The organism is Haloferula sp. (assembly GCF_049672945.1).
Lineage (GTDB): Bacteria > Verrucomicrobiota > Verrucomicrobiia > Verrucomicrobiales > Akkermansiaceae > Haloferula.
This window is the reverse complement of sequence record NZ_JBATWY010000119.1, coordinates 1-57,671: the sequence shown is the minus strand read 5'-3', so window position 1 is coordinate 57,671 and position 57,671 is coordinate 1. Positions and strand designations below refer to the sequence as shown.

Genomic DNA, 57,671 nt, shown 5'->3' with positions numbered 1-57,671 from the left:
GCTACGCCCTGGCCTGGCTCCAGCGCGAATCGATCACCACCCGACGCCTGCTCGTGCTCGACACCAGCCCCTACCCAACCCCCGAAGCCGCCGCCGAGCAGGAACTCGTCCTCCGGAAAAAGGACGCCACCGCCGGCTTCGATTCAGCCTTCACCGACGAAATCGCGCGCATCTGCCAGCGCCTCGACATCACCACGACCTATAAAGACGAGTGGATCGAAGCCCAAAACCTCGACCGCCCGAAACCACAGTCGCTCGGCCGCACCGAGCTCGGGCGCCTCGTCGCCGCCACCGGAGGGCACATCACCGGCACCACCCTCCAGATCCCCACCACCGGCTACCACACCGCGAGCGAAACCGCCTCCCTCGCCTCCATCCGCGCCGTCCTCCGCCTTTTGAGCACCTACATTTCATAACAAACACGGCTTCCCCTTGCCTTTCGCGAATGCTTGGCTCCTCATCCGCGCGTTCATGTCCGCGCTCCTCTCCGCCAACGAAATCCGCCTCGCCTACGGCCTTCAGACCCTCCTCGACGGCGTCACCCTCGCCGTCGCCGCCGGGGAAAAAGTCGGACTCGTCGGCCGCAATGGCTGCGGCAAAACCTCCCTCTTCAAAATCCTCGCCGGCACCAACGAGGCCGACTCCGGCGAAATCTCCCGCCGCCGCGAACTCCGCGTCGGCTACCTCCCCCAGGAGTTCGAACTCGATCTGAGCCTCACCGTTCACGAAAACATCGCCGCTGGAGCCGCCGATGTCGTCGATGCCATCCATCGCTACGAAACCGGCGATGGCACCGAGACCGAACTCCACGATTGCTACGAACTCATCGAGCACGCCGATGGCTGGAACCTCGATGCCCGCATCCAATCGCTTTCCAACGCCCTCGGCACCCCGCCACTCGATTCCGAAACCGCTCAACTCTCCGGCGGTGAAAAACGCCGCGTCGCCCTTTGTCGCGCACTCGCCTCCCAGCCGGACCTCTTGCTGTTAGACGAACCCACCAACCACCTTGACGCCGATTCGATCCGCTGGCTCGAAGCCTTCCTCGCCACCTACACCGGCGCGGTCATCTTCGTCACCCATGACCGCTACTTCCTCGACGTCATCGCCACCCGCATCATCGAGATCGATCAAGGCAAGGCCTACTCCCACCCCGGCAACTACACCGCCTTCCTCGAATCAAAAGCCCTCCGCCAGCAGATCGCCTCGCAGACCGAGCGCCGCCGCCAGCGCTTCCTCCGCGAGGAACTTGAATGGGTCCGCGCCGGCGTCAAAGCCCGCACCACCAAGTCGCGCTCGCGGCTTGATAGGTTTTACGAGATCGACGGCATCAAGGCCCCGGTCGAGGAGCAGGAAATGGACATCCTCATCCCGCCGCCACCCGACCTCGGAAATACCGTCATCGAGCTTGAGGATGTCGGCATCAACGTCGGTTCTAGTACTTCACCCCGCTGGCTCTTCAAGCATCTCGACCTGATCATCCGCCCTGGCGAATGCACCGGCATCGTCGGCCGCAATGGCGTCGGCAAGACCACCCTGCTGAAAATCTGCCTCGACCAACTCGACCCCAGCGAAGGCAATGCCGTCATCGGCAAGCGCGTCAAAGTGAATTACATCGACCAGGCCCGCATGGCGCTCGATGGCACCGGCTCACTGCTCGACGAAGTGGCCGACGGCAATGAGAAGGTCCTCTTCGGCGACGAATGGATGGGCGCCCGGTCCTACCTGAAGCGTTTCCTTTTCTCAGACGACCGCATCAACGAACGCGTCGACCTTCTCTCCGGCGGCGAACGCGCCCGCCTGATGCTCGCCAAGGTCCTCAAGACCGGCGGTAACCTACTCGTCCTCGACGAACCGACCAACGACCTCGACTTACCGAGCTTGCGGATGCTTGAAGAAGCACTCGCCGACTTCGGCGGCTCCGTCATCGTCGTCTCCCACGACCGTTACTTCCTCGACCGCATCTGCGACCGCATCATCGCCTTCGAAGACAACGGTGTCCACATCACTCCCGGCAACTATTCCTACTATCTCGAAAAGCGCCAGCAGCGCGAGAACTCGGAGCGCATCCAGGCCGCCGCAGCAGCCAAACAAGCCGCCGCCCGCCGCAAACAGACTCCAACCGCCACCGACAAACCCCGCAAGCTCACCTTGGCCGAAAGGAAGGAACTCGAAACCATCGAAGACCGCATCCTGGAAGCAGAAGAAGCAGCCGCCGCCATCGAGACGAAACTCAACGACCCCGATTTCCAGAAAGACCACTTCAACGAGGTCCCCCAACTCGTCGCCGATCTCGAAGCCGCCAAAAAAGCCACCGCCGCCCTCTACTCCCGCTGGGAAACCCTCGAAGCCCTCGCCTGACCGCCATGCCCACCGTCGCCATCAAGACCTACTCCTTCCATCCGTCCATCTGGCCGAAGATGATCGGGCAATACTCCCAGGACGCGAAAGCCGGCGACCTCGTCGAAGTCCTCGACAAGGAGGGCAACACCTTCGGCTGGGGCTTCTTCAACCCGAGCTCCAACATGCCGCTCCGCGTCGTCAGTCACGGCGAAGAACCCATCGACGAAGACTTCTTCCTCCGCGCCATCGAGAACGCCGCCAAGCTGCGCCGCGAACTCTTCCACCTCGACGCCGACACCGAAACCTATCGCGCCATCCACGGCGATGCCGACCAGCTCCCCGGGTTGGTGGCCGACAAATTCGGCGACCTCCTTTCCCTCGAAGTCACCACCCTCGCCGCCTGGCGTCGCCTCGACACCTGGGTCCCCGCGCTTCACGAAGCCTTCGACACCAAACGCGCCCACATCCGCGTCGACCCCGCCCTGGCACGCGTCGAACGCATCCCCACCGATCCGCATCCGCTTTCCACCGACTCGTTGCGCAAAGTCAAAGTCCGCGAGCACGGCATCACCTTCGAGATCGATTTTGCCGAAGGCCACAAGACCGGCTTCTTCTGCGACCAGCGCGACAACCGACGCCGCTTCGCCAATCTCGTCGAAGGCAAAACCGTCCTCGACCTCTGCTGCTACACCGGTGCCTTCAGCGTCTACGCCGCCAAAGCCGGAGCCGAAGACATCATGGCTGTCGATCTCGACGAAAAGGCCATCGCCATGGCCAGGCGCAACGCCAACATCAACGACGCCAAAATCAAATTCACCCACGCCGATGCCTTCAGCTGGGCACGCACCATGGTTGAAAACGGCCGCCAATGGGACGTTGTCCTCGCCGACCCACCGAAGTTCGTCACTGGCCGCGACGACGAACGCGGGCGCGGCAAATACAACGACCTCAACAAACTCGCCTCCGACCTCGTCGCCCCCGGCGGTCTTTTCGTCAGCTGCTCCTGCTCCGGCCACATCAACGAGTTCGAATTCGAGAAGCTCGTCACCACCGCCGTCCACAAACAGCAGCGCCGACTGCAGATCTTCGACCGCACCGGTGCCGGCCCCGACCACCCCACCCTCTCGAACTACCCCGAGTCCCGCTACCTCAAGGTCATCTGGTCAAGGGTGCTGTAGCCTGACTCCGCGACTGACCGTCGTTGAAAAAGAAAGCCACCCCCGACAAAAGAGATGCCGGACGCCCCGCAGGACGCCCGACACTGGCCATGGCTAGGGGGACCACCTGGAAAGCCTATTCGGAAATCTCGTAGACCGTGGTTGTGCCGCTGACCTCGTTTGCCACGATCAGCAACGGCTTGCCGTTCGGACTGTCTTTCGCCGCCACGAAGTCCAAACCTTCCGGACCCAAGTCACCGGCGGAAGCCACATCGCTGAAATCATCTTCATCAAAGACCACCGAGAAATCGCGGTTCGCGGCAAAGGTCACAAAGGAAACCTGCCGAGGATCGGTGATATCAAAGACCATGATGGCGCTCACCCGCTCAAGACCGACGAAGGCGTAGGTCTTGTCACCGAGCTGGCCAATCTCAATCGCCTCGGGCTCCGGACCCTTGGCGTCCGAGCGGCTGTCAACACTCTGATTCTCTGAATTGGTGCTGTTGAAGCCTTCCGGCAAATTCTCGGCGATCCATGCCTCGATCATCTCGCCACTGTCAAAGACGAGTTCACCCTCGCTGCTGTAAATCGAGAAGGACCGAGTCCCAAAACTATAGAGCTCTTGATACACGCCATCCCCGTCTGCATCACCTTCCGTCGAGATCACGGCAAGCCGACCCAGATTCGCATCCTCCTTGAGAATATCCCCGAGAGGAAAGGCACTGGGATCAAGCTCCAGATCCTTGACCCGGACTTCGTCCTCGTAGTCGCCATATTCGCGGCCGTCCCCTTCGTTGGCGGTCACGATATAGGTACTGCTCGCCCCCCGACCACGACCTCGGCTGTTGGCACTGACTTCATAAACTGCAATCGCGTCGGGCATCGGCAGTCCTTTCACCGGCCAGTTGGCAATCCGAATGAGATCGTCCCGGTCGGAGACATCAAGGGCGTTCCCAAGCTCCGCGTGATTGATTGATCCCAGACCAATCATCCGCTCTACCCGCTTCCGCCAAAGGTCGATCACGGCCACTGCATTGTTCTCCTGACAGCTCACGTAGGCATAACGGCCACGTGCATCGATCGCCACATATTCGGGCTCAATGTCCTGTGCAGGCGTCGTTCCCTCCGGCCCTGAAAGCCTGACGCCTTCCAGATCCTCCGCAGATAGGCCACCGAAACCGACCTCGGTGATGCGACGGCGACCGCTCCGACCGAAGATCTCGATGATCGACACCGAGCCTTCGGGATCAACCGTGTAGTCGTCATTCGGCTCGCCTTCGTTGGCGACCACCAGCCTCCTCCCGGCACCATCGTAGGTCAGCATGTCTGGCAGGAACCCCACCTCCACGGAACCCTTCATCTCACCATCCTTATTAAGGAAGACCACGCGCCCGCGCTGGGTCTTGTCAGCAGCGCCAACCGCCACGGCGACCTCGTTGAAGCGAGGAGACGGATGCACATCCACACTGTTGGGATTCCCGAACTCGGAAAGATCCACCGAGATCAGCAGGGTTGGATTCAACAAATCACTGACATCGAAGATATCGACGGCGTCGTCGGCACCGTTGACCACGAACATCCGCTGGGTCGCCGGGTCGAACTTGACAATCTCGGCCGCGGACTTGTCAAAGACGTCAACCGCCTCACCATTCCGCGCGGAACTGATCGGGTTCAGCGTGATCGCAGCACCGACGGGGGTGATGGCGGCTGCGAGGACAATCCCGGAAAACGCCCGGGTGTAGATGGATTTCATAATTTGATTCGCGTGTATTTATTACGGCACCTATAGTATTTGAAGCACCGACAAGCGAACTTCTCCACCCTCCTCCCACCTTTTCGAAGCAGACCTTCGTGGCACCATTGTCACATGTCATCTTCGTAACATGCGGCTCGTCATTTTCGACTTTCCCGCAACCTCAACAAAAAGGCGACCGGGGAACCTGCCCCGATCGCCTCCAACCATCCGCGAATTGGGCGAAAAATGCAGCTCGTCAAGCCGCCTTCTTCAAGTGCTTCGGCTTGGCGAGCTGGCGCTCGGCTCGTTCGAAGCAGCGATAGATCGACTGGTCGAGATGCCTTCCTTTGGCATGAGCTTCAAGAAGGCGGTGCTTGGAATCATGAACGATCAGATGGACCTCGGATTGCCCTCGGACGGCCGACATGTGGAGCTCCGCTCGATAAAGATCGGGATGCAGACGGATGAGGTGCTGGTAGCGCTGCTGCAGGACCTTCTTGGTACTCGCCTTGAGATGCGTGTTCTGAGTTTCGAGGTGCTTCGTGAATTCATAGACCGTTTTCATGATTGCATTGTTGTTTCTCGGCACTCTCACCACGAGAGCACCACCCTCTCAACAATCAGTAGCCATGCCATCGCGAATCGATAGCGGACGCGCACCCATGCATTTCCCTCATGCGTCGCCCCTGATTCAAGTTCCCGGATTGCTGACGGTGCCATCTTCCTCGCCAAACCGGTATCCACCTCCTAGACTCCGAGGAGTGGAATACTTCGCTCTGATCGGGCGGCCCCTGGTTGGCTTCATCAATTACCTCGGCCGGGTCGGCTTGCTGGTCGGCATGGTCGGCGAGTCCATGGCGCATGGCAAATGGCGGCCTCGCTTGATCGTCGAGCAAATCGCAGAGATCGGCTACCGCTCCCAACCCGTGGTCATCATGACCGGGGCCTTCACGGGTGCGGTCCTCGCCGCCCAGTCCCTGTTTCAATTCAGCACGCTCGGCATGGAGACCGGTGCCGGTGCGCTGGTCAGCGTTGCCATGATGCGTGAACTCGGCCCCTCGATCACCGCCCTGATGCTGGCCGGCCGGGTCGGTGCCGCGATGGCCGCGGAGATCGGCACCATGAAAGTCACCGAGCAGGTCGACGCCCTTCGCTCAATGGGCGTTCACCCGATCGACTACCTCGTCACCCCCCGGGTCGTCGCCATGCTCATCGCCATGCCGCTCCTCATCGCCGAATCGATTGCCTTCGGCATCGGCGCATCTCTTTTCGTCGGCACCGTCACCTTTGACGTCAACTCGGCCTACTGGATGAACCAGATTTACATGCACACGGACATGTCGGACATCATCATCGCCCTGACCAAGGGCACGGTGTTCGGCCTTCTCATCGTCATGATCTCCTGCCACCAGGGACTCGCTGCCAGCAACGGAGCGGTCGGCGTTGGCCGCAGCACCACCCGTGCGATGGTCTATTCCGCCCTCGCCTTGCTGGTCTTCAATTTCTTCCTGACCATGCTCATGAACATCGTCTTCCCGGTTGGTTTCGGGAACTAATTCTAATTGTTAGGCTGTCTGAATTGTTAGGAATGCTTCGCTATGCCGAACTCCTGCAAGGCTTTTAAAATAAAGCATTCAGGAGATTTCTTGACCCATTTTGGCAGGTTTGGGAGCCTACGTATGTTCACGAAAAACCCAACCATGCTTCAACCAAAGAAACGGGTCGCCATTATCGACGGAACTCCACTCATGCGCCGTGGGCTTCAATCCTTTTTGAGCGCCCAGCCGGATCTCAGCCCAATGATCGAGGCGTCCCGCCCATCAGAGGTCCTCGAGCTTGTTTCGTCCAACCCACCGGACATCATCGTGACCGAGGCGCTCTTTCCGGGAAGCGAAGGCGTCTTCGAATTCATCCCGGAACTTCATTCGCTGGTCGGAAAGATTCCCGTCCTCGTTTTTTCAAACATCAACGAGCGAGTCATCGCATCACGAGTGCTTCAGGCAGGCGCCCAAGGGTATCTGATGAAATCCGCCTCGGAGAACGAACTCGGTATTGCGATCCGCAAGTTGCTTTCGGGAGGCATCTATCTGAGCCGGGAGATGACCGAACGCGCCGTCACCACCTTCGCCGCTCCGACTCCCAGGACTCACCGCGGAGATGAAGTCCGGGAACTCACCAACCGAGAACTCGAGGTTCTCGATCTTGTGGGTGCCGGCATGACCTCAAAGGACATTGCCCAAGTCCTCCACATCAGCCTCAAGACGGTCGAATCCCACCGTTCCCACATTCTCGCCAAACTCTCGCTTGAAAACAGCGCCGAACTGATCTGTTACGCCACCCAATGGCGCAACCTCGCGAGTCACCGCGGGTGGCGGCAGGCAAGCGTCGCCAGCGCCTGACCACCCACCTTTTTGTCAGGGTTTTCCCTGAGTTCTCCGTCCAAATCGCCCCCAATTGACGAAAGCCCCATTTTTTCCCATCCTCCCGATTGATGAAAAGTCCCCTTCCCCCCCCGACCTTGTTTTCCCGGGCGCTTTCCGTGCTCTGGTTCGGCGTCGGTCCCGTGGTGATGGCGGTCATGGCATTGACGACTCCCCTGTCTGCGACGCCAACCCCATCTCCACGGGAAACCGGAGGAGAGGCTTTCCTTCAATCTGTTCCCGAACCGACCTCCATGATCCTCGGAATCCTCGGATTCTGCCTTATTCTCTTCCGAAGAGGAAAGTCCTAGCCCGAACGCCCTCCCCCCGAGCATCTGGCTACCCCACGGCCCCGACCATCCCCCCAGTCGGAGTCGTGGGGAGTTCGGATCCTCAACCGCTCAGAAATTCACCTGACAAGCGGCCGCTCCCATGGCACTTTGCCCCCGCCTTGCTTCGGACTCGTTTATGAAAACCCCTCGGTATCCAGCCATTTGGCTACTGCTTTGTTCCCTTGCCTGCCCGTCCCCGGCGGCAACGAATCCGACTTTCAGTGGTTTGGGCGATCTTCCGGGCGGAAACTTCCGATCCTCAGTCACGGGGATTTCTGGCGATGGCACCACGGTTTCCGGCAGCAGCAGCTCCGAACTCAGCGCCGCCCGATCCCAGGATGCCGAGGCCTTCCGTTGGCGGGCGGAAGAAGGAATCGTCGGTCTCGGTTTCCTGCAAAGCACCGTTCGTCCGCTCTTTTCTCCGCCAGTCTCGGTTTCGAATGGCCTGACGGGCGATGGCAACAGGATTGTCGGTAGTGGGTTCTTCAAGACGACCGGCCTTGACCCCTTCCCCGACCGCCGCGCGGTCTACTGGAACGATCAGAATGCCATTTTCGCTCTGCCGCTCCTCTCCTCCGCCAGCGGCAGCTTCACGACCTCGGACGCCTTCGCTATCTCGAATAATGGCACGACCATCGTCGGTGAGAGCTCTTCTTCAGGAGGTGTCCGCGCGGTTAGATGGAACATCAATTCAAGCGGGACCGCGAGCGTCCTGAGCCTTGGAGTGCTTCAGACTCCTCCCCAAGAATCAGGAAATCAACTGAGCCGCTCATCTTCCGCTCTAGCCATTTCAAGTGATGGTCTGACCATCGTCGGCTCGAGCGGCTACATCGTTTCCAACGTGGAAACCATCTACCCTCCGCCCTACACCTACCACGACATCGACGAATTCGGTAATCTGAAGTATGACCGCTTTGGGAACCCTGTCTACGTAACCATATTCCCCGAACCCTATGAATCCATCACCCCTGTGGAACAGGGCACAGAGGCATTCGTCTGGAGATCCAGCGGCGGGATCCAAAGACTCGGTGACCTTCCGGGAGGCGGCTGGTCATCGGAGGCCAGCGCCGTTTCCAGCGATGGCTCGGTCATCGTCGGCTATGGCTCAACTTCGAGCACTGAAATCGAGGGCCTGAGATGGGTCAATCAAGTCATGACTTCCGTCGGCGACCTGCCCGGCGGATCGAAAAATTGCAGACTCCATGATGTCACCGGAAGTGGATCAATCGCGGTCGGCTCGGGACATGACGAAGGCGGACAGACCGCCGTCATCTGGGATGAAATCAACGGCCTCAGAAAGCTTTCAGATTTGCTCGTGAATTCCGGATTCGACATCACCGGATGGAATCTAACATCAGCCGTGGGAATTTCAGCGGATGGTGACGTCATCGTTGGCAACGGCATCAACCCGCTGGGCAAGCCTGAAGCATGGCGGGTTTCCGGTGCTTCTATTCTATTTTTGCCACCTGAACCGGAACTGCCAAAAGTCACTCTCAGCATGGGTAAGGTCATTACTTTCCCAACCCAACCTGGAAACAACTACCAGGCGGAATACTCGGTCAACCTCATCGATTGGATTCCCTTCGGCGACGTCCACTCAACCGTGGGAGCCGCCACTTCGTCGACCCACGCTGTTGTGGATTCCGAATTCCCTGAGCTGGAAAAATTCTATCAGGTCACGCTCTTGCCCGGCTCGGCCTCGACCTTCGCCCCCGGCATCACGGAAAGTGAAGGAGCCGTGATCTCTTTTCAATCCATTCCTGGTCTGAGCTATCAAGCCAAGTATTCGACGGATCTGACCAACTGGACGAACTTCGGGGCCCCCATCTCCAGTTTAGGCAATGCCAACGGGATCATCCAGACGGTCTTCGAGACCATGCAGGTTCTGCCGAAGCCTGCTCAGCCGTGTCGCTTCTACAAACTGGACGTCACCGGCCTTTAGCCATCGTCAAGCCGACATTCGAACAGACTTTGGATCTGGATCGAGGAATTGCCGCCAGCTCTCATCGTGCCCACCGCGATCCTTGAGGCCAAACATCGGCCGCCACCGTGGTATCGCCGGCTTCGACAGGGGAAACATGTTCGCTTCGTGCGGCAGCTTGTTCGCTTTCCGCGTGTTGCAGCGAATACAGGAAGTCACGATGTTCTGCCAGGTCGTTGGGCCTCCCTTGTCTCTCGGCAGCACATGGTCCAGATTGAGATCCGGTTCAGGGAATATCTTGGCGCAGTACTGACAGGTGAACTTGTCCCGCAAAAAGACATTGCGACGTGTCAGTCGAACTTCCATGCGGGGAATCCGATCATAAAGCGAAAGCACGATGATCCGCGGCACCCGAATCGCCATCCGTACACTGTGGATCAGCTCTTCGACCAAGGCCGAAGATGAATGCTCGACCCACGACTCAAGATTGTGTGTCCGATACTGTTCGTCGCCATCCGTCTGCACCACTTGCGCATGACCGAGACAGAGCAACTTCAAGGCACGCCTTGCCGAGCAGGTCTGCACGGGCTGCCAGAACCGGTTGAGCACGAGGACCGAATGATCGAGTAGAGTCACCACGCTTTTTCCAAGAATTGCAGGGGAAACTAGCAGTCATCGGCCAAGTGCCAAGGTTCAAATCATGAAAAAATACGGAATTCCAGACTACCCGAATTCCAGAAGAGCCAGCACCGCCCGTCCTATCGAATAAAAAGCACACGCATTACTCGTCTCCCTCCTCCGCGACTACCTCCGCTGCGAGCTTGCGATCATGTCGAATGTCCTGTGCAGATCCGAGAAAGACTGAATCCTCACCAATATTCACTGCCAAATCACCCACCCGCTCAAGTGAGCGAGCAACGAAAATCAGATGCAACAAATCCTCAGCACGTTCACCACCCTCCTCAAGCAAACCACTGAGCGTTGAGATCACGTTCTTGTGCAAGCGGTCCAACTCCTTGTCCCTTTCATTCAAAGACGCTCCCAATGAAGAATTACGATCCGTGTAGGACTCAATGGCGTCACGCAGGATCTTGTCCGCAATCCCGTAAACCGGCTCAATCAACTTGATCTCACTGAGCTCCGATCGCTTCAGCATCTTCTTGGCCCGCTTGGCAATGTTCACGGCATGATCCGAAACCCGTTCAAGGTTCGCCGCGATCTTCATCGAACTGATCACCAATCGCAGATCACTCGCCACAGGATGAAAACGCACTAGAATGTCCATTCCCGTCGAATCAATACTTCGCTGAAGATCATCCACATCGCTGTCATCGGCGACGACTGCCTTACAGCGATCCAAATCCCTCTCAAGCAAACCCTGAATTGCTCGCTCCAGATTCAACCGCGTCTGACCAGCCATGGCGATGACCTCCCGGCGAAGGTAGCGGATCGCTTCGTCAAATTCGCGAATGATGTGGGGTGATTCCGGATGCATGATGTTCTTCTAAATGATTCAGCCAAAGCGGCCGCTGATGTAGTCTTCCGTTTCGCGACGCTTCGGATTCGAAAAGATGGCGCTGGTTTGGTCGTATTCAACCAGTTCTCCAAGATAAAAGAAAGCGGTCTTGTCCGAAACGCGGGTCGCCTGCTGCATGTTGTGAGTCACGATCACAATCGTGAACTCCCGACGCAGCTCGAGAATGAGCTCCTCGACCTTGGCCGTCGCAATCGGATCCAAGGCGGAACATGGTTCGTCCATCAGCACGATTTCAGGCCGGACGGCAATCGCGCGGGCAATACACAGGCGCTGCTGCTGTCCACCGGAGAGACCGAAGGCGCTCTCGTCGAGACGGTCCTTCACCTCATCCCATAGCGCCGATCCCTTCAATGCCTTCTCCACAATACCATCCATCTCACCCTTATCCACCACGCCAGAAATCCGCGGACCATAGGCGACATTCTCGTAAATCGAACGCGGGAAGGGATTGCTCTTCTGAAACACCATCCCGACACGACGTCTCAGCTCGACCGGGTCGACCTCGGGACTGTGGATCTCCGAGCCATTGACATGAATGGTTCCCTTCGTCACCCGGGCACCGGGCACCAGATCGTTCATCCGATTGAAGCAGCGGAGCAGGGTCGACTTTCCACAGCCGGAAGGTCCGATGAAAGCCACGATCTCCCTCGGCGGAACCTTCAGATCGATCCCCTTCAGGGCCATCGAATCACCATAGCAGAAATCCACCCCGTCCACCTCGATGACTGAAGTGGCTTTCTCGGTGCTCTCCTGGGTCTGGATTGTATCGTGCATCAGCTGAAGCGACCGGAGATATAGGACTCCGTTTCCTTTTCCTGAGGGTTCTCGAAAACCTGGCGGGTTGGAGCATACTCGATGAGCCTTCCCATGTAGAGAAAAGCCGTCCGGTCCGAGCAACGGGTCGCCTGCTCCATGTTGTGGGTCACGATCACAATCGTAAACTGCTCCTTCAGCTCACGAATCAAATGCTCGATTTTGAGCGTTGCCGTGGGATCCAGCGCCGCACAGGGCTCATCCATCAAAAGGATCTCCGGCTGATTGGCGATGGCTCTGGCAATGCATAGCCGCTGCTGCTGCCCGCCGGAGAGGCCGAAAGCACTGCTGTGGAGGCGATCTTTTACTTCATCCCACAGCGCCGAGGCGCGGAGTGATCTTTCAACTACTTCGTCCAGCTCCTTCTTCCCATTCCGTCCTGCCACTCGCAGACTGAAGACGACATTCTCATAGATCGTCTTGGCGAAAGGATTATACTTTTGGAACACCATCCCCACCCGTTTCCTCAGGGAAATCACCTCCACCTTCGGATCATAGAGGCTTTGGTCATTCAATCGAATGTCGCCCTCATGCCGAACTCCATCAATCAGGTCATTCATGCGGTTCATGTTCCGCAGCAATGTCGACTTGCCACATCCCGATGGTCCGATCAGCGCAGTCACCTGGCGCTCCGGAATATCCATGTTGATACGGTGCAACGCCTGCTTCTCACCGTAGTGAAAGCTGAAGTCATCAATCGCAATGAAATCCTCCCGGGGCATTAGAAACTACTGGTAGCGTACTTCTTTCGAAGGTGGTTGCGGATCATGATGGCGGTGAGATTCATGACCACCACAATGGTGATCAAAAGCAGCGTCGTGGCGAACACCATGGGCTTGGCCGCTTCGGAATCCGGTGACTGGAAACCCAGATCATAAATATGAAATCCAAGATGCATGAACTGCCTCTCGGCGTGAATGAAGGGCGCCACGCCATCAATCGGCAGATCCGGCGCACTCTTCACGACGCCGACCAGCATCAGCGGTGCCACTTCCCCCGCTCCACGAGCCATCGCAAGGATCACCCCGGTCAGAATCCCCGGCAAGGAAGCGGGAAGGACCACCCGCTGAATCGTCTGCCACTTCGAAGCTCCACAAGCCAGAGCCGCCTCGCGCACTCCACGCGGCACGGCGGCGAGCGCCTCCTCCGTCGCCACGATCACCACGGGGACGGTCAGCAGGGCCAGAGTGAGCGAAGCCCATAGGATTCCTCCACTCTTGAAAACCGGCTCCTGGAGGTCCGAGTAGAACCAGTCGTCGACCACGCCACCCACGAAGTAGATGAAGAACGCGAGACCAAACACTCCGAACACGATCGACGGCACGCCGGCGAGATTGTTTACCGAAATCCGCACCGCCTGCACGAGTGGCCCCTGCTTGGCATACTCGCGCAAATAGATCGCCGCAATGACGCCGAAGGGTGTCACAAAGATGCTCATGATCAGGGTCATCACCACCGTGCCGAAGATCGCCGGATAGACACCTCCTTCCATGTTCGCCTCGCGCGGGTTGGAACTCAGAAAACTCCAGATCCGGCGAAAGGTCTCACCAACTCGCTCAAAAAATCCTGCCTTATTCGGTTGGAACACATCCAGCAACTCACCCGTCGCAATCGTGATGTCCCTCCCGTCGACGGATTCCATGACGAATTGATCCGCCTCCAATCGTTCTCGAATCTCCAACCTCTCTTTGTCGAACTCGGCATACTCAGCCTGCAGCGTTGCGAGCTCCGCCTCGATCTCCGGTGAGCTTCCGTTGAGCCGCTCCTGATTTTTCAACTCCTTGACCCGCCCACTATTCCTCCCAATCTCCCCTTTCTCGATTCCCTCAAGCTCCTCGCGCAGCTGTTTGCGAGATTCGATCTCACCCGCGATCCGCGACATGAATTCCGGATCCGATGCTTCAAGACGCACACCCTCGCCAAACTCGATCGCGACCGCCCGGCCAATCGCCCTCCCCCCCTCAAGTCTTTCTACAACCAGCAAATCCTCAGGCTCGCTGCTCGACTTGATGTTGGCCCGGTCGAGGTAAACGAAGCTTTCCCCATAGAGGTGCCGGTTTCCACGGAAAACCTGGATCTCCTCGTGATAGACGCCGGACATGTCCCGCCGCTCGCGTTCCTGAGACACATACCCGCCTACCGCCAGCTCTGTGCCATCCTGATCGACTTCGAAGACAACCAGCCTGTTCGGCCAGAAGCTCTCCATCCCCTTCACCACAACCAAGCCTAACAAACCGAGTGTTAGAACCACACCGATCGCCAGACCAGCTGCCGTCAACCATACCAGAGGCTCACCGATACGTGATCGCCCGGTTGTCGCAAATGCTTGCTTTGAGTCAGCCATCGGAAAGGGTCAGACGAGTTTATTCTTTTCGCGAAGATGCTGGCGCAGCACTTCGGCAACGCTGTTCAGGATGAAGGTCAGCACGAAAAGAACTAGGGCACCCAGGAAGAGCGTCCGGTAGTGGGTCGATCCCGGCGCGGCTTCAGGAAGCTCAACCGCGATATTTGCCGAAAGCGTGCGCATCCCCGAGAAGATGTTCCACTCGGTGACCGGAGTATTTCCGGTCGCCATCACTACGATCATCGTTTCTCCCACCGCACGGCCAAAGCCGATCATCAGAGCCGAGAAGATCCCTGGAGATGCCACGGGAATGATGATCGAGCGCACCACCTGCCAACGACTGGCACCCAGCGCCGAGGCGGCGGCGGTCAAGGTCTTGGGAACGTTTGAAAGCGAGTCCTCGGAGATGGTGAAGATCACGGGAATCACCGCGAATCCCATGGCGAAGCCCACCACCAGCGAATTCCGCTGGTCGTAAGAGGATCCCGTCGCCTGCGGCCACCAAAGCCTGAAGTCCGCGATCGTCGCTCCAGTCGTCGGATCCTTATAGACGAAGAGCAGCTTCTCGAGCGCCGGGCCGAGCGACCAGGCAAGATAGCCAACACCAAGAAGAACCGGCAGCAGCACCATCCATTCCCGACCTCCCTCGAATTTTCCACGCACCGCCATCGGCTGACGACTCCAGACCACGCCAACGAGCAGGGCCGAGATCGGGAGCGACAGGCACACGAGAATGATCGATGGAACCTTGTCGTCGAGAATCGGTGCCAGCCAAATCCCCGCAAGAAAGCCGAGCACCACCGAAGGGAGCGAAGCCATGATCTCCATCGCCGGCTTTACCACCCGCTTCATGTCAGCCGGAAGAAATGCCGCGGAAAACACCGCCGCCAGCAGCGCGATCGGCACCGAGAACAGCAGCGCGTAAAAGGTTCCCTTCAATGAGCCAATGATCAGCGGAACCAGCGATAGCTTGGGTTCGAAGTCATCCGAACCTCCCGTGGATTGCCACTGATAGACCGGCTCCGAGCCCCCTTCATACCAGACCTTACCAAAGAAGGCGGTAAACCCGGCCTCCGGGTGATGGTCTTCAAAAGAGAAGCGCTGCACCTGCCCTTCCGCACCCGCGATGAAGAAATGCTCGTTCTTGCCATCGATCGCCGCACTTACCGCCTCGAACTCCGCCCCCCCCTGCCACCGGACCGTTCCCGATGTCAGGTGACGAATCGAAAGATCGCCTCCCGCTCCTGTTAGGAAAGCCTTCTTCCTGAGACTCGCTGCAAAGATCGGCACGCCTTCACCAATCTCCGGAAAGGTCTTCGTCTGACCAAACACTCGATCACTGGAGCCTTCCGGACGAAAGAGACTGAACACCCGCTGTTCTCCATCGACCGCCGTCATGGCCACCGACACGCCACCGAAGAGATAGTCCATCCTGGCGACTTCCTTCCCGCCGAAGGGCTGAAAGGTCTGCGTCAAAGTCGGCTCACCGGCCTCAGTTAGAAAATAGCAAACGGTTCCATCGGCCTTTCCGATCAGAACCGCTTTTCCGTTCTGCGAAGCTGCAATGGAGGTCACCTCACCACCGACTGTTTCCGTCAAATCATTGACCCCGAGCTTGGTCAGTTTGGCCTTTCCAATCAGTGACTTCTTCTGGCCAAGCCGGATCACCGAAATCCCGCGCTCCCGCGCGACCAGAATGATGCGCTTGCTGCCACCATCCCCATAGCCAAGCTTCTTCACCGCGCCCTCGCCGCTTCCCACTTCAAACCACGGCTCCGCTTCGACCGAGGTCACCACGGTCCGCTTCCCATCGTCGGAGAACTCCGTTTTGTAAACCACGAGGAACGACCCCACCCGACCATCGGCAAGCCCCACTGCTATCCGTTGATGCACGGGATCATAGGACGCCGCCGTGACCTCGACCCCCTCGAGCGACGGCACCGGGATCACTTCACGACTGCCGTCCTCCAGATTCAGAATAACGATCTCCGCATCTCCACGGTAGAGAAACGGACGTTCGCCCCACTCATCCACCCCAATCAAAAGCGGCTTGCCGCCCGGAGTTTCGATCACCTTCTCCGCCTCGACATGGGCCTTCGAGAAGAGCGGGATAATCTCCTTCACGATGAAGAAGAAGATCCCGAAAACCGCCAGAATGACGGCCAAACCGCCGATGCTGATCAGATGAGTCATCACCCGATCGAGCCACAGCGTTCCCTTCGAAACCTCGAATCGCTTCGGGTCGGGTGCAGGCTGATGGTCGGGAGATGTCATCCTGATGAGTGCTCGGCCTCAAGGCATGAAACCCGCTCCAAAGTCGTCCCCCGACTCCCGAACAGGCTCCAAGCTGCTTCGACTATTTCGAAAGCGAATCCACGATCTCCTGAGCCAACTCAGCCGGCATCGGGAAGTAGCCGTCCTGCTCGACAATCGTCTGGCCTTCCTTCGAAAGCACATAAGTCAGGAATTGCAGGGGCGCAGCAGGCAGCGCGGCTCCAGGCTTCTTATTCACATAAACGATGAGGAAGCGTGCCAGCGGATAGTCACCCGAAAGGGCGTTGTCATAAGTGGCATCAAAGAACTCACCTCCATCGCTCGAAAGCGGAAGTGTGCGGACTCCCGAAGTCTTGTAGCCAATCCCCGAGTAACCCAGCGCATAGAGGTCGCCGCCGATTCCCTGCACGACCGCAGACGAACCCGGTTGCTCTTTAACGGTCGCCTTGTAGTCGCCCTTGCCGAGCACATTCTCCTGGAAGAATCCGTAGGTGCCGGAAGCGGAGTTGCGGCCATAGAGTGAAATCGGACGACCTTTCCAGGCGTCCATCCCGAGTTGACCCCACTCCGTGATGTCCTCACCACCAAGCTTCCGCGTGCTGGAGAAAATTCCATCGACCTGCTTGAGGGTGAGACCCTTGAGGGGATTGTCCTTATGCGCAAAAACGGCGAGCGCGTCGATTGCGACCCGGACTTGAGTCGGTTTGTAACCGAACTTCTTCTCGAAAGCATCGATCTCCTCGGCCTTCATCGGACGGCTCATGGGACCGAATTGCGCGGTGCCTTCCATCAGCGCTGGCGGCGCGGTGGAGGAACCCTTCCCTTCGATCGAAATGGTGACGTTCGGGTAGGCTTTCTTGAAACCCTCAGCCCAGAGCGTCATCAGATTGTTGAGCGTGTCGGAACCGACGGACGAAAGGCTGCCGGAAACACCGCTGACGGTTTTGTAGGACGGAAGCGTTTCATCGATGTGCGATTCGGCGGCGGTGGCTACCGCGGCAGAGGCGGCAAGAATACTTAGAACGAGACGATTCATTTTGTTCGTGTGGTATGTGTTTTTCTTTGATTTCCGGACCACGCCCAGACGCGGTCGATGGACAATAAATGGAGTAAGATTGGCGACTTGCGCTTGGTGACGACAATGTCACCGAGTCAAATCCTGCAGTCTGCCGAAAACGTCACCCGGTGGCGTCAATCAAGACGACGCTGGGCAAACATGCAGACAGCCTGGCGATCAGAAGTAAGTCCGGAAACCAAACCAGCTTGTCAGAGCGGAATACTCCCCCTCGGTTCCGACGCCCGGGGTATTCAAACACTCATACTCAAGCCCGACCTGAAGCTTCACGTTGTTGCCGCAGAGGTAGTAATTCACCCCACCATAAATCGAGTGATGCGCATTTCCCCGGCCACCATTGATGCCCCGGTTGGCCACTGGACCATTATCTGCACGCGCATAGCGGCTGTAGACACGAATCCCCTCATCTTCGGACGAGCCCTGATACTGGTATCGGAGCACGCCTTGGACCTTGTTATCGATGAACCAATAGTACGGCATGACAACGATGGCCCAGAAGTCGCCTCCGCGACTCGGGTTCAGCACTCCGTTTTTGACTCCACCGTTGTCACCATAGATAAAATCTCCAATCAGGCCCCATTGACCCACGTCATAGACAGCCGAAAGCGAGGTCACCCACTTGTAGCGGAAAAGACTATCGTCACCTTGAGTGACATCGGCATTGTTATAAATGATGTCCCATTGAAAACTCAGTTCCTCACTGGCTACGTATCCAACACCAAGCCTGTAAGCCAAACCGTCGTTCCAACCGCCAATGAACTCGGTATTACCTCCAAGTGGAGTGAGGGCATCGGTGCTGTAAAGTGAGGCCCAGATATTCCAACCGTTCTTCTCGGCGTTGAGCGTCACGCCCGTCGGCAAGCCACCAAAGAAGACCGTGTTGGCAATTGCCGAACGCTCGACAGTGAGGAGCCTCTTCGACGATGTCCAAGCCTCGTTCGTAATCTCGTTCTTGAGGCGACCATACATCAGGGACAAGCCATCGAGCGAATCCACATTGAACGCCTTCTTGATATCGAAGGTAATGTGAGCCTGGTCGAAGTTATCGTAACCCCAACGGACCTTGCCGCCACCGAAGGGCGCCGCAGCGACCAGATTGGTTGTATCCCTGACCATGTTCACATAAGCCTGCAGTTTGAAGTATTCAAAAATCTGCGCGCTGGCGTTCAGACGGAAACGGCGAAATTCCGTGTGGGATTCACCAAACGTGTATCCGTTCACATCATCACCTGACAGGTAGGCGGCATTCCAATGGAAGCGGCCCCCGAAACCGAACTCTTGGATGAAGGGGTTCTCTGAATTTTTGTAGAGGGTGCCCGGCTTGCTCGAAAGCCACTCGCACCAGTCGCCGTTCGAAGCCGGCTCGGTCGCTGGGATGATCGCTGGAGGCTCACCGGCCATCGCCGACACCTGGCTCAGACAGAAGCAGACGACGGGAAGACCCGCCCGAATGGCATGCATGGATTTCTTCATAGCTCGTATAATTCGTAAACCGATAGGCCCTCACCGAGGAACGGCGGGGTTCTATTATGGCAGCTTCGTCACACAGGAACCATCCCTCGTGACATTTCCGTCACATTCGCCAATCGCGGGCCGAAATTCACGTAACTCATTGAATTCTAGATATTTCTACGATGGATTCAGCTCCCGAATCCGACTTGATAACGGGTCACTATGTGACGAAACCGCTGACCTTGTCACCTGAATCCGCTCCCTGCACCAGCTCAAAGACGGCAAATCAACAGTCGACTTGGTGGCTTGTGAGCCTACTTCATGGAGACCACCTGCCAGTTGGTCTCCGCAAATCCCGTCGCGGCAGCCTTGCTCATCTGTCCAGTGGTCAGCAGCCGCTTCCTGGCACCCGTGAGGTCGTCGCGGCGTGCGAAATCAGCCACTTGCTGGGTCCAGGAAACGTAGTCCACCGGTGCGGCAATCTCCAGATAGTCATCCGCCGCAAGACCGGCCGGCAGACGACCGAAGAGTTTGACCGCCACGTAAGGTGTCGTCGCGTGCCTGGCAGCAAGTTGATTCAGGGCCGTGTGAAAGAAAACAACCTGCCGGTACTGCTCCAGTCCAGCAGCAGATTGAACAATCTCCACCCTGCCCGGCCCAGGCGGCATTTTGCTCAAGGTGGTGAGAATCCCATGTCGCAGCGAGATCGTCAGAGCAGGATTCATGAAAACTTGATCGATCACTGGCTCCGGCACCTCCATCGCCTGCATCATGACCCGGTCCCGCAACGCCAATTCCCCCGGCGTCACATCATAAATATCCTCGGGAAGCCCCAGGGTTTTCGTCGCCGTCAAGGCCACTGATGCTCCGCCCGAAACCACGGTCGCACCAATTCTAAGCGGTAGACCCCCCGCAAAAAACGCCCAAGTGACCTTGTCCATTTCTTCCTGAAGCAGTTTGTTGTCAGAGTAGGGATCCACTCCAAGCTGCCGCGCGGTGTCGAGTTTCGCTTTATCAAAGCCGGCGATACTCTTCGCAGCATTTCCGACGCCACGCCCCGCCGTGGCCCAGTCTTCCCCTGTGACCTCACCATCGGATTCATCGAATTTCTTGCCTACCTTCCTCGCCGTGTTTCCAATCGAACTTCCGACCTTGCTGAAGAAGTGACCCACGGTCTTCGGCAATTTCTTCACGGACTCTCCGGGTTCGGCGACAATGTTCTTCACCGCATCGATCGGTGCCTCAACCGAGCGCTTCAGCCCCTCCGCAAACAGGTCGCTGCGGCTGACTTTCAAAAGTTTGGCAATGGCCTCGATCTCGACGATCTGCTGGCTCACGTGCTGCCTCCCGACGCAGTTGAAGACCCCATAGTCGGAATCGATGGTGAAGTGCATCATGTATCCGTCGCTTGGCACCGAGTCACGAACTCGGAAGTGCGGGCCTTGAAGCTGATCCGGGGGTAAGACCTTCAGCGCGGAGAATACCGGCGGAATCTCATACGCCTGGGGAATCTGCGCCGACGCAACTCCAAGTACCATCCCCGCCATGATCCAACCGACAATCGCATTTTTCATGCTTCGTTTCTTCGACTCTGCGGATCGCTTGTCAAGCATCCGCACCTCATCTTGATCATCCTCGAGACGAGATCCTTTTTCACCATGACCCGCAGTGGGCAACCAAGGATCATCCAAATCCCCCGGGGCAGAGCTCGAATTTGAACTTACCTTCAGCGTCTGGCCTAATTCACCGACCCACCCGTAAGCCGGGCATGCAGCCGAATACCCGGCAGCGCGCTGATCCCATGGGCGAAGATGCTGACGAGCACCGTAACCATCACCACCGCACGAGTAATCTGCTCGCCGGGAAGGTTCGCTTCCTGTTCCAGATAAACCAGGCCAAGGACGATCGAAGCCAGTCCACGCGGACCGAACCAGCCCATAAAGGCCACGGTTTCCTTGCGTAGGCCGGTGCCGATGAGTGACGCCGCGACCGGGATCATCCTTACCACCGTCAGACTGAGCAGCGCATAGAAAAAGGATGCCACCGTCAGCAGCTGATGGTCTCTGGAAATGAACAACCCAAACATGAAGAACACGGACAGATTCAAAATCTGTCCCCATTCTTCCGTAAACTCAACGCTATGCTTTCCCGCGTGCTTGAAGCGGACCTGAACGAAAAGTCCGGCGGTGAACGCAGCGATAAACATGCTGGCTCCGACTTTTTCGGAAATGATCAGACAGAATATCGGCAGCGTGACCACCGCGAGCTGGAGGAATGTCTCCACCATCCACCCACGACGGCGGGCGAGCGCAAGAATCCCACCTCCAACGAGACCGATGATCGCTCCGACCACGATGCCCAGCCCGAGCTGTTCACCAACGAAACGAGCGAAGCTTGGTTCACCATCACTGACCGCCGCCATTGCGATGAAAAACAACAGAAAGGGCACAGACAGTCCGTCGTTCAAACCGGCCTCGACATTGAGTGCCTCCCTCACCCGCGTCGGCACGAGCTTGTTCGTCACGATGACCTGGCCGAGACCCGCATCCGTAGGCGCGAGAATCGCGGAAATGATGCCTGCTTCCCAGATCGTGAGCGAAGGAAACACCAGCTTCGCGAGCAGCATGCCAAGACCGATGGTCAACAGCATGCCGACACTCAGCAGTCGCGCAGGCAAGGCGCGGATGTTCTTGAGCAGCCTGAGATCGGTGCGACTGGCATCCGTGAACAAGAGCAGCACCAACCCGATCTCGGCGAGGGTGAGAAAGACGTGGGCGTCCACCTTGGTTTCCGCAACCGGAACGATCGGATAAATCAGAATACCGGCGAACGTGAAGATCATCGGCGCGGTAACGACCGATTTTTCAATTCTTGCCGAAATCAGGCTGACTATGAAAAGCAACGTGATGAAGATGGAAATCAGCATGACGCCATGGTGAGTTTTGCCTGCCCGCCGGGTCGATATCGAAATCAATCACGGGGCAAAATGGGCTAGATGAAGCCAAGTCCGCCAAATCCTTTCCTCCGTCTCTGACGCTCCGAATGAGCGCCGTCAAAAACCTTTGCATCTGCTCCCTGATCGAAGCCGTGCCCGACCGCACCAGGACCATCGATCTCAAACAGGTCAACGCCGTCCTTCTCCAGCCCCCTCCGGCGTCAAAACCGAACCGGCGAACTCACCCAGTGGAACAACGACATGCGTGGCAAACGGATTTGTGAAATGCCGCTCGAACTCCGGGAGTTCCTTGAAGGCCATCTTCCCGAGTTGATCCCGGCCAACAAGGTCGTCTCCTGCTGGTTCCTCGTCCACCACATCGAGGAGAACCGGATCTGATCCCCACCTTAGCGTCGCCGCTTCGGCCTTTCGTAGACCCTTTCCATCGTGTCGAGGTATTTGGAAACCGGATCCTCGCGTTCGGGACGAGGCCGCTCCTCCAACTCATCGATCAACTTGATGTAGTCGTCAAAGCTTCCACTCAACTCGGTGGCTTCGGCGATTTCCTTGAAGTCCAAAAAATCACGGGCACTGACCGCCAACTCCTGCATCCGCGTGCGATACGCGGCCAACTCCGTAAACGTCTCATCCAGTTCATCCAGTTTGCGGAAGCTGGCCCAATCGATGAGTGCCTGCTGGTAGTCAAAAATCAGCGGACGATACGAAGGGAAACAGCGGTAGCTCAGTCGTGTCAGGGCATCCTGCGCAGGCCGGGCGGCCGCGAAGCGTTCCGTTTCCTCATCGAGGGGAATCGATTCCCAGGCTTCAACCGGCACGGCAAGGAGCACGCCGTCCGGACCCCGGAAACGAATGATCAGCGCCTCTGAAAGCAACTTCTCGGTGTCACTCACACTCAACACTTCGGTGAGAGGGGCATCCGAAAGTTTGGCAAGCGTGAGCGCCCACCACTTCGCCAGACTCTGCTCGGAAAGATTCAGCTCCGGGAAATACTGCCGCATCAAGATCGGCATCTCGCCGTCGAAACGGGCGACTTCATTGCAGAATTTAACGAAGGCCTCCTGTCCCCGTGGCTGCTCAAGCAAGGCCATCACCATGGCACCCGAAAGTGCCTGAAACGCCACCCTCGAAGCACCATCCAAACGTTCGAAACCGGCTTCATTGATGCTCATCAGCTCATCGAGGGTGAACATTCCCTCCTGCTTGAAGACTCCCTCGTAGACTTTTCGATCTCCCCGGCCCGCACTCCACTTCTGCGCTTCGCGAAGCCCCTCGACCAGCCACACCGGCACCAGTAGCGGTGAATCCAGTGGACCCGGTTCGACATTCAGCAGACTGCGTTGGTAGAGCAGCCCCGAAAGAATGGCCCGCTCCATCCGGTCGCGATCGATGCCGCGGGCAAGGTCGACGTGGATCTCGAGAATGAAGGACTTGTTGGTGAAGCGCAGTTGGTAGGCCAGCGCCCGCTTGCGTGGAGGATCCCCCGCTTTTCCGTGGAGAAGGATCTCGATCGGCATGGTGACCGGCGGGTCTTGAAGCCCCATCATCTGGTTGAACTCTTGGCGGACGGCCTCGGCCTCCAAAGTCAGGGAACCCCGCTGCGCCTGCTCACCACCCGTGACTCCGAATTGCTTGCTCGCCGAGATGGCTCGCTCCGCAAGTTGGATTCCAGGATTGAACTTGGGCGGCTGGATTTCACTCGGGACCATCTCGTCCTCGGGCAAAACCGCATCGAGATCGAGCAGCGGCACCACCTCCGCGACTTCTTGCGCGGACGGCGAAGCCACCCCAAGAATGCTTACGGCAAGGAGGACGAGTCGCTTCATCAGAATCCCCCCGGCGCCATCATCTCACTGGTGTTGGGTTGCGGATCGAGCACCAGCTTGCCATCCACAATCGAAAACCGGGCCATTTCCTCAACGAAGTCCAAGGCCTCGACCGGTGTCTTCGAATCTGGATCACGAAAGACTCCAGCCAGCTTCTCAAACGCCGGCAGCACCAGCAGAAGAAATCCCTCCGGCACCGGCAGTTGGCCAAAGCGACCACCTACCCCAGGTCGCGGGATGCTCGGATGATACGGCCCCCGGTTGCGCACGATCTCCTTGCGAATCGTTCCATCCGGCAGCTCGCTCTGCTCGACTCGCAGGAACATCGAAAGCGTGAACGGATGGTCTGCAATGAGTCGGACCATGATGATTTCAGCATAGTCATCCTTCATGCGGATGCACACGTCCTCGAAGCTCACCTCACTCGCAAGGAGACCTCCTTGCTTCACCTCAAGTGAATCCCGTAGATAGAGATTGATGTCCTGTTCGTTCAAAGTCAGTTCATATCCCCCCTTGAGCGAATTCTCCAGAACGCTCTTGAGGTTGCGCGAGTCCTTACCTTCGGCGCGCGCCCCATACCCGGCGATGTCCGAAAGATCCTGCGGCTGCGAAATGAAAAACAGGGCTGTTGCCAAACCGCCAATGATGGCCAGAAGAAACAGCACCGCGAGTTTCCCCACGCATCCGCTCTTGGGTTCCGGAGCTTTTTCCTTATCGGCCATGAATCAGGGCTAGCAGAAAGTTTTGGTCGTGAAAAGCTTCGGCTCAGTCCGACGACTTCGATGATGTCGAAGCCGAAGACGATCCCGGCTTCGCTTCGCTCTTTGATTCGGACTTGGCTTCCGTCTTCGGTTTGCCCGCTTCGCTTTCCTTCTTCGCGCCGTCCTTGTAGGACTGCGAGCGGTAGTCCGTTTCATAAAAGCCACCACCTTTGAAAATGAGACCAGCACCCGTCCCGAGAAGCCGTTTGACCTTCCCCTCGCAAGCTTCCTCTGGGCAGTCCTCGAGTTTCGGATCATTCATGCTTTGAAACACCTCAAAGACATGTCCGCAGGTCTGGCACTTGTAGTCGTAGTTTGGCATGGTCGTTTTCGCTCGGCGCTTCAATAGCACTTCGCCGGGTGGGTGCAACCCCCGTCTCACACCTTGACCATCAGTGGAATGCGGTTATCTATGTCGCGCACCACACACCACCCATGAAAGCCGCAATCGCCGTTTCCATTCTCAGCATTCTCTTCAGCGCCTGCAACGTGTCTGACAGCGGAACCAGCCGCTATCTGGCCGCCTACGGCCCGACGCCCCAGCAGGAACGGGCGCCCACCGATCCGGGGGCTGCCCTGCCCGACGACATGTCCTACTGGGCGGGTGACGGAAAGAAGGGCGAAGCCCTGATCAGGATCAACCGGAAGCAACAGAAGGCCTACTTCTACAAAGGCTCCGAGCTCGTCGGAGTCTCCCGCATTTCCACCGGCGACGAAGGCCATGCCACCCGCCCCGGCAGATTCAAGGTCACTCAGAAAAGCCGTGACCACCGCTCCAGCCTCTACGGCGTGTTCAAGGAAAAGGGAACCGACCGGGTCGTGAATGACGACGTCGACACCAGCAAGGACAAGGTCCCTCCAGGATGCTACTACGTCGGAGCTCCGATGTGGAACTTCCTGCGCTTCGACGGCGGTATCGGTATGCACACCGGCTACCTCCCCGGCTACAGCGCATCGCACGGATGCGTCCGCATGCCGGACAAGATGGCCAGGAAGTTCTTCGACAACGCCAAGATCGGCACGCCGGTCATCGTCGAATGACCGCGGCAAATCCCCTGCCCGACCCTTCGGACGGATTCGAGCTGAGCGTCGAAAAGGTTTCGCTCCTTGCTCCGCTGATCGCCGATGGTTCGATCCTGCTGGTCGACTGTCGCGAGCAGGACGAGTGGGACTTCAATCATCTGCCGAACGCCATCCTTGTTCCGATGTCGCGCTTTCAGGAGGCCGCCAAGACACTGGCAAGCGCGGACAAGCCGGCCATCGTCTATTGCCATCATGGCATTCGTTCGCTGCAAGCCACGAGGTGGCTGCGTTCATGCGGACTGGAGCAGTGCTGGTCGATGCAGGGTGGCATCGACAACTGGTCGGATCGAATCGATACCACGGTTCCCAAGTACTAGACTGATGAGAGTTGTCATTCAGCGGGTCTCCGAAGCATCGGTCACCATTGACAATCAGATCGTTTCTTCGATTGGCCGCGGGCTGCTGGTTCTCCTCGGAATCGGTGAGGAAGACACGCCCGCGGATACCACCTGGCTGGTCGGAAAAGTCTGCCGCTTGAGGATTTTTGGCGACAATGAGGACAAGATGAACCTGTCGCTCGCTGAGATTGAGGGAGACGTCATCGTGGTCAGTCAGTTCACCCTCCATGCCCTGACCAGAAAAGGCAACCGACCCTCGTTCATCCGCTCCGCCAAGCCGGAGATCTCCGAACCACTCTACGAAGACTTCTGCAAAGCCATGGAGAGCGAGCTTGGAAAGCCCGTGGGCCGCGGACGCTTTGGTGCGGACATGAAGGTGGCCCTGATCAACGACGGTCCCGTGACCCTGGTGATCGATTCAAAAAACCGGGAATAGCAACCTACTCCTTGATCCGAATCGAGGTCCCGCAGAAGGTGCAGTTGAACCAGCGGAACAGCAGCGTCTGAACGGCCAGTGGGAAAATGTAACCCAGTCCGTAGACATGGTGGGCCTTCTTGTTTTTTCGACATTGCCGATGGACCAGCACCTGCTGACCACAGACGCGGCATTTCACGCCAAACGAAATCGTGAAATACATGATCCCGAGAATCGGCAAGGCCAGGGGAAACGCGATGATCCATGAAGGCACCCATTCCAATTTGGTGGGTGAGTGTTCGGTAATAATCAAAAGCGCTGCCGCAATGATGGCCAGAGGAACCGTGATCTGGAAGAGAGCCACCACCAGACATCCGAACCAGACCTTGTAGGGACGGTCGTGAAGCACGCCGCGAATGTACCTCCGCGTCCCGGGTTTCTTACCACGGTTGGTGCTCTCCCGGGTTGTCCGCAACAAGGTCAGCCGTTCGTCCCTGGTCTGTCGCCGCTTCTGAAGATGCGGATGCCCCTCTTCTTCCTCCGGCTCGTCTGGAAGATCCATCGTGCGAACCCGGGCGGTATCCAGCGTCCTCCGCGAACCCTTGTTCGAGCTTCTTCCGGAATCCGCAATCTTCACGACGCCGGCGTGCCGGCCTTTGGGAGAATTCTTCGAAACTGCAGCCCCGATCGTCCGTTGCTTCGCCGTCACCCTCACATCCAGATCGCTCTCGGCCCGATTGAGAACCGGTGCAATCGTGATCTCGGAAGGCGCAATCCCCTGCGCCGCAAGCATCCGGTTGGGAAGCGGAATCGCCAAGGGAGCCTGATCGAGCATTTCCCTGACGTCGGGGTCTTCCTCGAAATTCACCGGACCGGTCACCACCGCCTCAGGCTCGACTTCAAAATCGATGGCCTCCTTGAACGCATCTTCTTCGACCTCGGCCACTTCCGGCTCTGCGGGCAATTCTCCCGTCATCTCCTGAGCCTCAGAAATCCATCCCGCCACCACATCAAGTTCCGGCACCGACTTGACGAGCCGCAGCACCTCATTTGCCTTCTCGATCTCCGTGAGAACCTCTCCGGGCTGCGCCATGGCAAGCCGACGCGTGTCGACCCATCCAGCCGCTTCCAGCAGCTCGAAGTCACCGTCCCGGATTCCCTTGATGGATTTGAGGTTCTGAACTCCCATGGGTTTCGAAGACTGAGAGACTAGCGGTGGCCCGGGCGGTTACAAGCCATCATCCGAGGGCCTTGAGCATCTCTTTGAGCTGGGCCAGCTTCCCCTTCCACTCCTCGAGACGCTCCTTCTCCTGAGCCACCACTTCCGCCGGAGCGCGGTCAACAAAACTGGCATTTCCCAGTTTCCCCTCCGAACGCTTCAGCTCTTGCGCCATCTTGTCGATCTCCCGGGTGATCCGAACTCTTTCGGCTTCGACATCGATCAGCCCTTCCAGCGGCATCGCCACCTCACCGATCCCGGTCAGGGAAACCGGCGTGCCTTTTGGGCCTTCAAAGCCCTCATCGAGATCCACCGCACCGGCTCCCGCCAGCAAGCCAAGCACATCCTTTTCCTTGGCTAGCCATTCAGGTGATCCCTTGATCACAAAACGCACATCACGACGGCTGGCCACATTGTATTCGGCCTTCAGGTTCCGCAGCCTTCCTGCCGCTTCATAGACCGCCGTTGCCTTCGCAGACTCGGCGGCAATCTCTTCCACAGAAAGACCCACGAGCAGGGGTTCGTCGGGGAGTTCGGCATTCATCAGGAACTCACCCTCTTCCATGTAGCCCATCCTCTCCGATAGCTCCTCCGTGACGTGCGGCATGTAGGGATGAAGCAGCTGCAGATAGCGACTCATCACTGCGTCGAACACCGTCACAGTCACTGCGCGCGCTTCCGCCGAAGCATTGTCGCGCAGGTCACCCTTCACCGCCTCGAGGAACTTGTCGCAGAACTCACTCCACAGAAATTCGTAGAGCCGTTGCGCGATTTCTCCAAAACGATAGTCACCGTAGATCCGTGCGAGATCGGAGCTCAATTCGTCGAGCTTCGCCATGATGTCGAGGTGGAAGCAACGCGCATCACCCACGGTTTCGAATTCCTCATCATCGTCGGCTTCGTTGCCTTCAGGCAATTCGACCTCGCCCGCCATCTGACGGAAGCGACAGGCATTGTAGAGTTTATTGGCAAAGTTCCGACCTTCCTCGATCTGAACCTCGTCAAAGCGGACATCCGATCCCACCGGAGCGATCCGCAACAGACCAAAGCGCAGGCCATCCGCACCATACTTGTCCATGAGGTCGATCGGATCCGGAGAGTTGCCGAGCGATTTGCTCATCTTGCGTCCCTTCAGGTCGCGAATAATCGTCGTGAAATACACGTTCTTGAACGGCAGTTCACCGGCGAAGCGATAGCCCGCCATGATCATCCGGGCCACCCAGAAAAAGATGATGTCAGGACCGGTGACCAGATCAGTGGTCGGATAGAATTTTTTCAAGGTCTCACTTTCCTCACCAACACCCGCCATCGTCGCAAACGGCCACAACCACGAACTGAACCAGGTGTCCATCACATCATCATCACGGACCCAGTTGTCTTCGTCGGCCGGAGGATCAATGCCAACGTGGATGTCTCCCGCTTCGAGATCCGCCATGTTGAGCGACTCGGCATTTGTGAGATCGTCGAGCTTGTCCTTGCGATACCAGACGGGAATCTGATGACCCCACCATAGCTGACGACTGATGCACCAGTCCTGGAGGTTCTCCATCCAGTGGGCGTAGGTTTTCCGCCAGCGGTCCGGCCGCATCATGATGTCACCATTGGCCACCGCATCCGCCGACTCCTTGATGCATGGATACTTCAAGAACCACTGCATCGAAATGCGCGGTTCGATCGGCACGCCGGCTCGTTCGGAGTAACCGACGTTGTTGTCATACTCTTCAACCCCCAGCAACAAGCCCATCTCCTCAAGCTTCGCCGCCGCTTTCCTGCGCGCCACAAAGCGATCAAGGCCGTCAAGATCCGGGCAATCGGGGCAATTGACCGTTCCGTCCGGGTGGAGCACGTCGATGATCTCGAGATCGTGCTTCATGCCGATATCGAAATCAGCTTTGTCGTGCGCCGGTGTGATCTTCAACGCGCCGGTTCCAAATTCGATGTCGACATGATCATCGGCGATCACGGGAATCTCCGCTGCTGGAAACGGTCGTCGCACCTTGCGACCCACATAGTCCGCGTAGCGCGGATCCTTCGGGTTCACAGCCACCGCCACATCACCCATCAGCGTTTCCGGACGGGTCGTCGCGATCTTGAGGAACTCGCCGGGAGCATCCGCCAGCTCGTACTTCATGGTGTAAAGTTTCGACTTCCGCGGCGTCATGATGACCTCCTCGTCGGAGAGCGCCGTCAAGGATACCGGACACCAGTTCACCATCCGCTTGCCGCGATAGATGAGCCCTTCCTTGAAAAGATCCACGAAGACCTGGCTCACCCACTTGGTGTAATCCTCGTCCATCGTGAAGCGCTCACGCGACCAGTCGCAGGAACAGCCGAGTCGCTTGAGCTGCTTGATGATGATGCCTCCATGATGGTCCTTGAAGTCCCACACCTTCTCAAGAAAGGCCTCCCGGCCGAGATCGCGACGCGTCTTGCCTTCCTTTTCCCGAAGCTCACGTTCCACCTTCGCCTGGGTCGCAATGCCGGCATGATCCGTTCCAGGGAGCCAGAGCACTTCGTGGCCGGTCTGGCGGGCACGACGTGCCAGAATATCCTGCAGCGCATTGTTCAGAACATGGCCCAGATGGAGGATCCCAGTGACATTCGGCGGCGGGATGACGATCGAGTAGGCGGGCTTGTCGGAAGAGGCATCGGCTTCAAAGCACTTCCCCTCCAACCACGCCGCATACCACTTTTTCTCCACCTCTTGGGGCTCGTAGGCTTTGGACAGATCTGACATCGCGGCGGATGCTTGCCAGAGGGTCCCGACTTTGTAAAGGAGGGCGAGACTCAGTCAAAAAGCCCTCCTGCCGAAAAAAATGAGGCTCGACCGCTATCCCCTAGGAAAAAAACCCAAAAACCTAAGGAACGCTCGATCGAGCCTCTGGCTTTAAGGCCTGAGCCTCTCAGCAAATTTCAAAGGCCAGATGCGCTCGGCCTTTCACTTACTAAAACGCCGAAGCCGGGAATTTATTTCTGAAAAAGAGTCGAAATCGTACGATTTTTTCGCCGCCAGACCCATCCGGCTAGCCAAAAATGCACCCTAACCCTTGATTTCCAACAACATCTGAGGGTTGTTGGGGAATTTCTTCAGGAAGTAGAGGAGACGCTCCATGGCCTCCTCCGGCCGATGGCCCGAAAGACCACGGCGAATCATGTGGATTTTGTGGAGCGTATGCTCGGGAAGCAGCAATTCCTCACGCCGGGTGCCCGATTTGAAGATATCGACGGCTGGGTAAATGTAGTTCTCCGCGACTTTCCGATCGAGCACCAGCTCCATGTTGCCGGTGCCCTTGAACTCCTGGAAAATGGCATCGTCCGCCCGGCTGTTCGTCTGAATCAGCGCGGTCGCCAGAATCGTCAGCGATCCTGCTTCACGAGTATTTCGCGCCGCTGCAAAAAGCCGACGCGGCGTCTCCAGAGCTCCGACCATCACACCGCCAGAGCCAATCCCCCTTCCCTTGCCACGCATCCCACCATTGTAGGCCCGGGCCAGGCGGGTAATGGAATCCATCAAGAGAAACACATGCTGGCCGCCTTCCACCAGACGCTTGGCCCGCTCGATCGCGATTTCCGCAATCCGGGTGTGATTGCGCGGATGATCGTCATTCGAACTCGCATAGATCTCAGCTTCCGGCAGGCAGCGACGGAACTCGGTCACCTCCTCGGGGCGCTCGTCGACCAGCACGACCATCAGGTGCATCGTCTCATCGTGCAGCTCATTGACCGCCTCGGCGATATGGAGCAGCAAGGTCGTCTTGCCCGAACGCGGTGGTGAAACAATCAGACCTCGCTGACCTCTGCCCACGGGTGACATCAAGTCGACCACACGCGTCGTGTACCGATCCTGGGTCGTCTCGAGCGAGATACGCTTGTTGGGATTGATCGCCTTGAGCTCTTCGAAGGCGGGCAACTTGCGCGCCTCTTCCGGCGGCATCCCATTGATCGAAGTAATTTCAACCAGCTGGGGACCGCGTGGCCCCTCTTGAGTCAAACCGTGAATCCACACCCCCACCCGCAAGCCATGGCTACGGACAAGATCAGGAGAGACAAAGGCATCATCCTTGGCCTGTTCAAATTTCTTGGAGGCAAGGCGGAGGAAACCAAAACCCTTCGGCGCCATCTCCAACAGCCCATCCACTTCCACCTTCGGTCCTTCGAGAACCACCGGACGATCACGCATTTCGTTGTCATCCCGATTCCTCCCCTGCCGACCTTCGCCGCGGTTGTTGTCGCCACGGTTGTTGTCGCCGCGTTCACCACGATTGTTGTCGCCCCGATCACCACGATTGTTGTCGCTCCGATCACCACGACGCCGATTGCGACGTCGTTTCCTCCTTCGACCATCATCACGTTCCGAGCGCTCTCCGCCAACGTTGCGGTCATTCCCACCACGGTCATTCCCACCACGGTCATTCCCACCGCGGTCACTGCGACTCTGGCGATCTCCGTGCTCCTTCTTCTCGTCCCGATCACTCGGGCGTTCCCGCTTCTCAGGTTTTGAATCCTCCTGCTGACGCTCTTCGCGCTGCACCGGTCCCCCACCGGGAACCCGCCCAAAACGGACTGGCTCCGCACCTTCTCCAGAACTCTCGCCAACGGCGGACTTCTCCACAGGAGCGGATGGCTTCTCTTTCTTCTCAGGCTTTTCCCGCTCGGGGGCAGGCGTGTCCAGAGGAAGCGTCGCTTGCGCACTATCAACCGTTTTGGCCGACTTCTTCGCCACCTTTTTTGTCGCCTTCTTGGCAGCCACCTTCTTGGTCGCCTTTTTGCTAGCAGCCTTTCTGGCTGCTTTCTTTTTGACGGGGGGATCGCCCGCTTTGCTGGTCGCGGATTTTCGTGCTTCCTCGGTGGTATCGTCGCTCATTGGAAAAGGGTTCAGGCTTCAAGCAGCTCGACGATTTCGTCGGCGACTTCAAAATTGGTAAAAACATTCATGGTATCGGCGTAGTCGTCCAATAACTCGTAGAGCCGTAGTACTTCGCGGGCCCGGTGCTCGTTGCGAACCACCGTCGGATTCTGCGGAAGAAAGACAAGTTTCTCAGAGACCACCGTGCATCCCGCTTCACGAAGCTTCACTGCGACCACGTTGAGTTCTGTCGGCGCGGTGAGCACGATGTATTCGTCATCTTCACTCAGGACCTCATCGGCGCCGGCAAGGATTGCGATGTCCATCATCTGATCTTCTTCAAATCCCTCGGCCGCAATCCTGATCTCTCCCTTGCGGTCGAACTGGTAGGACACGCTGCCGGGGGGCGCGACGCTGCCGCCGTTCTTGGTAAAGATCGAGCGGATGTCCGCCGCCGTCCGGTTCAGATTATCGGTGGCAGCCTCGATGATGAACGCAACCCCTTCGGCACCATAACCTTCGTAGCTGACCTCCTGAATCGCTTCTCCGCCAAGTTCACCCGTGCCCTTCTTGACGGCACGTTCGATGTTGTCCTTCGGCATCGACACCGCCTTGGCGTTGTCGATCGCGGCACGCAGACGATGGTTCGAGCCAGGGTCGCCACCACCATCGCGCGCGGCGATGGCGATTTCGTGGGCACACTTGCTGAACACCTTGCCTTTGATGGCATCGACGCGAGCCTTGATGTGCTTCACCTTGGACCACTTGTTGTGACCGGCCATTGAACTTCTGTTGGAAGGGAGATGGCACCGGGACGGAAGAATCCTCCAGTCATGGGTGCCGCGAAAAAACGGGTTGAGCGAATGCGATTATCCCGGGAGAGGATCAATCCCTGACCGTTAGCCCAAAAGAGGCAGCAGGGTTTTCAAACCCGGAGCACCAAACAAACCTGCAGGTGCTTCGTCACTCGAACGGTCGGAGAATGCCCACCGATCGCCCCTTTGCAAAGCATTTTTCGCCATTCCGGCCTTTGATCCTTCACCGAGCAGGCTTCTTTAAGCCAGCCCGACGGCCTTCCGCACCCGATCGAGCACCACATTTGCCGCCTCCCGTGCTTTCCCAGCCCCATCCGCCAGCACCTGATCGACGAATCCCGGATCCGCCATCAACTCTTCGCGACGCGTCCGCATCGGCGCAAAATAGTCCCAGTAGGCCTCCGCCAGACGCTTTTTAAAGTCACCGTAACCCGTGCCGCCATTCTGATGGTCGGCGACCAGGCTGGCATACGAGGCATCATCGGCAAACAAACGGAACAGCGGCAGGATCAATGATCCTTCGATCGGCTTCGGATCCTCCAGTGGCGTCGAGTCGGTCTGAATCCGCATGATGAGCTTCTTCGAGGGTTTCTCCTCGCCAAAAAGCGGCAGGGTATTGTGGTAGCTTTTGCTCATTTTCTGTCCATCCAGGCCGGGAACCACCGCCGAGTTCTCACGGATGATTGGCTCGGGCACGACCAGCGTTCCCTCTCCGTAGGCTTCATTGATCTTGCCGGCCAGATCGCGGGTCACTTCCAGATGCTGCTTCTGGTCCTTTCCAACAGGCACCAGATTCGAGTCATACAGGAGAATGTCCGCCGCCATCAGGATCGGATAGGCAAACAATCCGTGATTCGGAGAAATCCCCTTCGCCACCTTGTCCTTATAGGAGTGACACTTCTCCAGCAGACTCAGAGGACACACTGTTGAAAGAATCCACGCCAACTCATTCACCTCCGGCACATCGGATTGACGGAAAAAGACCGCCCGGGCCGGGTCCAGCCCGCAGGCGAGGAAATCGACCGCCAATTCCCGGGTGTAAGCGCGAAGCTCGTCCGGATCCCTCACCGAGGTCATCGCGTGATAGTTGGCGATGAAGTAAAAGGCATCACCCTCCTCCTGCAACTTCACGGCAGGCTCCATCGCCCCGAAATAGTTTCCCACATGAAGTTTCCCACTTGGTTGGAGACCCGTCAAAATCCGCATGGCGCGGACCATGAGAAGTCCCATCCCAGCGGTCAAGGTCTGGTGGATATGGAGAAGGAGTTTGCAACTTCTTTGCGGAGAATCCCGCCGACAAGTCGCGCAATACCAGACCCCAAAATCGCCAGGAATTCAGCCCTCACGGCGAACCAAAGGAACCACAAAATCCTACCCGATTTCTCCCCCTTGCGCGATCGCCCTCTTGATCTACCCTCAACGCTATGCCTTTTCAGTGTCGAGGAGCCCGATGCCAGATCCCCCGTTGGATCACTTTTACCCTGATCGCCGCCGGGATCTATCACGTGCTGTTCGGAGCCTGGGTCAATTTCTGGCCGCATGCTTGCTTTGACATCGCCAGCATCGATCGCCCCAATCACCCCGCCCTCTGGCGCGGTGTCGGCCTGCTCTCGATTGCTCTGGGCATCGGATTCCTGATCGCCGCCCGCTCACCGATTCGCCACTGGCCGATCGTCCTCGCCGGCTTCGCCAAGTTTAACTTGGTCATCATCGCTTTTATCTCCTCGCTCTTCGACGGCCCGCTGTCCACCCACCTGCTGCTGCTCGCCCTCGTCGACGACGTGATCTGGTGGTTCCCCTTCGCCGTAATCCTCTGGGTAGCCGCTCAGGCCCACATCGGACGGCCGCCTAGCCGCGAGGCACCACTCACCCTGGAAGAGGCCGCCAAGGAGTATCATCTTTCTTCCGGCGAGACCCTTGAAGCCGCCGGGAAGGATCAAACCCTGGCGATGGTCTTCCTGCGCCACTTCGGCTGCACCTTTACCCGCCAGATCCTGCGCGAACTCCAATCGCTCAAAGACGAGGCCGACCGGCACGGCGCACGCCTGGTCCTCGTTCACATGCTCGAAGAGGGCGACGAATCAGCCTACCTCGAGCCCCGCAAGGGCATCGCCCGCATTGCCGATCCGATGTGCGAGCTCTACCGGGCCTTCGGCTTGGGAAAAGGTGGCTTTCTCGAGCTCTTCGGACCGCACGTCATCTTCCGTATGAGTGTCGCCCTGATCCGCGGCTGCGGTGTCGGCCACCTCGCCGGCGATGGTCTTCAAATGCCCGGCGCCTTCCTTTACCGCGACGGCAAGATCATCAGCGCCCAACGCGCCCAGACCCAGGCCGACCTCCCCGATCTGCCCCGACTTTTCGAAGGTTTGCCGGAACCCGCGCCCTCAAACGGAGCGCCGGCTCCCAACCGGCCAGAGCCTGCCGTGGTTTCCAATCCATGACCGGCCCGAGCCGCCCAGCACCCCAGGCGAGCCCAATGGAACCTAGCAGCTCGAACTCGCTCCGCTCAGCTGCTGGATCGCCTTCATCGATCTCGGCAGCCTCGATCCCTCACAGAAGGACCAGTGCCAGCGCGGCAATCATCAGGCTGGCACCGACCAGTTGCCGACGACCGAGAGGCTCGCGGAAGCGCTTCACGAAAGCCCAGACAAACAGCACGGCCATCACCCCGCGTGTGCTGTAGGCAATATTGCTCAGCGCCGGCTCGCGATACCAACTGAAGGCCAAATTCACCAGCAGTGCCTGAAGCCCGAGCGTGAGACCCGCCCCGACCACCGACAGCGAGCGTTTCCGGCAAGCAAAGGCCTCTTTCATCTGCGACCACCTCGGTAGCAGCATGCCGACCGAAAGCGTGGCCGCCGTACCGATCATCAGGATCAACCACCGAGGCCCACCGATATCCTGCGCCTTCCAGCCGGTGAGGAAATCATTCGTCCCGAAGAACGCACACGCCACCAAGGTCAGCCACAGCGTCGTCCGGTTTTCCATGAACCGGGCCAGCGTCGCCCCGGCTGCAAAGTAAACAGCCAAGCAAGCCAGTAACGCACCGGCAAACAGTCCCGATCCCGCTGGCTCGAGCCCCACCGAGGCCGAGAATACCGCCACAAACACCACCTTGAAACCCAAGGCTGCGGAATGAACCACCAGGTCACCCTTCCTTACCGATTGGATCGAAAACCACTGCCCCCAGAAGAACAGCACCCCATTCAGCATCGCCAACCCATCGCCGTAGCCAAACCCACCGCTGAAATCCGGCCGCAAGTAGCAGAGAAAAATCCCGAAGGTCATGATGTTCGCCGTCCCCAGAATCACCGGCAGCCGCACTCCAAGCTTGCTTGAACGCTGGACCAGAGCCCCAAGCAAGGGATGCAGAGCCGCCCCCAGCACAGGCAGTCCAATCGCTCCAGAAATCCCATCCACGACTGCGTCGCTAACCCCGAAGAGACAAGACGGTCAATGCCGGGGCGATTGGATGAAAGGCGGCATCTACTCGCTCCACTCCGAGCAGCCCTCCACTTTCCACCTTTTTCCTCCCACTTCCAAAAACACCCTTTCGCCCACCCCAAAGAGGGCGGCCTCATCCCCACTTGGGGTCAAACAGGAGGAAAGAAAGGAAGCAAAGCTCAGACTTCACCATTCACTTCAACCCCCTCCCATGAGTGAGTCGGCTCACTGAAAACATTCCGACCTTGGAAATCACTCCCCCGGACTTAGCCTCCCCATATGCCCCAGGACAGCACCCATTTCTACAATCAGGCCATCGATGCCATCCAAGCCGGCCAACTCGAAAAAGCCATCTCCTGCACCGAGTCCGCACTGACCGAAGATCCCACGGACAGCCTTTCATGGCAGCTTTATGTAAAACTCCTCACCGCCGCCGGCAGAACCCAGGACGCCGCGACCGCAAAAGAAAAGCTCGCCACCATGGGGATCAGTGAGAAGGAAAACATGATGATCGAGGCCAGCGAGAAACTCGCAGCGGGCAAACTCGAAGAAGCCATCAGCATCTATCAACAGGCCGCCGCGCAAACCCCCGACGATCCGGATATCCACTCAAGCCTCGCCCTCGCCCTGTTTCAAAACGGTCAAACGGAAGCAGCGATCGAATCCGGCACCAAAGCCGTCGAGCTCGCCCCCACCGACTCCCGCGCGAACTACGCCCTCGGCCACATGCTCCGCCTCGCAGGCCGCAAAGACGAAGCCCTCGATGCCCTGACCCGGGCCGTCGACGCAGAAAGCGACTTCATGCCCGCCATCTACGAACAAGGAATGCTCTTCGCGGAGAAAGGCCAATTGGAGAAAGCTCTGGCGAATTTCGAACGATTCTCCAACGCCCACCCGGAAGACGAGAACGCCCGGGTCGCGATTCAGAAAATCAAACAAGAACTGGGGAGGACCAATACTCTTTGATCGGCAACACCCTCCGATTCCCGCTCAAACAAGGACTTCCAAAAGAGCCGAACGTTAGTGTCTTCGCGGTTCTCCCCTGCCTTTCACTTGAAACTTGGACATTCCTTGGTGGATGTTGGCCATTCCCGTCCCCCTTACCGAGTTCCGGGGTTCAACGGCAGACAAGAGTATCCGCCCTCCCTACATCCCCGATTGCCAGAGTCCGCCCCGCGTGAAACGGTTCCGGCATGAGCCGCCTCGCAGGAAAAACGATCCTCGTCACAGGAGCATCGAGTGGCATCGGCCGCGCCTTGGCCGAGCAGCTTCTCGCCCGCGGCACCAGCGTCCTCGGAGTTTCGCGTAATCCGGCATCGCTGCCCGAGGGAGTGATCCGCATCCAGGCGGACCTCACCCGGCGCGAAGACGTCCAGGCCATCTTTCAAGACCTCGGCTGCATCGATGCGCTGGTGAATTGCGCGGGCGTCGCCTACCTGTCCCGCATCATCGATGGCAACCCAACCGACTGGGAGGAAATGTGGCGCGTCAACGTCATGGCCCTCACGCTCTGCAGTCAGCTCTCGCTCCGCCACTTTCCCGAGCGGGGCGGACGCATCATCAACGTCTCCTCGATGAGCGGTCACCGCGTTCCGCCAAGCGGCGGCTTCTACGCGCCGACGAAGTTCGCCGTGCGGGCGATCAGCGACTCGATGCGCCATGAAATCAAGGCCGCCGGCATTCCGGTTCAGATCGGCACCGTCTCGCCTGGCTTCGTCGACACCCCCCTGCTCGACCTCTATTTCCGCGGTCGCGAGGACCAGCTGCAAAAGACCCGCCAGTCGATGACGATGCTCAAACCTGAGGACGTCGCCGACTGCATCCTGACGATGCTCGAGTCCCCGCCGCATGTCGAAATCGGCGACATCCAGCTGCGCAGCTCGGATCAAAGGGTATGATTTGAAACGCCAAGACGCAAAGGTCGCCAAGGAAACTCAAGTGGATCCATTCTTCAGGACTCAAGACTTTGCGTTCTTGGCGACTTGGCGTTTCCAAACCAGCAACATGGAGAGCTCTCGCATCCCCACTCGACTCCCGTCTCATCTTCCCCAAAGCTTGCCCGCGACCCCATGACGGCATCCAGCTCCACCGACGGCAAGAACATCGCCGTGATCAAACTCAGCGCACTCGGTGACATCGCGTCCACCCTGCCCTATCTGCGCGCCATGGACCCGCCGCCCTGCATCATCACCTCCCCGATTGGCAGAGCCTTCCTCAAGGATGAATTCTCCGACTTCATCGTGCTCGACAAGAAGTCCTTCGTCTCGCAGCTGAAAGTCATTATCGAAGTGAGAAAACGACGCTTCACGGACATCCTCGATTTTCAATCTAACAAGCGCTGCCGTATGATTGGTCGTTGGTCCGGCAGCCGGGTTCACGACGTGGCAAACGTTTTCGTCAACAACGTCCCTGGCTCGGAACTCACCGAATCTGTCATTGCCAAGGGCACCGCGGCCATCCAGTGCGGCAAACGCAAGCGGACGCATATCATCTTCAACACCGGCTCAAGTCCCAAGTGGACCTCCAAACGCCCACCCGCCGAAAAGTGGCGCGAGTTCGCCGAAATTCTCAACGAACGCTATGATCTGCCGATCAAACTGGTCGGCTCGGAAGAGGAACGAAGCTATGTTGAGGAAATCGCCGCCGTCCTTCCGGGCGAGGTCGAGGTCCTCGCCGGCAAAACCGGATTTCCGGAGTTGAAGAAAGTCATCCGCGACGCCTTCCTGACCGTCTCCACCGACTCCGCCGCGCTTCATATCTCGAAAGCCGAAGGCACTCCGACAATAGGGATCTTCGGCTCGCACGCCATCGGTGGCAAGATGCGCTTTCCCTGGACCGTCGGCATCTACGACCGGGTCCTTTATCCCGACGGCAAGCTCCCCATCGCCGAACAAACCCCCGGCAACTACTACGACCACGTTGATCTCAACGAAGGTCTCGAAGCGCTTGCGGAGTATCTCCAGTAGCGCCATGCACCGTGGCATGACCGTCTCGGTCATGATTGAAGTCAATACGTATTGAGAGTTTGTTTCTCCGATCGTGCTACTCAGCCGTATTTGATCATGACCGGGACGGTCATGCCACTGTTCGCCCCCTCACCCCCCCTTCGTTTCCTTCCTTACCTTCTGTAAAAAACGAGGCCCTCGAAACCTTTCACCTCAGCGATTCAAGAGGCCAGCTCGCTCTTCAGCGCCTTCTTGATCCGCCCGATCACATCGGTCGAACTCCAGCCTTCAAGGAAAGGCATGAACTCCACTCGTCCCACCAGTTCACTTCCGGGCAGTTGCTTTCCTTCCCAGTCGGCCCCCTTCACCAGAATGTCCGGTGTCAGGGCACCCATCAGTTCTACCGGTGTCTCCTCATCAAAGATCACCACCAGATCGACACAGGCCATTGAGGCCAGAAGGTAGGCACGCGCACTCTCCTCGCAAATCGGCCGATCAGGACCCTTCAGCCGCTTGATCGAATCATCGGAGTTCAATCCCACCACCAGCATGTCGCCCAACTTCCGGGCTTCCTGCAGATACCGCACATGCCCGGGATGGAGCACATCGAAACAACCGTTGGTGAACACCACGCATTGGTCTTCCGAGCGGAACTCGCGAAGCAGTTCTGCGGCTTCTTCACGGTTTTTGATCTTTTCTTCGATGTCCTTCATTGGGGTTTCAGGGATTCATCCCAGCGCCTTGATCTCTGCCATGATCTGATCGAATCCATCAACCCGTAAGTGACAAAGTCCACCCGTGCCGGATTCACCGATGTTGCCGTCGTTCAATCCAACCGGCCGGATCCCCGCCAAACGTAGGGCGCAGATGCCCGCACCGCTGTCCTCGATCCCAATGACCGAACTCCGCTCCTCGAAACCCAATCCCAGACCAATCGTCAAACTTTCGGCGTAAAGCCAGGGGTGCGGCTTCGGAGGAAGCTCACCCATCGTGCCCGCCTTGCCACGACCCACTGCCGTTCCCGCCGTGATGATCGAGTCGTAAAACTGCTCCGGATCACCCATGTCGAGTGTCTTGAACACGTCAAGAATCTCCGGGTAGGCTTTTTCATAAAGCCCTGAGGTTACCAGCCCCAGCTTCACGCCCATGCTGCGCAGCTCTAACAAAAATTCCTTGATCCCCGGAGCAGGTTTGAACGCCCCGGGCCGACCGCCCCCATCGAGGATTGCCTTCATCTCACGATCCGTGTGCTCGAAGTAAAAACGACGGGCGTCTTCCAAACTCCTATCCGGGCAGTACTTCGCGATGCAGTACTTCAGATGTTCCGAAACGGAATGGCCGGAGACGTGAGCCACATCAGAATCCTCCAACTCAAACTTCGAATCGCCCAGCAGACTCGCCGTCGATTGCTCAATGATCCAGATCCAGAAATCCTCGCTGTGGACAGTCGTGCCATCGAGATCCATCAGCACCGCCTTGATGGGTGCCGGTTCACCCAAGGAAGGCACCGGATAGTAGGCCGGATAGCCGAGCGATGAAGTCACGTGGGCCAGCGTGTGGTTTTCAAAGCCCACGAACTCGACCTTGCCGTCGCCCGTCACTGCCACCGCCCGCACGCCATCACCGCCCGTCCGGAAGCGCCCATCGGAGGTCTTCGCGGCCGCCAGCAGCCCAAGCGCCGCCGCTGACTCCCCCAGGTCTGGAAAGACCGCCGTGTCTGAAATGCTCGCCTGCGCCACCCCGAAAGCCTTGGCACCCCCGCTTCCCCGAGCAAGCAGAATCACCAACCCCTGCGCCCGGACCGCTGACTTCAGTCGGCGTCGAAACTCCAGTCCCACAACTCCAGCCTTGGCGAACTTGGCGTTTCAACCGTCGCCTCAACCCCGTACCTTTCACTTCTCACTCGGCACTCCCGCGAAGCGGGCATCGGCGTTGCACTCATGACCATTCCATGACAAACCATCATCGGAAGTTTGCTTCCATGCCCCCATGAGACGTTTGTTACCCCTCCTCTGCTCACTCCCGCTCCTCGCCACCGCCGAGCCCGATCTCCGCGAGCAACTCCGCGACGCCCTCTATACCGAGGAAGTCGAACGCGACCCCGCCAAAGCCGCCGACGCCTACGAGAAAATCCTCGCCGACTTCGACCAGCAGCGTCCCCTCGCCGCCAGCGCCCTCTTTCGCCTCGCCGAAGTCCGACGATCCCAAGAGAAGAACGACGAAGCCATCGCCCTCTATCAGCGCCTGCTCCGCGAGTTCTCCGAATTCGAAAGCGAGTCCGAACTCGCCCGCGAACATCTCGCCGCCCTCGGTGGTGACCTGCCCGAAGCCGGCGAAGCATCTCCAGAGACCGCCGAACTGGTCCGACTCAAGCAACTCAAACAAACCTCGCCAGACATCTTTCTCTCTCCCGAAACTCTCAGAAATGCCGTCACTTCCGGAAGTCTTCCCCCGATTCGTTTCCTTCTGGAAAACGGAGCCGATCCCAATGCCGAGGGCATCCTCTCCCAAGCCACCTCTCAGGGCTTCCTCGAAGTCTGCAAACTCCTCTTCGAATACGGCTGCAAGCCCGACGGGAAAGAATCCGCCAACTCGATCAATGGCGCACTGAATCATAAAAATCTCACGTTGTTACAACTCCTGTTCGACCAGGGCCTCAGTCCGAACGCTCCCTTCATGATGGGCGATCAACCGTGCTTGCCGCTCAACCGCACCATTCACTCCGGCGACTTGAAAACCGCCGACCTCTTGATCGAACGCGGAGCCGACGTGAATGCCTTCGACCGCTCCGGCCACAATTCCACCGAGGGCACCCCGCTCCACATCGCCGCTACCGATGGCAACCTCGCCGCCGTCCAACTCCTTCTCAAGCACGAAGCCAAACCAGATCTCCCCTCCCCGGATGGAGCCGTCACACCGCTCCACCTCGCCATCCAGAGTTCCAAGGATTCATCCCTCGAAATCATAAACCTGCTTCTCGAAAAGGGAGCCGACCTTAAGCTGGAAACCGGGGACAATCTGGTCTGGTGGCCGGAGCGCGAGCAGCTCAAATCCGCCACAGCCCTCGAAATCGCCATTCGTACCAACCAGAATGACAAGATCGAACGACTTCTTGCTGCTGGAGCCGAGGTCACCGTCGAAAACCTGCGCCTTGCCGCATGGGGACCAAAACCTGAGCTGATGGCAAGCTTGCTCAAGACCCGTCCAAGATTTGAGTCAGGCGACAAAGCCGCGACAGACCTTCTCGAGTCCATCATGAAATTCGACCCAAGAAGGCGGAGCGTCAACGGTTCGCATCAAGAGCTTGCCATCGACATCGCTCCGTTGATCGAACACGGAGCCGAACCCTCCAAGGAATGGCTCGAATCGGGATTGGAAAATGCCCGGCGTGGCGCGTTACCTCTATTGAAAGATAAGTTCCTCATTCCAGGAATCTCGAATTCCGACGAAGTCCGGCTTGTGCTTGATGAGCTTAGCAAACAGCGACATCAGACGCTCGCTACGAAATCAGACTCTCCCCAACTCCCATCGCTCGCGAGTCTGCTGACCAGCTCCCCGATCCATCTCGCCATCCTCTCTGAAAGAGGCGGGCCGCAGATACCGGGACAGCAGCAGGACAAACCGCCCGTCACCAAGGACCAATGGATTCTCTGGCAGCGTAATGAGTCAAACCGATTGACGCCCATCCCACTCGACCTTGCAGGGGACACCCCATTCCCAGAATTGAAGTGGGGTGACGTTGTCGAAAGGCGTATCGATCATTCGGACGCATTGACGAATATTGAATTCGTCGACTCTCTTCCTCACGCTACCTACTGGAGTCTCCTCCGCCGCATTTCCTTCCCGATCAAAATCACCCGGGGTGAAGAGATTTCCGAAATCACCGTCCGTGGCGACTGCCTCAGCTACGATCCCACCAAGCCCGTCCTCCCACTGCTCTCGGCGGGGTATCTTTCCCAACTCCTCTACCCCGAAGCATACTATCAGCTCCTCAGCAAACCACTGGAGGTGATCGTGCACCGCGAAGGCTGGGATCCGATCCGGCTCGCGCACAGAACCAAGGAATGGGAAACATTTCCACTTCAGGCAGATGACAGGATCTCCGTCCATGCCCCTCTCCAGGACGAGGCCGGCCAGTTATTCCAGAGAAAGGATCAGATCCGCCTCGTCGTTCCCGGCAGGCACTTCAGCCGCGCTCACGAAATCGGGCATTCGCCGGTCCTCCTTCCCATGCTTTCCGAGCTGCTGACCGACACCTACGGCGCTTGGGGAATCGACATTCTCCCAGGAATCGCGGATCTACCCAAGGACCCGCAGGCACGCCTCGGCAAGATCGCAAAAATCATCAAGTCGGGCTATCCCACCCCAACGATTCTTCCCCATCCCGATCTGGCCGGAATTCGCATCCGTCGTCTCCGAAAAGACGGTAGCGAAAGCATCATCACCCCCCGCCTCGCCGAAAGCCTCGCAGCCCTAACGGATCAATCCACCCGCAAGCAACTCGCCGAAGGTGATATTAGGCTCCAGCCCGGCGACATCGTCGAACTCCCCCTCAAGGACTCCACCGAGCCCTGGTCCGGCTTCGATGAACAGGAGTCGCTCTATTTCCACCGCCTTCTCAGCGGGGCCTTCCAACTCGTCGATGACCAGGGAACCATTTCCCGCAATGCCATCGATTGGCAGCCTGCCAAACTCCTTACCAGCCCATGTGGCCCGATCCCTTTCCAACCGGAGACCGGCACCGCCTCGACCTCCGCCCACGCGTTGGGATTACGTTTGGACTCCCTCGGACTGCGCAGAAACGACGATTACTATCCTTTCGTTGGCACAGTAGGCTTGTACATCCGCGACGGTGATCAACTTTCGTTAGGAGCCGCGTCCCCAACCCGACCACCCGTCCGGAGAGTTCTTCCGCCCTCCCGCTGATTCATGCCAGCCGCCTCCCCATCGCTGCGCTGGCTCTACCTCGCTGTTCTCGGACCGCTGGTCGTTCTTGCATTACTCGCCTGGTGGGGCACGCAGTCGCAGCTCAAGGCGGCCTGGGCTGACGCCCGTTCCGACGCCGAACAACTCGCCCCTCAGATCGCCGCCGATTTCGCCTCGGAGATCCATCGATCGTTTCGAACCATCAAGGATTATCCAGACCCGCCCACGCCGGGTCCTCCTTCTCCGAAAGAGGAAATCCTTTCTTCCGACGATCTTGAAGCCCTTAGAAGACTCCGCGACCAAGCTGGCGAGGAAATCTCAGCAAGTGGCCTGCCCTTGAGAGTTCTCGCCGCGCTGCGCATAGCGGCCTTGGCCCCGCAATCCCAATCGCGCCCGATGCTCCTCAAGATGCTGATAGACGAAGCACCGTCCTCGATCACCGGTCCGGCGCTCCGGAAACTGAGGCTCGAAGGAGAGGGTCTTTCCCGATGGGTTCAGGATGAAGTTCGACGCCACAACGCGAGCCTATTACCGCTCGGCCAGTTTGGAGTTGAGGCCGGTTCCTTCGGTAAATTCCACGACGAATTCTCGATCCTAAGTGTGGCATTGGTCCGGGATAAGGGTCAGCACATCGACTACTTTACCTCGGAACAGAGCCTTGAGTTCTTGGAGTCTGCACGGCGTCCGCTGAAGGCCGGCATCTACGTCTCTGCCAACTCTCCATCGATTCCATGGCCTGAGAATGGCGATGATTCTCTACCACCGCTGCTCGCCTCCGCCAAAGTCGACGTCGACTGTCCCCTATTCATCGAGCTCCGGGTAATCCCGGAAGTCCTCGAAGCTTCGATCCGTAACCAGCAGCGCTGGACTTTTGGCCTGCTCGCCGCAGCTCTTGTAACAGCCACCATCTCACTTTTCACCATCCACCGCACCGTTTCCCGCGAGCGTCACCTCGCCGAGCTCAAATCCCAGTTCGTCGCCAGCGTCTCCCACGAACTCCGCGCCCCCCTCGGCTCGATCCGCCTGATGGCCGAATCGCTCCAGCAGGAACGCGTCAGCAAACCCGCCGAGTTCCACACCCTCATCGCCCGCGAAGGAGCCCGACTCTCCCACCTCATCGAAAACGTCCTCGACTTCGCCCGGATCGAGGAAGGGCGCAAACAATACCACTTCGAGGAAACCGACCTCTCCGCACTCCTCCGCGACACCCTTCGCCTAATGCAGCCACTCGCCGAAGACCGCCGCGTCCACCTCGCCTTCGACATCCCGGACATCACTGCCACCGTCGACCCCAACGCCCTCCAACAAGCCCTCGTCAACCTCGTCGACAATGCCATCAAGTTCTCGCCTGAAGGCAGCCCAGTCGAACTGCGATCATCGATCAACGAAGAAGACCAAGTCGTCATCACCATCACCGACCGCGGCCCCGGCATTCCCAAAAGCGAGCAACAGAACATCTTCAACCGCTTCCACCGCCTCGGCAACGAACTCCGACGCGAAACCGAGGGCACCGGCATCGGCCTGAGCATCGTCAAACACATCGTCGAAGCCCACGGCGGCGCCATCACCGTCGCCAGCACCCCAACGAACGGCGCCACCTTCACCTTAACACTCCCAAGCAACCCTCCAGTGGCATGACCGTCCCGGTCATGAACCTCAGCGGCGCCACCTTCACCCTAACGCTCCCCCAGCACCACTCTTCCACTGATCACTGCTAACTGATCACTCGGCACTTCATTCCATGCGCCTCCTCATTATCGAAGACGAACTCGCCATGCGCAGTGCCCTCATCGAAGCCCTGTCATCGGAAGGCTACCATGTCCGCGCCGCCGACAATGGCGAGAAAGGACTCGAACTCGCTTGCACCGAGTCTTTCGACCTGGTTCTCCTCGATGTGATGATGCCCAAGCTCGATGGCTACGAGGTGTGCCGTACCTTACGCCAGCGGGAAAAACGCATGCCCGTCCTCATGCTTACAGCCAAAGGCCTCGTCGATGACCGCGTCGAGGGACTCGACTGCGGTGCCGACGACTACCTTGTCAAACCCTTCAGCCTCCGTGAGCTCCTCGCCCGCGTCCGCGCCCTGCTCCGCCGTTTCGAACGGACCGACGCCATTCCCGACGAAATCACCATCGGCCCCGCCACGATCAATTTCAATGAGCGCACTCTAACACGTGACGGATCCTCCACCGAACTTTCCACCAAGGAACTCGGCATCCTCCGACTCCTCATTTCCCGCAAGGGTGAAACCGTCACCCGTGAAACCTTTCTCGACGTCGTCTGGGGCTACCACGCCTATCCCAGCACGCGCACCGTCGACAATTTCGTCGCCGCGCTGAGGAGCAAAATCGAAATCGATCCCGCCAACCCCGCGCATCTCCTCACCGTCCGCGGCGAGGGCTACCGCCTCGTTCCCGATTAGCTCAGCCGCCTCCGCCTGACCTCAGCCACGGAGTGGCTACTCATGTTAGCCGTGGACTTCGAGTCCACGGACTTCGCGGTTGAAGAATTCCTGCGTCGCGTTGGCCGACGCATCAACTAGGAGACGACTGTTCCAGACTTGAAGCGTCACCAACGCGATGCAACTCGTGTTGACTATCGGATCCGGGGATTGAAATCCCCGGCTATCATCGGTTGTCCCGATGGGACAGAAACACCCTCGCCTCCTCCCCGTTTACCAACTCACACTCAGTTCATCGTTCTCCTGACTGGCCACACCGAAACTCACTGCTAGGCTCCGCCGAAATGAAGCCACACCTCTTTCCCGCCCTCTCGGCCCTACTCCTGGTCCCTCTCACCCTCATCGCCGAGGAATCCATCGAACGCCTCGACCCTGCGCTCGACGCGATCATCGCTCCCGGCACCCCGATCGAGACCCTCTGCACCGGCTTCGACTGGGCAGAAGGACCGGTCTGGGATGAAAAGGAAGGCCGCTTGCTCTTTTCCGACGTCCCCCGCAACACGATCTATCAGTGGAAACCGGGAGACACGGAAGCCAGCATCTGGATGAAACCCTCCGGCTTCACCGGCCCCTCGGAATACGGATCCGAGTCTGGTTCCAACGGACTCGCCTTCGATAAGGACGGTCGACTCATTTTCTGCGAACACGGTGATCGTCGCCTTTCCATCCTCACCGACGGTGGTGGAAAAATGACGATTGCCGATCGCTACCCCCTGCAAACCGGTGGCCGCTTCAATTCGCCGAACGACCTCACCATCCATTCCTCCGGAGCGATCTATTTCACCGATCCCCCGTACGGCCTGCCCCGTCAGAATACCGAAAAATTTCGCGAGCTCGATTTCCACGGCGTCTTCCGCTATGCCGAAGACGAAGGCGTCACGCTGCTCACCAAGGAACTCGACCGCCCGAATGGCATCGCCCTTTCTCCCGATGAGAAAACCCTCTACGTCGCCCAATCCCACGGCCCCCACCCGGTCATCATGGCTTATCCGGTGAAGGATGACGGAACGCTCGAAGAAGGAAGCGTCTTCGTCAACGCGAAGGACCTCAAGGGGCCAGGCATGCCCGATGGCATGAAAGTCCGCTCGGATGGCACCGTGTTCGCCACCGGTCCCGGCGGCCTGCTGATCCTCGACCCGACAGGCAAACTCCTCGGGCGCGTGCTCTGCGGTCGGCCAACGGCCAATGTCGCCTTCGGTCCGGAACAGAACTCCCTTTTCCTCACCTCCGATGACCGGATCCTGAGAGTTGCTCTCGTTCCGATCGCCAAGTAAGCAGTTCTCCAACAACCCAAGCCATCTCCATGAAAGCCCTCCTGCTCGCCCTCGCGCTGACCGTCCCGCTGCTCGCCGATGAAGATTCCGCGGCAGCCGCCATCAAGGCAGCCGCCGAGACTTTTCTCCAAAGCCTCGATGACGTTCACCTCAAGCAAGCAAAGATCCCCTTCGACGATGCGGAACGTGAGAACTGGCACTACACACCCCGCGAACGGGCCGGCCTCGCGCTGAAGGACATGAACGAGTCCCAGAAGAATGCCGGGGTCGGACTGGTCACCGCCACCTTGAGCGAGAAGGCATCCTACAAGGCGGCGCAGATCATCCTGTTGGAAAGTGTCCTGGCGGGCATCGAGAATGACCCGGAACGCCGGGACCCCGAGAAATACTATGCCGCCGTATTTGGCGAACCCGGTGATCCCGACGGTTGGGGCTTCCGATTTGAAGGCCATCACTTGTCACTCAACATCACCATCGTTGGGGAGAAGGTTTCAGTCACCCCCTCCTTCATGGGAGCGAATCCGGCCAAGGTCGCCGACGGCGAGATGAAGGATCTGCGGGTGCTCGGCTCGGAAGAAGACCTCGCCCGTGCTCTGGCGGTAGCGTTGAATGAATCGGGAAAGACGGAAGTCATTTTCAGCCACAAGGCCCCCAAGGAAATCCTGACCGGCGAAGACCGCGTCGCAAAACATCTCGTGCCCGCCGGGGTCTCAGCGGCGAAGATGAGTGAATCGCAGCAGCAGGCACTCTGGGAACTCATCTCCGAATACACCGGACGCTTCCGGGCCGATCTTGCGGAAGAGAACTTCAAGGAGATCAAGGACGACGGGATCGACAAAATCCGCTTTGGCTGGGCCGGTTCGACCAAACCCGGTGAAGCATTCTACTACCGGATCCAAGGAACCACCTTTCTCATCGAAGCTGCCAATGTGCAGAACAACGCCAATCACATCCACACGGTCTGGCGTGATCTGAAGGGCGACTTCGGAAGGGACATGCTCAAAGAGCACGTTTCCCACGATCACTGAAACGCCCGTCCCAAAAGGCCTGCCGTCGCTTTCGGCACGCTCCCTAACCCCATTGCCCGGTTTTTTTCGGAAAGATTTCCTCCCCGCGCGGTAATATGGGGTAGCAATGCATGGAAACCCTGACAACGCCGAGGAACGCATCGTCGGCCTGATCGCTCGGCATCAGCCCGAGATCCATCGCTACGTGCTCTCGTTGCTACCGGACCGGATGCTGGCGGACGACGTGATCCAGGAAACCAATCTCGTGCTCTGGCGCAAGGCCTCCGACTACGATCCGGCACAACCATTTCTCCCCTGGGCCTTCGGCATTGCCTTCAATCAAATCCGGGCCGCACGCCGCGACTCGGCACGTGATCGCCATGTTTTCGATGACGAACTGGTGGAGATTCTTGCCGCCGAGGCCCATCAGGCACCCGGCGAACTTGAGATGTCGGAGGCCTTGGAGAGCTGCCTTGCCAAACTGCCGCCGAAGCAACGTCAACTGATTCTCGATCGCTATCAACCCGGCGCCTCAGTGCAGGAAATTGCCGCCTCCCTTTCCAAATCACCCACGGCCCTCTCGCTCACGCTGCTGCGCATCAGGAAATCCCTTGAGCTCTGCATCGAGCGCCAACTCAAACCCGGCACGGCATGAAGGAGGATTCTCTCGATCATCTCATCCAGAAGCTCCTGGACGGCGAACTTGATCAGACGACCCGTGAGGAGTTGAATCGTCAACTGCTCGCGTCCGCCGAACATCGTGAGCGCTATCGTAGCGCTCTCCGAGTCCATAGCGCCTTGTTGAGACGGGATGAAGGAAGCATCCCCGCCTTCGTCACCCATCGTTCGCAGACGCTTCACTCCGCAAAGAAAAGCCGCTTCATCCCCTACAGCATCGCCGCCTTGATCCTGCTTTCCCTGGCGATCTTGTCCGCCGACTTCCTCTCCGAGAAGAGCCGCCAACCCAAAGCCGAAGTTCTCTCAATCACCGGAGTGACCTGGCCTTCGGGAGCCAGGGAACTCGGACTCGGCAGACTCCCCTCGAAAACGTCCGTGGAGCTTCTCTCCGGCATTCTCGAAGTCGGCTATCCCAGCGGCGCGAGAGCCGTCCTGGAAGGCCCTTGCCGTTTCAGCCTCGATCACAAGGAAGCTCTTACCGTTTTCCATGGCCGAGCCTCCGTCCATGCTCCGGAAGGCGCGGAAGGATTCCGCCTCGACACCCCGGCCGGGGCCTTTATCGACCGGGGAACCGAGTTCGGTATCGCCGTCGGCAACGATGGATCCCAACCCGTGGTGCTCACCGAGGTGTTCGAAGGTGAAATCGAAATCAGCACGCGGGATCCCGATGGCGTTCAGCAGGAAACCAGGCTTCTCGGTGGCGAAAGCCGCGCCGTCACCCGAAACGGAGAATTCCTGAGCGAACTCGACGAGTCACCCGTGCACCTCGCCAACGGACTCCGCCGCACCGACGCCGCCTCCGCGTCTTCCATGGACAATCTGGCGTTGGGCAAGCCCGTCATGAGCCCAGGCTACTGCACCCGTCCTCATGGTTCGGTATTCCCGCCAGACAACCTGACCGACGGACGCCTCGATGACTCCGGAGTGCCGGGCGACTGGTCGTTCTGGCTCGCACCCGATGGAGAAAGCGGCGAATTCACGGTTGATCTCCTCGGCGTGGAAACCGTTTCCCGAATCTCCCTCCAGAACACCGGCAACCGATCCATCAACGACCGGGGTATCGATTCCTTCATCCTGATGGGGTCCCTCGACAACCAAAACTTCTTTCATCTAACGGAAGGAAGCCTCCCTCGCATCGACCCCTCCCTGTACGGACAGAGCTACCCCTTCGTCGACTTCACCTTCAAGCCGGCCGAAGTCCGCTACATCAAGTGCGTGGTTGCTTCCCACTTCCGCCATCCCGAGCGTCCGGTTGATCACGAATGCCAAGGGGGCGGGCTCAATGAAATCCGCATTTTCGCCAAATAGATGGTCCATTTTCATCCGAACAATTTCGAACGCACGATGCGCCTTTCTCTTCTCACCATCACGCTGATCCTCCCACTCCAGGCGGAGGTGGATTTCGCCCGCGACGTGCGTCCGATTCTCAACGCGAACTGCACCGCCTGTCACGGCGGCGTGAAGGAAGCCGGCGACGTTTCATTCATCTATCGCGACCAGGTGCTCGGCAAGGGCGATTCAGGGAAAACGGTCGTCGTTCCCGGGGACCCGGATGCCTCCGAGATGATGGTCCGCATCCTTTCGACGGACGAGGACGAGGTCATGCCCAAGCCCGAACACGGCCCGCCCCTCAAACCCGCCGAAGTCGAGGTCATCCGCCAATGGATCAAGGAGGGCGCGCCATGGGGCGAGCATTGGGCCTTCGCCCCACCGAAGAGCCACCAAGCGCCTCAGGTCAAAAACGCATCATGGCCACGCAACAAGATCGACCACTTCGTTCTCGCCCGGATCGAAGCCGAGGGGCTCGAAGCCTCCCCCGAAGCCAACAAGGCCGCACTCCTGCGGCGCGCATCGCTCGACCTCACCGGTCTTCCTCCCACCCTTGCGGAACTCGATGCCTTCCAGGCCGACACCTCACCGGATGCCTATGAAAAACAAGTGGATCGCCTGCTGGCCTCATCCAGTTTCGGCGAACGCTGGACCAGCATGTGGATGGACCTTGCCCGCTACGCCGACTCCGAAGGCCTTGGCGTCGACCGCCGCCAGCAGGTCTGGAAGTACCGGGACTGGGTCATCGATGCCTTCAATCGCGATCTTCCCTACGATCAGTTCACTATCGACCAACTCGCCGGCGATCTCGTGCCGAACGCCACCTTGGATCAGAAAATCGCGACCACCTTTCACCGTCTCACCCAGGTCAACGATGAGGGCGGAACCGATGACGAAGAGTTCCGCGTCGCGGCCGTTCTGGATCGCGTGAACACCACCGGGGAGGTCTGGCAGGGTCTCACCTTCGGCTGCGTCCAGTGCCACAGCCACCCCTACGACCCCATCAAACACGAGGAGTTTTATGAGTTCATGGCCTTCTTCAATCAGACCATGGATGCGGATCTGAGCGAGAACCTTCCAAAGCTGACGGTTCCCATCGACGAAGTAAATTATTCGAAAGCCAACGAGCTGCAGGATGCGATCACGGCGAACGAAGCCGAGCTTCACCGGATTCGCTCGGAGATTGATGCCGCAACCCGCTGGCACAATGCCGAAGGAATTCAGGCCGAAGCTCAGAAAGCCGAGCTGAGCATCGTGACGGTCGACGGCGTGGAAGAGTATCGAGCCAATTCCAATGTCGCCTCGGGAGCGGTCTACCACCTCACCTTCCCCACCGAGTTGGACACCGTCACCGCCCTGAAGGTCGAATTCCTGCCGCTCGATGAAGAGACGGCCGCCCACACCCCCGAGTGGGGCGCCCTGCTTCAAAAAATCACCCTGGAAACAATCGATGCCGAGAACCGATCAACCTCCGTGAAGCTCGCCGAGATCATCGCCGACGAAGCTCATCCCTTGTTTAACCCTAACAACTCGATCACCGGCAAAGGCCGCGGTTGGGGCACCTATTCAAAAACCTTCGGACCTCGCCATGCCGTGGTCATCCCCAGCGAACCCGTCACCATCGCTCCCGGCACTCGCTTGAAAGTCACCATTCACAACGGCGGCACCATCATTGCCAGTTTCCCGATGGTTTCAAAAAGGGGCCGTCTCGCGGTGACCGACAACCCGGCTTGGACGGTTCAGCATACGGACCCGACCACCGAAACTTTGAGAAGACAACTCGCTGCGGCGCGGAAGGAACTCAAATCCCTGCCGAGCACCAGCGTGCCGATCATGAAGGAACGGGATCCCAAATTCGCGCGCGGCACCCACCTCTTCATCCGTGGCAACTGGCTGGAAAAGGGCGAGGCCATCGAGCAGGCGGGAACACCCGAGATCTTCCCGCCACTCGAAGTCGCCGGTGAGACGCCAACCCGCCTCGATCTCGCCAAATGGATCGCCTCCCCTCAAAACCCCCTCACCGCACGAGTCGCCGTCAACCGCTTCTGGCTCGAGATGTTCGGCACCGGTCTCGCTCCGACACCCGAGGACCTCGGCTCGGCTGGCGAAAAGCCCAGTCACCCCGAGCTGCTCGACGACCTGGCCGTTCGCTTCGCCACGGAAATGAACTGGAGCATGAAGACCCTGCTCCGCGAAATCGCCACCAGCGCCACTTACCGCCAGGATGCCACGGTGACGCCCGTGCTTGCGGAACGGGATCGTTTCAACCGCTTCCTCGCCCGAGGCCCACGCCAGAGACTCACGGGCGAAATGGCTCGCGATGCCACCCTCGCCGCCGGCGGCCTGCTCACGACTCAAGTCGGCGGACCTCCAACCTACCCTCCGATTCCCGACGGTGTCTGGACACCTTTTGGAAAGGACCCGTGGAATACCCCGGCCGAAGGCAAGCCCGACCGCTATCGCCGGGCGGTCTACACCTACTGGAAACGCAGTATCCCCTACCCGTCGATGATCACCTTCGACGCCCCCACGCGGGAAATGTGTTCCAAACGCCGCCTCGTTTCCAACACCCCGCTTCAGGCCCTCACCATTCTCAACGATCCCGCATTCCACGAATGCTCGAAGGGCCTCGCCCGACGGATGAAATACGAGGCCAGCGGGGATCTCCGCACCCGCCTCGCCTACGGCTACCGGATTGCCACCTCCCAGCAGGCGACGGCGGACCGCCTCGACGAATTGCAGCAGCTCTTTGACGATCTCGAAAAACGCTACGCCGACGACCCCGACACCATGAAAGGGCTTGCCGGAACACCCGACGGTGCCGCCTACACGGTCGTCGCCTCCGTCCTTCTGAACCTCGACGAAACCATTGCCCGATGAACCTTCTTCAACACCTCCATCAGCAAGAACTCCAACACCTGACCCGCCGCCACTTCCTCAGGGACTGCAGCACCGGCATCGGCGGCATGTGGCTTGCCAGTCAGGGTCTCGCGGGCGCATCCGGGAAGGTCTCGATCAATCACGACCCTTCCAATCCGCTCGCTGCCCTCGCTCCGAGCTTCGCGCCCAAGGCCAAGCGCGTGATCTACCTCCACATGGTCGGCGCACCGAGCCAGCTCGAGCTCTTTGATTACAAGCCAACGCTCGCCAAATACGACGGCAAGGAATGCCCGCAGGAGTATCTCGAAGGTCAGCGTTTTGCCTTCATTCAAGGCGTTCCCAAAATGCTCGGACCCCAGTTCGAATTCAAGCAGCACGGCCAATCCGGAGCCTGGATCTCCGACCGGTTGCCGGAACTCACCAAACACGCCGACAAACTCTGCTTCATCAAGACGATGCAGACCGACCAGTTCAACCACGGTCCGGCCCAGCTCGTCGTCCACACCGGCCACCAGAACCTCGGCTACCCCTCCATGGGATCCTGGGTCAGTTGGGGACTCGGCACCGACAATCAGAACCTGCCCGGTTTCATGGTCCTCATCTCCGGCGGTCGACTTCCCCGCGTCGGAGCCTCGCTCTGGGGCAGCGGCTTTCTTCCCTCCGTCTATCAGGGCGTCCAGTGCCGCTCCACGGGCGACCCCGTCCTCAACGCCGCCAACCCGCCCGGCATCACCCGCGATGTCCGCCGCGCCGCGCTCGATTCGCTCGGCAGGCTCAATGCCAGGACTCACGAGGACTTCGGCGATCCCGAAACCATTACCCGCATCGCCCAGTATGAAATGGCCTACCGCATGCAGGTTTCCGTGCCGGAGGTGATGAGCATCAAGGACGAGCCCCAGCACATCCACGACATGTATGGCACCCAGCCGGGCAAGGAATCCTTCGCCAACAACTGCCTGCTCGCCCGGCGTCTCGCGGAAAACGGCGTGCGCTTCATCCAGCTCTTCGACTGGGGGTGGGATTCCCATGGCGCTTCCGAAAGTGAGGCCATCAACAAGGGCTTTGTCCGGAAATGCGACTCGATCGACAAACCCATCTCCGCCCTCCTCACCGATCTCGAACAACGCGGCATGCTCGACGACACTCTCGTCGTCTGGGGCGGCGAATTCGGCCGCACCTCGATGCAGGAAAACCGTGGCGGAGGCGACGCCAACAAGTTCGTCGGTCGCGACCACAATCCGAATGCCTTCACCCTCTGGATGGCCGGTGCCGGCGTGAAACCCGGAATCTCCTACGGAGAAACCGATGAAATGGGCTACCAGGTCGTCGACAAACCCGTCCATGTGCGGGACCTCCACGCGACGATGCTTCATCTCTTCGGCTTCGACGCCAAGAGACTATCCTTCCCCTTCCAGGGCCTCGACCAGAAACTCATCGGCGTCAAACCCGCCAAGGTCGTCAATGACATCCTGACCTGATGATTGCCTGAGTTCTCCGCCGATCGCCTACCGATCATAAAGCCACCAGAACTCTCAGTTTTCGCTGCAGGCCGTGGACTGCGGCAGCCTGCTGCCGCTGTCCGAGTGACAGCCCTGCTGTCCACGCCGAAGTACTCGTTGCAACCCGCCTCGCAGAAGGGCTCCACTATCTAACAGGTTTTAGGGGTCAGTCAAAACAGGTTTTAGGGGTCGGTCAACATTTTAGCATTTTAGGGGTCAGTCAACATTTTAGGGGTCATTTTAGGGGTCAGTCAAGGTTTTCAGCTTTTCTATAATCCCTTTCCAGCTCCTTCAACAGCTTCGCCGCCGCCTTCCAATCACTTCCCCACTTACTCGTCGTCGGCGAATGCAACGTCAATCGTCCCGCCCTGGTGGGGATCCCCATCTTCAACTCTTCCGCGACCCAGCCAACCTTCACCGTCGTATGTCGCCTCACCATCATCCCGATCACCCGCTTACGCCAGTCCCCCTTCAGCAACGACTTCAACTCTCCCGCCCCGATCTTCGCCAAGCGGAGACCGGCACGAACGATCCGACGCGCTTCACGCTCTCCGTGGTCCCGCATCTGCTCGCCCACATAGCCGGACTCGCGTCGATACCTCTTCTTTCCCCCTTCCCGCTTCTGACCCGCACCTAGTCGATCCAGCATGCTTTCCCGAAACGATTCACCACCAAAATACCAGCCTCGTCTCAAACTCGACTGCAAGGTCCGCTCTCCCTCCCCCGGAGCAGAGGGCATCCCCTTCTCCTGTCGCGCAATTTCCTCAAGATGCGCAAGGTACCTGCGCCGCTCCGCCACCCTCTCTCCAGCATACCCCCGCTGCACAAAACCAAGATCCGCCCTCACCCAGCCAGAGCGCTTGCGCGGAGGCAACATGTAGTCGCCAAGGCTCGACCAGCGGTAACACTCAAGCCCCTTCCTCAAATTTACCAACCCGGCCCGAAATGGGTTGAGATGGACGTAGTCGATCAACACCGAAAGGTGAGCGTCTCCTTCCACGAGCACGCTCTTGTAGCGACCACCAAAGAGATGCCCCCAGTGTCCGTGCCGGGCATTCATCCGTTTCGTCCAGGTGTTCTGGAACCAGCGCATCCCTTCGACAAGGTTGGCTTGAGGCGTCTTGAAAACGAGATGGTAATGATTGCTCATCAGCACCCAAGCGAACACCTCCCAACCAGTACGCTCCACCAACTCAGCGAGCAAAAGGGCGAAATCTTCCCGATCTTTATCGGAAAAAACGATATCCTCACGCCGATTGCCCCGCGCCATGCAATGATACATCGCGTCGGCGAATTCAATCCGTTGCTGCCTTGCCATACGCTCACTCAGCCAAACCTGAGGAACCCGCGCAAGCAAAAGGTTGAAAACCTTGACTGACCCCCTTTCCCAATGCAAGTCTCTCTTTCACCTCAAAGCGCGAACGATCTTTTAAGCTCCGCTTTTCGTCCAACGTTTGAGGAATGGCGCGGCGATGAGAAGCTCCGAATTCAACAAAGCGGCTTATTCGCCGTCGCCATGTCCGGCTTGTTCGCTTCGTCTTTTTGTGTAGCGGACAGAGCGGACATCGG

Annotated in this window: 47 protein-coding genes (1 of these 47 running past the window's edge); 23 read left to right on the top strand and 24 right to left on the bottom strand. The window is 58.6% G+C overall.

What is annotated here, in order from left to right:
• The 3 genes in view from WBG04_RS10515 to WBG04_RS10505 are tightly spaced (at most 55 nt apart) and all read left to right on the top strand, a layout consistent with a single transcriptional unit that may run on beyond the window.
• On the top strand, positions 1–416 hold the 3' end of the coding sequence (locus WBG04_RS10515; protein ID WP_424314387.1) for a peptidase M42. It extends 637 nt beyond the left edge of the window; only the last 416 of its 1,053 coding nucleotides appear in the window; its start codon lies off the left edge, out of view; it ends in the stop codon at positions 414–416.
• A gap of 55 nt (positions 417–471) precedes the next feature.
• Complete coding sequence (locus WBG04_RS10510) at positions 472–2,361, top strand: ABC-F family ATP-binding cassette domain-containing protein (protein WP_424314386.1); 1,890 nt, start codon at positions 472–474, stop codon at positions 2,359–2,361.
• Positions 2,362–2,366: 5 nt separating this feature from the next.
• Positions 2,367–3,521 carry a class I SAM-dependent rRNA methyltransferase gene (locus WBG04_RS10505; RefSeq protein ID WP_424314385.1) on the top strand — a complete coding sequence of 385 codons (1,155 nt, stop codon included), beginning with the start codon at positions 2,367–2,369 and terminating at the stop codon, positions 3,519–3,521.
• Positions 3,522–3,636: 115 nt separating this feature from the next.
• On the opposite strand, the gene WBG04_RS10500 is transcribed toward WBG04_RS10505, so the two are convergent.
• Entirely contained in the window at positions 3,637–5,253 is a 1,617-nt protein-coding gene (locus WBG04_RS10500; RefSeq protein ID WP_424314384.1) for a choice-of-anchor I family protein, read from the bottom strand.
• 238 nt (positions 5,254–5,491) lie between these two features.
• Complete coding sequence (locus WBG04_RS10495; RefSeq protein ID WP_424314383.1) at positions 5,492–5,800, bottom strand: HPF/RaiA family ribosome-associated protein; 309 nt, start codon at positions 5,798–5,800, stop codon at positions 5,492–5,494.
• Between the two features lie 196 nt (positions 5,801–5,996).
• Here WBG04_RS10495 and WBG04_RS10490 point away from each other — a divergent pair, with 196 nt between their 5' ends.
• The 3 genes from WBG04_RS10490 (at position 5,997) to WBG04_RS10480 (ending at position 9,929) form a co-directional block, all read left to right on the top strand.
• Positions 5,997–6,791: an MlaE family ABC transporter permease gene (locus WBG04_RS10490; RefSeq protein ID WP_424314382.1), complete on the top strand. Its 795-nt coding sequence runs from the start codon at positions 5,997–5,999 to the stop codon at positions 6,789–6,791.
• A gap of 144 nt (positions 6,792–6,935) precedes the next feature.
• Positions 6,936–7,634, top strand: a complete 699-nt coding sequence (locus WBG04_RS10485; protein ID WP_424314381.1) for a LuxR C-terminal-related transcriptional regulator — start codon at positions 6,936–6,938, stop codon at positions 7,632–7,634.
• Positions 7,635–8,123: 489 nt separating this feature from the next.
• Positions 8,124–9,929 carry a hypothetical protein gene (locus WBG04_RS10480; protein WP_424314380.1) on the top strand — a complete coding sequence of 602 codons (1,806 nt, stop codon included), beginning with the start codon at positions 8,124–8,126 and terminating at the stop codon, positions 9,927–9,929.
• 6 nt (positions 9,930–9,935) lie between these two features.
• Here WBG04_RS10480 and WBG04_RS10475 read toward each other — a convergent pair whose 3' ends face one another.
• The 10 genes from WBG04_RS10475 to WBG04_RS10430 all read right to left on the bottom strand — a co-directional run bounded on the left by WBG04_RS10475 (position 9,936) and on the right by WBG04_RS10430 (position 22,329).
• Positions 9,936–10,547: an HNH endonuclease gene (locus tag WBG04_RS10475; protein WP_424314379.1), complete on the bottom strand. Its 612-nt coding sequence runs from the start codon at positions 10,545–10,547 to the stop codon at positions 9,936–9,938.
• Positions 10,548–10,689: 142 nt separating this feature from the next.
• Positions 10,690–11,403 carry a phosphate signaling complex protein PhoU gene (gene phoU, locus WBG04_RS10470; protein ID WP_424314378.1) on the bottom strand — a complete coding sequence of 238 codons (714 nt, stop codon included), beginning with the start codon at positions 11,401–11,403 and terminating at the stop codon, positions 10,690–10,692.
• A gap of 18 nt (positions 11,404–11,421) precedes the next feature.
• The gene (pstB, locus tag WBG04_RS10465) at positions 11,422–12,219 is read right to left on the bottom strand and encodes a phosphate ABC transporter ATP-binding protein PstB (protein WP_424314377.1); all 798 of its coding nucleotides are present in this window, start codon (positions 12,217–12,219) and stop codon (positions 11,422–11,424) included.
• The gene (gene pstB, locus WBG04_RS10460; protein ID WP_424314376.1) at positions 12,219–12,980 is read right to left on the bottom strand and encodes a phosphate ABC transporter ATP-binding protein PstB; all 762 of its coding nucleotides are present in this window, start codon (positions 12,978–12,980) and stop codon (positions 12,219–12,221) included. The genes pstB (WBG04_RS10465) and pstB (WBG04_RS10460) overlap by 1 nt, the downstream gene beginning before the upstream one ends.
• Positions 12,980–14,602 carry a phosphate ABC transporter permease PstA gene (gene pstA / locus WBG04_RS10455; RefSeq protein WP_424314375.1) on the bottom strand — a complete coding sequence of 541 codons (1,623 nt, stop codon included), beginning with the start codon at positions 14,600–14,602 and terminating at the stop codon, positions 12,980–12,982. The genes pstB (WBG04_RS10460) and pstA overlap by 1 nt, the downstream gene beginning before the upstream one ends.
• Before the next feature lie 9 nt (positions 14,603–14,611).
• Positions 14,612–16,876, bottom strand: a complete 2,265-nt coding sequence (locus WBG04_RS10450; protein ID WP_424314374.1) for an ABC transporter permease subunit — start codon at positions 16,874–16,876, stop codon at positions 14,612–14,614.
• Positions 16,877–16,958: 82 nt separating this feature from the next.
• The gene (locus tag WBG04_RS10445; RefSeq protein WP_424314373.1) at positions 16,959–17,912 is read right to left on the bottom strand and encodes a PstS family phosphate ABC transporter substrate-binding protein; all 954 of its coding nucleotides are present in this window, start codon (positions 17,910–17,912) and stop codon (positions 16,959–16,961) included.
• Between the two features lie 198 nt (positions 17,913–18,110).
• Positions 18,111–19,412 carry a hypothetical protein gene (locus WBG04_RS10440; RefSeq protein ID WP_424314372.1) on the bottom strand — a complete coding sequence of 434 codons (1,302 nt, stop codon included), beginning with the start codon at positions 19,410–19,412 and terminating at the stop codon, positions 18,111–18,113.
• A gap of 305 nt (positions 19,413–19,717) precedes the next feature.
• Positions 19,718–20,977 carry a hypothetical protein gene (locus tag WBG04_RS10435; protein ID WP_424314371.1) on the bottom strand — a complete coding sequence of 420 codons (1,260 nt, stop codon included), beginning with the start codon at positions 20,975–20,977 and terminating at the stop codon, positions 19,718–19,720.
• A gap of 164 nt (positions 20,978–21,141) precedes the next feature.
• A complete protein-coding gene (locus tag WBG04_RS10430; RefSeq protein WP_424314370.1) occupies positions 21,142–22,329 on the bottom strand; it encodes a cation:proton antiporter in 1,188 nt (395 codons plus the stop codon).
• A gap of 270 nt (positions 22,330–22,599) precedes the next feature.
• Between WBG04_RS10430 and WBG04_RS10425 the strand changes: the two genes are divergently transcribed.
• Positions 22,600–22,737 (top strand): hypothetical protein, encoded by a 138-nt coding sequence (locus WBG04_RS10425; RefSeq protein ID WP_424314369.1) that lies wholly within the window; start codon positions 22,600–22,602, stop codon positions 22,735–22,737.
• Positions 22,738–22,745: 8 nt separating this feature from the next.
• Here the strand turns inward: WBG04_RS10425 and WBG04_RS10420 are convergent, their stop codons facing one another.
• Genes WBG04_RS10420 through WBG04_RS10410 form a run of 3 tightly spaced genes read right to left on the bottom strand, consistent with a single transcriptional unit; the run spans position 22,746 to position 25,265 of the window.
• Complete coding sequence (locus WBG04_RS10420; protein WP_424314368.1) at positions 22,746–24,182, bottom strand: hypothetical protein; 1,437 nt, start codon at positions 24,180–24,182, stop codon at positions 22,746–22,748.
• Positions 24,182–24,904: a hypothetical protein gene (locus WBG04_RS10415; protein WP_424314367.1), complete on the bottom strand. Its 723-nt coding sequence runs from the start codon at positions 24,902–24,904 to the stop codon at positions 24,182–24,184. Before WBG04_RS10415 ends, WBG04_RS10420 begins: the two co-directional genes overlap by 1 nt.
• Before the next feature lie 43 nt (positions 24,905–24,947).
• Positions 24,948–25,265: an FmdB family zinc ribbon protein gene (locus WBG04_RS10410; protein WP_424314366.1), complete on the bottom strand. Its 318-nt coding sequence runs from the start codon at positions 25,263–25,265 to the stop codon at positions 24,948–24,950.
• Positions 25,266–25,378: 113 nt separating this feature from the next.
• Here WBG04_RS10410 and WBG04_RS10405 point away from each other — a divergent pair, with 113 nt between their 5' ends.
• From WBG04_RS10405 to dtd, 3 genes are read left to right on the top strand one after another with little or no spacing between them, the layout of a single operon-like run.
• On the top strand, positions 25,379–25,984 hold the full coding sequence (locus WBG04_RS10405) for a L,D-transpeptidase family protein (RefSeq protein WP_424314365.1): 606 nt from the start codon (positions 25,379–25,381) through the stop codon (positions 25,982–25,984).
• Complete coding sequence (locus tag WBG04_RS10400) at positions 25,981–26,343, top strand: rhodanese-like domain-containing protein (protein WP_424314364.1); 363 nt, start codon at positions 25,981–25,983, stop codon at positions 26,341–26,343. The genes WBG04_RS10405 and WBG04_RS10400 overlap by 4 nt, the downstream gene beginning before the upstream one ends.
• Positions 26,344–26,347: 4 nt before the next feature.
• Positions 26,348–26,800: a D-aminoacyl-tRNA deacylase gene (gene dtd, locus WBG04_RS10395; protein WP_424314363.1), complete on the top strand. Its 453-nt coding sequence runs from the start codon at positions 26,348–26,350 to the stop codon at positions 26,798–26,800.
• 4 nt (positions 26,801–26,804) lie between these two features.
• On the opposite strand, the gene WBG04_RS10390 is transcribed toward dtd, so the two are convergent.
• From WBG04_RS10390 to trpS, 5 genes are all read right to left on the bottom strand, one after another.
• Positions 26,805–27,968 carry a DUF4332 domain-containing protein gene (locus tag WBG04_RS10390; RefSeq protein WP_424314362.1) on the bottom strand — a complete coding sequence of 388 codons (1,164 nt, stop codon included), beginning with the start codon at positions 27,966–27,968 and terminating at the stop codon, positions 26,805–26,807.
• Between the two features lie 49 nt (positions 27,969–28,017).
• Positions 28,018–30,735, bottom strand: a complete 2,718-nt coding sequence (locus WBG04_RS10385; protein WP_424314361.1) for a valine--tRNA ligase — start codon at positions 30,733–30,735, stop codon at positions 28,018–28,020.
• A 303-nt stretch (positions 30,736–31,038) separates the two neighbouring features.
• Positions 31,039–32,862 carry a transcription termination factor Rho gene (gene rho, locus WBG04_RS10380; protein WP_424314360.1) on the bottom strand — a complete coding sequence of 608 codons (1,824 nt, stop codon included), beginning with the start codon at positions 32,860–32,862 and terminating at the stop codon, positions 31,039–31,041.
• A gap of 11 nt (positions 32,863–32,873) precedes the next feature.
• Positions 32,874–33,626, bottom strand: coding sequence for a YebC/PmpR family DNA-binding transcriptional regulator (locus tag WBG04_RS10375; protein WP_424314359.1), 753 nt, complete (start codon positions 33,624–33,626; stop codon positions 32,874–32,876).
• A gap of 273 nt (positions 33,627–33,899) precedes the next feature.
• Positions 33,900–34,865 carry a tryptophan--tRNA ligase gene (gene trpS, locus WBG04_RS10370; protein WP_424314358.1) on the bottom strand — a complete coding sequence of 322 codons (966 nt, stop codon included), beginning with the start codon at positions 34,863–34,865 and terminating at the stop codon, positions 33,900–33,902.
• A 218-nt stretch (positions 34,866–35,083) separates the two neighbouring features.
• Between trpS and WBG04_RS10365 the strand changes: the two genes are divergently transcribed.
• Positions 35,084–36,100 carry a hypothetical protein gene (locus WBG04_RS10365; RefSeq protein WP_424314357.1) on the top strand — a complete coding sequence of 339 codons (1,017 nt, stop codon included), beginning with the start codon at positions 35,084–35,086 and terminating at the stop codon, positions 36,098–36,100.
• Between the two features lie 109 nt (positions 36,101–36,209).
• Here the strand turns inward: WBG04_RS10365 and WBG04_RS10360 are convergent, their stop codons facing one another.
• Entirely contained in the window at positions 36,210–37,079 is an 870-nt protein-coding gene (locus WBG04_RS10360; RefSeq protein ID WP_424314355.1) for a hypothetical protein, read from the bottom strand.
• A 303-nt stretch (positions 37,080–37,382) separates the two neighbouring features.
• Between WBG04_RS10360 and WBG04_RS10355 the strand changes: the two genes are divergently transcribed.
• The 3 genes from WBG04_RS10355 to WBG04_RS10345 all read left to right on the top strand — a co-directional run bounded on the left by WBG04_RS10355 (position 37,383) and on the right by WBG04_RS10345 (position 40,069).
• Complete coding sequence (locus WBG04_RS10355) at positions 37,383–38,069, top strand: tetratricopeptide repeat protein (protein WP_424314353.1); 687 nt, start codon at positions 37,383–37,385, stop codon at positions 38,067–38,069.
• A 227-nt stretch (positions 38,070–38,296) separates the two neighbouring features.
• Positions 38,297–39,001: an SDR family oxidoreductase gene (locus tag WBG04_RS10350; protein ID WP_424314351.1), complete on the top strand. Its 705-nt coding sequence runs from the start codon at positions 38,297–38,299 to the stop codon at positions 38,999–39,001.
• A gap of 171 nt (positions 39,002–39,172) precedes the next feature.
• Entirely contained in the window at positions 39,173–40,069 is an 897-nt protein-coding gene (locus WBG04_RS10345) for a glycosyltransferase family 9 protein (RefSeq protein ID WP_424314348.1), read from the top strand.
• A 200-nt stretch (positions 40,070–40,269) separates the two neighbouring features.
• Here WBG04_RS10345 and rfaE2 read toward each other — a convergent pair whose 3' ends face one another.
• Both rfaE2 and WBG04_RS10335 read right to left on the bottom strand, forming a co-directional pair.
• Positions 40,270–40,761: a D-glycero-beta-D-manno-heptose 1-phosphate adenylyltransferase gene (rfaE2, locus tag WBG04_RS10340; RefSeq protein WP_424314346.1), complete on the bottom strand. Its 492-nt coding sequence runs from the start codon at positions 40,759–40,761 to the stop codon at positions 40,270–40,272.
• Between the two features lie 15 nt (positions 40,762–40,776).
• Positions 40,777–41,832: an HAD family hydrolase gene (locus WBG04_RS10335; protein WP_424314345.1), complete on the bottom strand. Its 1,056-nt coding sequence runs from the start codon at positions 41,830–41,832 to the stop codon at positions 40,777–40,779.
• 205 nt (positions 41,833–42,037) lie between these two features.
• Between WBG04_RS10335 and WBG04_RS10330 the strand changes: the two genes are divergently transcribed.
• The 9 genes from WBG04_RS10330 to WBG04_RS10290 all read left to right on the top strand — a co-directional run bounded on the left by WBG04_RS10330 (position 42,038) and on the right by WBG04_RS10290 (position 56,081).
• Positions 42,038–44,974, top strand: a complete 2,937-nt coding sequence (locus WBG04_RS10330) for an ankyrin repeat domain-containing protein (protein ID WP_424314343.1) — start codon at positions 42,038–42,040, stop codon at positions 44,972–44,974.
• A gap of 3 nt (positions 44,975–44,977) precedes the next feature.
• The gene (locus WBG04_RS10325) at positions 44,978–46,612 is read left to right on the top strand and encodes a sensor histidine kinase (RefSeq protein ID WP_424314342.1); all 1,635 of its coding nucleotides are present in this window, start codon (positions 44,978–44,980) and stop codon (positions 46,610–46,612) included.
• A 103-nt stretch (positions 46,613–46,715) separates the two neighbouring features.
• Complete coding sequence (locus tag WBG04_RS10320; protein WP_424314341.1) at positions 46,716–47,396, top strand: response regulator transcription factor; 681 nt, start codon at positions 46,716–46,718, stop codon at positions 47,394–47,396.
• A 323-nt stretch (positions 47,397–47,719) separates the two neighbouring features.
• The gene (locus tag WBG04_RS10315; RefSeq protein WP_424314340.1) at positions 47,720–48,709 is read left to right on the top strand and encodes an SMP-30/gluconolactonase/LRE family protein; all 990 of its coding nucleotides are present in this window, start codon (positions 47,720–47,722) and stop codon (positions 48,707–48,709) included.
• Positions 48,710–48,738: 29 nt separating this feature from the next.
• Complete coding sequence (locus WBG04_RS10310; protein WP_424314339.1) at positions 48,739–49,737, top strand: DUF3500 domain-containing protein; 999 nt, start codon at positions 48,739–48,741, stop codon at positions 49,735–49,737.
• A gap of 106 nt (positions 49,738–49,843) precedes the next feature.
• On the top strand, positions 49,844–50,371 hold the full coding sequence (locus tag WBG04_RS10305) for a sigma-70 family RNA polymerase sigma factor (protein WP_424314338.1): 528 nt from the start codon (positions 49,844–49,846) through the stop codon (positions 50,369–50,371).
• Positions 50,368–51,702, top strand: coding sequence for a discoidin domain-containing protein (locus tag WBG04_RS10300; protein ID WP_424314337.1), 1,335 nt, complete (start codon positions 50,368–50,370; stop codon positions 51,700–51,702). The genes WBG04_RS10305 and WBG04_RS10300 overlap by 4 nt, the downstream gene beginning before the upstream one ends.
• A gap of 36 nt (positions 51,703–51,738) precedes the next feature.
• A complete protein-coding gene (locus WBG04_RS10295; RefSeq protein WP_424314336.1) occupies positions 51,739–54,603 on the top strand; it encodes a PSD1 and planctomycete cytochrome C domain-containing protein in 2,865 nt (954 codons plus the stop codon).
• Positions 54,600–56,081 (top strand): DUF1501 domain-containing protein, encoded by a 1,482-nt coding sequence (locus WBG04_RS10290; RefSeq protein WP_424314334.1) that lies wholly within the window; start codon positions 54,600–54,602, stop codon positions 56,079–56,081. Before WBG04_RS10295 ends, WBG04_RS10290 begins: the two co-directional genes overlap by 4 nt.
• A 268-nt stretch (positions 56,082–56,349) precedes the next feature.
• Here the strand turns inward: WBG04_RS10290 and WBG04_RS10285 are convergent, their stop codons facing one another.
• Positions 56,350–57,420, bottom strand: a complete 1,071-nt coding sequence (locus tag WBG04_RS10285) for a transposase (protein ID WP_424314333.1) — start codon at positions 57,418–57,420, stop codon at positions 56,350–56,352.
• Between the last annotated feature and the right edge of the window lie 251 nt (positions 57,421–57,671).

Excerpts from the sequence above, each read along its gene's own strand:
- WBG04_RS10510 (WP_424314386.1), top strand. The coding sequence starts at position 472 with ATGTCCGCGCTCCTCTCCGCCAACGAAATCCGCCTCGCCTACGGCCTT.
- WBG04_RS10505 (WP_424314385.1), top strand. The coding sequence starts at position 2,367 with ATGCCCACCGTCGCCATCAAGACCTACTCCTTCCATCCGTCCATCTGG.
- WBG04_RS10500 (WP_424314384.1), bottom strand. The coding sequence starts at position 5,253 with ATGAAATCCATCTACACCCGGGCGTTTTCCGGGATTGTCCTCGCAGCC.
- WBG04_RS10495 (WP_424314383.1), bottom strand. The coding sequence starts at position 5,800 with ATGAAAACGGTCTATGAATTCACGAAGCACCTCGAAACTCAGAACACG.
- WBG04_RS10485 (WP_424314381.1), top strand. The coding sequence starts at position 6,936 with ATGCTTCAACCAAAGAAACGGGTCGCCATTATCGACGGAACTCCACTC.
- WBG04_RS10480 (WP_424314380.1), top strand. The coding sequence starts at position 8,124 with ATGAAAACCCCTCGGTATCCAGCCATTTGGCTACTGCTTTGTTCCCTT.
- phoU (WP_424314378.1), bottom strand. The coding sequence starts at position 11,403 with ATGCATCCGGAATCACCCCACATCATTCGCGAATTTGACGAAGCGATC.
- pstB (WP_424314377.1), bottom strand. The coding sequence starts at position 12,219 with ATGCACGATACAATCCAGACCCAGGAGAGCACCGAGAAAGCCACTTCA.
- pstB (WP_424314376.1), bottom strand. The coding sequence starts at position 12,980 with ATGCCCCGGGAGGATTTCATTGCGATTGATGACTTCAGCTTTCACTAC.
- pstA (WP_424314375.1), bottom strand. The coding sequence starts at position 14,602 with ATGGCTGACTCAAAGCAAGCATTTGCGACAACCGGGCGATCACGTATC.
- WBG04_RS10450 (WP_424314374.1), bottom strand. The coding sequence starts at position 16,876 with ATGACATCTCCCGACCATCAGCCTGCACCCGACCCGAAGCGATTCGAG.
- WBG04_RS10445 (WP_424314373.1), bottom strand. The coding sequence starts at position 17,912 with ATGAATCGTCTCGTTCTAAGTATTCTTGCCGCCTCTGCCGCGGTAGCC.
- WBG04_RS10440 (WP_424314372.1), bottom strand. The coding sequence starts at position 19,412 with ATGCATGCCATTCGGGCGGGTCTTCCCGTCGTCTGCTTCTGTCTGAGC.
- WBG04_RS10435 (WP_424314371.1), bottom strand. The coding sequence starts at position 20,977 with ATGAAAAATGCGATTGTCGGTTGGATCATGGCGGGGATGGTACTTGGA.
- WBG04_RS10430 (WP_424314370.1), bottom strand. The coding sequence starts at position 22,329 with ATGCTGATTTCCATCTTCATCACGTTGCTTTTCATAGTCAGCCTGATT.
- WBG04_RS10425 (WP_424314369.1), top strand. The coding sequence starts at position 22,600 with ATGCGTGGCAAACGGATTTGTGAAATGCCGCTCGAACTCCGGGAGTTC.
- WBG04_RS10420 (WP_424314368.1), bottom strand. The coding sequence starts at position 24,182 with ATGAAGCGACTCGTCCTCCTTGCCGTAAGCATTCTTGGGGTGGCTTCG.
- WBG04_RS10415 (WP_424314367.1), bottom strand. The coding sequence starts at position 24,904 with ATGGCCGATAAGGAAAAAGCTCCGGAACCCAAGAGCGGATGCGTGGGG.
- WBG04_RS10410 (WP_424314366.1), bottom strand. The coding sequence starts at position 25,265 with ATGCCAAACTACGACTACAAGTGCCAGACCTGCGGACATGTCTTTGAG.
- WBG04_RS10405 (WP_424314365.1), top strand. The coding sequence starts at position 25,379 with ATGAAAGCCGCAATCGCCGTTTCCATTCTCAGCATTCTCTTCAGCGCC.
- WBG04_RS10400 (WP_424314364.1), top strand. The coding sequence starts at position 25,981 with ATGACCGCGGCAAATCCCCTGCCCGACCCTTCGGACGGATTCGAGCTG.
- dtd (WP_424314363.1), top strand. The coding sequence starts at position 26,348 with ATGAGAGTTGTCATTCAGCGGGTCTCCGAAGCATCGGTCACCATTGAC.
- WBG04_RS10390 (WP_424314362.1), bottom strand. The coding sequence starts at position 27,968 with ATGGGAGTTCAGAACCTCAAATCCATCAAGGGAATCCGGGACGGTGAC.
- WBG04_RS10385 (WP_424314361.1), bottom strand. The coding sequence starts at position 30,735 with ATGTCAGATCTGTCCAAAGCCTACGAGCCCCAAGAGGTGGAGAAAAAG.
- rho (WP_424314360.1), bottom strand. The coding sequence starts at position 32,862 with ATGAGCGACGATACCACCGAGGAAGCACGAAAATCCGCGACCAGCAAA.
- WBG04_RS10375 (WP_424314359.1), bottom strand. The coding sequence starts at position 33,626 with ATGGCCGGTCACAACAAGTGGTCCAAGGTGAAGCACATCAAGGCTCGC.
- trpS (WP_424314358.1), bottom strand. The coding sequence starts at position 34,865 with ATGCGGATTTTGACGGGTCTCCAACCAAGTGGGAAACTTCATGTGGGA.
- WBG04_RS10365 (WP_424314357.1), top strand. The coding sequence starts at position 35,084 with ATGCCTTTTCAGTGTCGAGGAGCCCGATGCCAGATCCCCCGTTGGATC.
- WBG04_RS10355 (WP_424314353.1), top strand. The coding sequence starts at position 37,383 with ATGCCCCAGGACAGCACCCATTTCTACAATCAGGCCATCGATGCCATC.
- WBG04_RS10350 (WP_424314351.1), top strand. The coding sequence starts at position 38,297 with ATGAGCCGCCTCGCAGGAAAAACGATCCTCGTCACAGGAGCATCGAGT.
- WBG04_RS10345 (WP_424314348.1), top strand. The coding sequence starts at position 39,173 with ATGACGGCATCCAGCTCCACCGACGGCAAGAACATCGCCGTGATCAAA.
- rfaE2 (WP_424314346.1), bottom strand. The coding sequence starts at position 40,761 with ATGAAGGACATCGAAGAAAAGATCAAAAACCGTGAAGAAGCCGCAGAA.
- WBG04_RS10330 (WP_424314343.1), top strand. The coding sequence starts at position 42,038 with ATGAGACGTTTGTTACCCCTCCTCTGCTCACTCCCGCTCCTCGCCACC.
- WBG04_RS10325 (WP_424314342.1), top strand. The coding sequence starts at position 44,978 with ATGCCAGCCGCCTCCCCATCGCTGCGCTGGCTCTACCTCGCTGTTCTC.
- WBG04_RS10320 (WP_424314341.1), top strand. The coding sequence starts at position 46,716 with ATGCGCCTCCTCATTATCGAAGACGAACTCGCCATGCGCAGTGCCCTC.
- WBG04_RS10315 (WP_424314340.1), top strand. The coding sequence starts at position 47,720 with ATGAAGCCACACCTCTTTCCCGCCCTCTCGGCCCTACTCCTGGTCCCT.
- WBG04_RS10310 (WP_424314339.1), top strand. The coding sequence starts at position 48,739 with ATGAAAGCCCTCCTGCTCGCCCTCGCGCTGACCGTCCCGCTGCTCGCC.
- WBG04_RS10305 (WP_424314338.1), top strand. The coding sequence starts at position 49,844 with ATGCATGGAAACCCTGACAACGCCGAGGAACGCATCGTCGGCCTGATC.
- WBG04_RS10300 (WP_424314337.1), top strand. The coding sequence starts at position 50,368 with ATGAAGGAGGATTCTCTCGATCATCTCATCCAGAAGCTCCTGGACGGC.
- WBG04_RS10295 (WP_424314336.1), top strand. The coding sequence starts at position 51,739 with ATGCGCCTTTCTCTTCTCACCATCACGCTGATCCTCCCACTCCAGGCG.
- WBG04_RS10290 (WP_424314334.1), top strand. The coding sequence starts at position 54,600 with ATGAACCTTCTTCAACACCTCCATCAGCAAGAACTCCAACACCTGACC.
- WBG04_RS10285 (WP_424314333.1), bottom strand. The coding sequence starts at position 57,420 with ATGGCAAGGCAGCAACGGATTGAATTCGCCGACGCGATGTATCATTGC.